This window comes from Xanthobacter aminoxidans, from assembly GCF_023571765.1.
Classification (GTDB): Bacteria; Pseudomonadota; Alphaproteobacteria; order Rhizobiales; family Xanthobacteraceae; genus Xanthobacter; species Xanthobacter aminoxidans.
This window is the reverse complement of record NZ_JAMJXC010000012.1, coordinates 112755-169223: the sequence shown is the minus strand read 5'-3', so window position 1 is coordinate 169223 and position 56469 is coordinate 112755. Positions and strand designations below refer to the sequence as shown.

Annotated in this window: 52 protein-coding genes and 1 tRNA gene (2 of these 53 running past the window's edge); 31 read left to right on the top strand and 22 right to left on the bottom strand. The window is 68.4% G+C overall.

All coding sequences use genetic code 11. The features are described from left to right. The 3 genes in view from EJ105_RS18275 to EJ105_RS18265 are tightly spaced (at most 21 nt apart) and all read left to right on the top strand, a layout consistent with a single transcriptional unit that may run on beyond the window. Positions 1–561, top strand: the 3' portion of a protein-coding gene (locus tag EJ105_RS18275; protein WP_250167468.1) for a sulfonate ABC transporter substrate-binding protein. It extends 399 nt beyond the left edge of the window; the window shows 561 of its 960 coding nt (coding positions 400–960); its start codon lies off the left edge, out of view; its stop codon occupies positions 559–561. 21 nt (positions 562–582) lie between these two features. Then, entirely contained in the window at positions 583–1464 is an 882-nt protein-coding gene (ssuC, locus tag EJ105_RS18270) for an aliphatic sulfonate ABC transporter permease SsuC (RefSeq protein ID WP_250167467.1), read from the top strand. After that, complete coding sequence (locus EJ105_RS18265) at positions 1464–2279, top strand: ATP-binding cassette domain-containing protein (protein WP_250167466.1); 816 nt, start codon at positions 1464–1466, stop codon at positions 2277–2279. Before ssuC ends, EJ105_RS18265 begins: the two co-directional genes overlap by 1 nt. A gap of 65 nt (positions 2280–2344) precedes the next feature. Here the strand turns inward: EJ105_RS18265 and EJ105_RS18260 are convergent, their stop codons facing one another. Beyond that, positions 2345–3214, bottom strand: a complete 870-nt coding sequence (locus EJ105_RS18260; RefSeq protein ID WP_250167465.1) for an ABC transporter permease — start codon at positions 3212–3214, stop codon at positions 2345–2347. A 223-nt stretch (positions 3215–3437) separates the two neighbouring features. Between EJ105_RS18260 and EJ105_RS18255 the strand changes: the two genes are divergently transcribed. Continuing rightward, positions 3438–3815: a hypothetical protein gene (locus EJ105_RS18255; RefSeq protein WP_250167464.1), complete on the top strand. Its 378-nt coding sequence runs from the start codon at positions 3438–3440 to the stop codon at positions 3813–3815. 103 nt (positions 3816–3918) lie between these two features. Here EJ105_RS18255 and EJ105_RS18250 read toward each other — a convergent pair whose 3' ends face one another. From EJ105_RS18250 to ssuD, 3 genes are read right to left on the bottom strand one after another with little or no spacing between them, the layout of a single operon-like run. Continuing rightward, the gene (locus tag EJ105_RS18250) at positions 3919–4740 is read right to left on the bottom strand and encodes an ABC transporter ATP-binding protein (RefSeq protein ID WP_250167463.1); all 822 of its coding nucleotides are present in this window, start codon (positions 4738–4740) and stop codon (positions 3919–3921) included. A gap of 10 nt (positions 4741–4750) precedes the next feature. Continuing rightward, positions 4751–5764, bottom strand: coding sequence for an ABC transporter substrate-binding protein (locus tag EJ105_RS18245; RefSeq protein WP_250167462.1), 1014 nt, complete (start codon positions 5762–5764; stop codon positions 4751–4753). Positions 5765–5784: 20 nt separating this feature from the next. After that, positions 5785–6957 (bottom strand): FMNH2-dependent alkanesulfonate monooxygenase, encoded by a 1173-nt coding sequence (gene ssuD, locus EJ105_RS18240; protein ID WP_250167461.1) that lies wholly within the window; start codon positions 6955–6957, stop codon positions 5785–5787. 390 nt (positions 6958–7347) lie between these two features. On the opposite strand from ssuD, the gene EJ105_RS18235 reads away from it, so the two are divergent. The 5 genes from EJ105_RS18235 (at position 7348) to folK (ending at position 11398) form a co-directional block, all read left to right on the top strand. Then, positions 7348–8712 carry a putative bifunctional diguanylate cyclase/phosphodiesterase gene (locus tag EJ105_RS18235; protein ID WP_250167460.1) on the top strand — a complete coding sequence of 455 codons (1365 nt, stop codon included), beginning with the start codon at positions 7348–7350 and terminating at the stop codon, positions 8710–8712. Positions 8713–8803: 91 nt separating this feature from the next. Next, the gene (locus EJ105_RS18230; protein ID WP_024280838.1) at positions 8804–9118 is read left to right on the top strand and encodes a hypothetical protein; all 315 of its coding nucleotides are present in this window, start codon (positions 8804–8806) and stop codon (positions 9116–9118) included. A gap of 139 nt (positions 9119–9257) precedes the next feature. Further along, positions 9258–9914 carry a peptide-methionine (S)-S-oxide reductase MsrA gene (gene msrA, locus EJ105_RS18225; RefSeq protein ID WP_250167459.1) on the top strand — a complete coding sequence of 219 codons (657 nt, stop codon included), beginning with the start codon at positions 9258–9260 and terminating at the stop codon, positions 9912–9914. Between the two features lie 153 nt (positions 9915–10067). Further along, positions 10068–10904 (top strand): dihydropteroate synthase, encoded by an 837-nt coding sequence (gene folP / locus EJ105_RS18220; protein ID WP_250167458.1) that lies wholly within the window; start codon positions 10068–10070, stop codon positions 10902–10904. Next, a complete protein-coding gene (gene folK, locus EJ105_RS18215; protein ID WP_250167457.1) occupies positions 10901–11398 on the top strand; it encodes a 2-amino-4-hydroxy-6-hydroxymethyldihydropteridine diphosphokinase in 498 nt (165 codons plus the stop codon). Before folP ends, folK begins: the two co-directional genes overlap by 4 nt. Positions 11399–11462: 64 nt before the next feature. Here the strand turns inward: folK and EJ105_RS18210 are convergent, their stop codons facing one another. Then, on the bottom strand, positions 11463–11669 hold the full coding sequence (locus EJ105_RS18210) for a CsbD family protein (protein ID WP_029555742.1): 207 nt from the start codon (positions 11667–11669) through the stop codon (positions 11463–11465). A 92-nt stretch (positions 11670–11761) separates the two neighbouring features. Here EJ105_RS18210 and meaB point away from each other — a divergent pair, with 92 nt between their 5' ends. The 5 genes from meaB to EJ105_RS18185 all read left to right on the top strand — a co-directional run bounded on the left by meaB (position 11762) and on the right by EJ105_RS18185 (position 16471). Further along, a complete protein-coding gene (gene meaB / locus EJ105_RS18205; RefSeq protein WP_250167456.1) occupies positions 11762–12748 on the top strand; it encodes a methylmalonyl Co-A mutase-associated GTPase MeaB in 987 nt (328 codons plus the stop codon). Between the two features lie 16 nt (positions 12749–12764). Continuing rightward, a complete protein-coding gene (locus EJ105_RS18200) occupies positions 12765–13412 on the top strand; it encodes a pyroglutamyl-peptidase I (protein ID WP_250167455.1) in 648 nt (215 codons plus the stop codon). Between the two features lie 68 nt (positions 13413–13480). Continuing rightward, positions 13481–14407, top strand: a complete 927-nt coding sequence (locus EJ105_RS18195; RefSeq protein WP_250167454.1) for a sulfite exporter TauE/SafE family protein — start codon at positions 13481–13483, stop codon at positions 14405–14407. Then, positions 14404–15219 carry a TIGR02186 family protein gene (locus tag EJ105_RS18190; RefSeq protein ID WP_250167453.1) on the top strand — a complete coding sequence of 272 codons (816 nt, stop codon included), beginning with the start codon at positions 14404–14406 and terminating at the stop codon, positions 15217–15219. Before EJ105_RS18195 ends, EJ105_RS18190 begins: the two co-directional genes overlap by 4 nt. A gap of 469 nt (positions 15220–15688) precedes the next feature. Then, on the top strand, positions 15689–16471 hold the full coding sequence (locus tag EJ105_RS18185; RefSeq protein WP_250167452.1) for an enoyl-CoA hydratase-related protein: 783 nt from the start codon (positions 15689–15691) through the stop codon (positions 16469–16471). Between the two features lie 105 nt (positions 16472–16576). Here the strand turns inward: EJ105_RS18185 and EJ105_RS18180 are convergent, their stop codons facing one another. After that, complete coding sequence (locus tag EJ105_RS18180) at positions 16577–16960, bottom strand: hypothetical protein (protein ID WP_250167451.1); 384 nt, start codon at positions 16958–16960, stop codon at positions 16577–16579. 265 nt (positions 16961–17225) lie between these two features. Here EJ105_RS18180 and EJ105_RS18175 point away from each other — a divergent pair. Continuing rightward, a tRNA-Gln gene (locus tag EJ105_RS18175) sits at positions 17226–17300 on the top strand. 14 nt (positions 17301–17314) lie between these two features. Here EJ105_RS18175 and EJ105_RS18170 read toward each other — a convergent pair. Further along, positions 17315–18331, bottom strand: coding sequence for a zinc-binding alcohol dehydrogenase family protein (locus EJ105_RS18170; protein ID WP_250167450.1), 1017 nt, complete (start codon positions 18329–18331; stop codon positions 17315–17317). Positions 18332–18509: 178 nt separating this feature from the next. On the opposite strand from EJ105_RS18170, the gene EJ105_RS18165 reads away from it, so the two are divergent. Together EJ105_RS18165 and EJ105_RS18160 are read left to right on the top strand one after the other, a co-directional pair. Beyond that, complete coding sequence (locus tag EJ105_RS18165; RefSeq protein ID WP_250167449.1) at positions 18510–18884, top strand: winged helix-turn-helix transcriptional regulator; 375 nt, start codon at positions 18510–18512, stop codon at positions 18882–18884. 36 nt (positions 18885–18920) lie between these two features. Further along, entirely contained in the window at positions 18921–19925 is a 1005-nt protein-coding gene (locus EJ105_RS18160; RefSeq protein WP_250167448.1) for an MBL fold metallo-hydrolase, read from the top strand. Here EJ105_RS18160 and pap read toward each other — a convergent pair. The 4 genes from pap to EJ105_RS18140 form a co-directional block, all read right to left on the bottom strand. Next, complete coding sequence (gene pap / locus EJ105_RS18155; protein WP_250167447.1) at positions 19922–21409, bottom strand: polyphosphate:AMP phosphotransferase; 1488 nt, start codon at positions 21407–21409, stop codon at positions 19922–19924. The genes EJ105_RS18160 and pap overlap by 4 nt on opposite strands. Before the next feature lie 42 nt (positions 21410–21451). Continuing rightward, a complete protein-coding gene (locus tag EJ105_RS18150; protein WP_029555753.1) occupies positions 21452–21904 on the bottom strand; it encodes a MaoC family dehydratase in 453 nt (150 codons plus the stop codon). Between the two features lie 122 nt (positions 21905–22026). Beyond that, the gene (locus EJ105_RS18145; RefSeq protein ID WP_029555754.1) at positions 22027–22977 is read right to left on the bottom strand and encodes a DnaJ C-terminal domain-containing protein; all 951 of its coding nucleotides are present in this window, start codon (positions 22975–22977) and stop codon (positions 22027–22029) included. A 146-nt stretch (positions 22978–23123) separates the two neighbouring features. After that, the gene (locus tag EJ105_RS18140) at positions 23124–23615 is read right to left on the bottom strand and encodes an RT0821/Lpp0805 family surface protein (RefSeq protein WP_156026249.1); all 492 of its coding nucleotides are present in this window, start codon (positions 23613–23615) and stop codon (positions 23124–23126) included. Positions 23616–23627: 12 nt separating this feature from the next. On the opposite strand from EJ105_RS18140, the gene pdxH reads away from it, so the two are divergent. Together pdxH and EJ105_RS18130 are read left to right on the top strand one after the other, a co-directional pair. After that, positions 23628–24269 (top strand): pyridoxamine 5'-phosphate oxidase, encoded by a 642-nt coding sequence (gene pdxH, locus EJ105_RS18135; protein ID WP_250167446.1) that lies wholly within the window; start codon positions 23628–23630, stop codon positions 24267–24269. A 124-nt stretch (positions 24270–24393) separates the two neighbouring features. Next, positions 24394–25110 carry an SDR family NAD(P)-dependent oxidoreductase gene (locus EJ105_RS18130; protein WP_155982467.1) on the top strand — a complete coding sequence of 239 codons (717 nt, stop codon included), beginning with the start codon at positions 24394–24396 and terminating at the stop codon, positions 25108–25110. 9 nt (positions 25111–25119) lie between these two features. On the opposite strand, the gene EJ105_RS18125 is transcribed toward EJ105_RS18130, so the two are convergent. Further along, complete coding sequence (locus EJ105_RS18125) at positions 25120–26094, bottom strand: magnesium transporter CorA family protein (protein WP_250167445.1); 975 nt, start codon at positions 26092–26094, stop codon at positions 25120–25122. Between the two features lie 254 nt (positions 26095–26348). After that, the gene (locus EJ105_RS18120; protein WP_024280859.1) at positions 26349–26552 is read right to left on the bottom strand and encodes a hypothetical protein; all 204 of its coding nucleotides are present in this window, start codon (positions 26550–26552) and stop codon (positions 26349–26351) included. Positions 26553–26956: 404 nt separating this feature from the next. Here EJ105_RS18120 and EJ105_RS18115 point away from each other — a divergent pair, with 404 nt between their 5' ends. Further along, complete coding sequence (locus tag EJ105_RS18115; protein WP_038193981.1) at positions 26957–27469, top strand: L,D-transpeptidase family protein; 513 nt, start codon at positions 26957–26959, stop codon at positions 27467–27469. 88 nt (positions 27470–27557) lie between these two features. Here the strand turns inward: EJ105_RS18115 and EJ105_RS18110 are convergent, their stop codons facing one another. Next, positions 27558–28925, bottom strand: coding sequence for an extensin family protein (locus EJ105_RS18110; protein WP_250167444.1), 1368 nt, complete (start codon positions 28923–28925; stop codon positions 27558–27560). Positions 28926–29044: 119 nt separating this feature from the next. On the opposite strand from EJ105_RS18110, the gene EJ105_RS18105 reads away from it, so the two are divergent. Beyond that, a complete protein-coding gene (locus tag EJ105_RS18105; protein ID WP_029555759.1) occupies positions 29045–29788 on the top strand; it encodes an HAD family hydrolase in 744 nt (247 codons plus the stop codon). A 41-nt stretch (positions 29789–29829) separates the two neighbouring features. Further along, positions 29830–30609, top strand: a complete 780-nt coding sequence (locus tag EJ105_RS18100; RefSeq protein ID WP_250167443.1) for a DUF1499 domain-containing protein — start codon at positions 29830–29832, stop codon at positions 30607–30609. Between the two features lie 3 nt (positions 30610–30612). Here the strand turns inward: EJ105_RS18100 and EJ105_RS18095 are convergent, their stop codons facing one another. The 3 genes from EJ105_RS18095 to EJ105_RS18085 all read right to left on the bottom strand — a co-directional run bounded on the left by EJ105_RS18095 (position 30613) and on the right by EJ105_RS18085 (position 33176). Then, on the bottom strand, positions 30613–31335 hold the full coding sequence (locus EJ105_RS18095; protein ID WP_250167442.1) for an SOS response-associated peptidase: 723 nt from the start codon (positions 31333–31335) through the stop codon (positions 30613–30615). Between the two features lie 22 nt (positions 31336–31357). Further along, positions 31358–32272 (bottom strand): MBL fold metallo-hydrolase, encoded by a 915-nt coding sequence (locus EJ105_RS18090; RefSeq protein WP_250167441.1) that lies wholly within the window; start codon positions 32270–32272, stop codon positions 31358–31360. Between the two features lie 196 nt (positions 32273–32468). Further along, complete coding sequence (locus EJ105_RS18085; RefSeq protein WP_029555762.1) at positions 32469–33176, bottom strand: outer membrane protein; 708 nt, start codon at positions 33174–33176, stop codon at positions 32469–32471. Positions 33177–33508: 332 nt separating this feature from the next. Between EJ105_RS18085 and EJ105_RS18080 the strand changes: the two genes are divergently transcribed. Continuing rightward, a complete protein-coding gene (locus EJ105_RS18080; RefSeq protein WP_024280866.1) occupies positions 33509–33826 on the top strand; it encodes a hypothetical protein in 318 nt (105 codons plus the stop codon). Positions 33827–33867: 41 nt separating this feature from the next. Then, on the top strand, positions 33868–34188 hold the full coding sequence (locus tag EJ105_RS18075) for a hypothetical protein (protein WP_250167440.1): 321 nt from the start codon (positions 33868–33870) through the stop codon (positions 34186–34188). Between the two features lie 86 nt (positions 34189–34274). Here the strand turns inward: EJ105_RS18075 and EJ105_RS18070 are convergent, their stop codons facing one another. Further along, complete coding sequence (locus EJ105_RS18070) at positions 34275–36191, bottom strand: propionyl-CoA synthetase (protein WP_250167439.1); 1917 nt, start codon at positions 36189–36191, stop codon at positions 34275–34277. A gap of 238 nt (positions 36192–36429) precedes the next feature. On the opposite strand from EJ105_RS18070, the gene EJ105_RS18065 reads away from it, so the two are divergent. From EJ105_RS18065 to EJ105_RS18035, 7 genes are all read left to right on the top strand, one after another. Beyond that, positions 36430–38055 carry an acyl-CoA synthetase gene (locus EJ105_RS18065; protein WP_029555766.1) on the top strand — a complete coding sequence of 542 codons (1626 nt, stop codon included), beginning with the start codon at positions 36430–36432 and terminating at the stop codon, positions 38053–38055. A gap of 14 nt (positions 38056–38069) precedes the next feature. Next, positions 38070–38282: an alkylphosphonate utilization protein gene (locus tag EJ105_RS18060; protein WP_024280870.1), complete on the top strand. Its 213-nt coding sequence runs from the start codon at positions 38070–38072 to the stop codon at positions 38280–38282. 237 nt (positions 38283–38519) lie between these two features. Next, a complete protein-coding gene (locus tag EJ105_RS18055) occupies positions 38520–40262 on the top strand; it encodes an ABC transporter ATP-binding protein/permease (RefSeq protein ID WP_250167438.1) in 1743 nt (580 codons plus the stop codon). Between the two features lie 117 nt (positions 40263–40379). Then, positions 40380–41744 (top strand): H(+)/Cl(-) exchange transporter ClcA, encoded by a 1365-nt coding sequence (gene clcA / locus EJ105_RS18050; protein WP_250167437.1) that lies wholly within the window; start codon positions 40380–40382, stop codon positions 41742–41744. Positions 41745–41958: 214 nt separating this feature from the next. Next, positions 41959–42465 carry a peptide deformylase gene (locus tag EJ105_RS18045; protein WP_250167436.1) on the top strand — a complete coding sequence of 169 codons (507 nt, stop codon included), beginning with the start codon at positions 41959–41961 and terminating at the stop codon, positions 42463–42465. A 204-nt stretch (positions 42466–42669) separates the two neighbouring features. Continuing rightward, positions 42670–43710, top strand: a complete 1041-nt coding sequence (locus tag EJ105_RS18040) for a TRAP transporter substrate-binding protein (RefSeq protein ID WP_250167435.1) — start codon at positions 42670–42672, stop codon at positions 43708–43710. An 84-nt stretch (positions 43711–43794) separates the two neighbouring features. Then, positions 43795–46497, top strand: a complete 2703-nt coding sequence (locus tag EJ105_RS18035; protein ID WP_250167434.1) for a bifunctional diguanylate cyclase/phosphodiesterase — start codon at positions 43795–43797, stop codon at positions 46495–46497. On the opposite strand, the gene EJ105_RS18030 is transcribed toward EJ105_RS18035, so the two are convergent. From EJ105_RS18030 to EJ105_RS18015, 4 genes are all read right to left on the bottom strand, one after another. Then, positions 46449–47579, bottom strand: a complete 1131-nt coding sequence (locus EJ105_RS18030; RefSeq protein ID WP_250167433.1) for a class I SAM-dependent methyltransferase — start codon at positions 47577–47579, stop codon at positions 46449–46451. The genes EJ105_RS18035 and EJ105_RS18030 overlap by 49 nt on opposite strands. A 46-nt stretch (positions 47580–47625) precedes the next feature. Further along, a complete protein-coding gene (locus EJ105_RS18025; protein WP_250167432.1) occupies positions 47626–49173 on the bottom strand; it encodes an adenosine deaminase family protein in 1548 nt (515 codons plus the stop codon). A 355-nt stretch (positions 49174–49528) separates the two neighbouring features. Next, the gene (locus EJ105_RS18020) at positions 49529–50194 is read right to left on the bottom strand and encodes an invasion associated locus B family protein (RefSeq protein ID WP_250167431.1); all 666 of its coding nucleotides are present in this window, start codon (positions 50192–50194) and stop codon (positions 49529–49531) included. Between the two features lie 258 nt (positions 50195–50452). Next, positions 50453–56469, bottom strand: partial view of a hypothetical protein gene (locus EJ105_RS18015; RefSeq protein WP_250167430.1) — the 3' portion only. Its footprint extends 1051 nt past the window's final position; the window shows 6017 of its 7068 coding nt (coding positions 1052–7068); the start codon falls outside the window, past its right edge — the gene reads right to left on this strand; its stop codon occupies positions 50453–50455.

The following is a 56469-nucleotide window of genomic DNA, read 5'->3' as shown; positions in this document are numbered from 1 at the left end:
CTCAAGGGCAAGACGGTGGCGCTGAACAAGGGGTCCAACGTCCACTATCTCCTGGTGAAGGCGCTGGAGAAGGCGGGCGTGCCCTATTCCGACATCAAGACCGCCTATCTCACCCCGGCCGACGCCCGCGCTGCCTTCGAGCGCGGCTCGGTGGATGCCTGGGCCATCTGGGATCCCTTCCAGGCGGCGGCGGAGAAGACCATCGACGCGCGCCAGCTCGCCGACGGCACCGGCATCGTCTCCAACTACCAGTTCTATCTCTCGACTCGCACCTTCGCGGACCAAGCGCCGCAGGTGGTGGACGTGCTGCTCAAGGGCGTCGCCGAGGTGGGCGCATGGGTGAAGGCGAACCCGAAGGCGGCCGCCGCCGAGTTCTCGCCGCTCATCGGCATCCCCGCCCCCATCCTCGAGGTCGCCCTCGCCCGCCAGCAGTATGACGTGAAGCCCATCACCCCCGAGGTGGCGGCCGCGCAGCAGCAGGTGGCGGACGCCTTCCTCGCCCTCGGCCTCATCCCCAAGCCCATCCGCATCGCCGACGCCCTGCGCGCGCCGAAGTCGTGACCGGGACGCGAGGAGCCAGCCATGAGCCCACCCGCCCACAGTGAGGCCGCCGTTCTTCCGGCGGCTTCCGCACCCCTCGCCGCGGAACCCGCGGAAATCCGTCGCCTCGCCGGCGCCCGTGCCGCCGCGCTGGGCCGTGCGCTCCTGCCATGGGCGTTGCCCCTCGGCGTGCTGGCCCTGTGGCAGGCGGGGGCGAGCCTTGGCCTTCTCTCCTCGCGCGTGCTGCCGGCGCCGAGCGACGTGGCGGTCGCCTTCTGGCGGACGCTGGGCGACGGCTCGCTTCTCACCAATGTGGCGGTCTCGACCCGGCGCGCCCTGATCGGCCTCGCCATCGGCGGCTCCATCGGTTTCGCGCTGGGGGTGCTGAACGGCATCGTGCGGCCGGCCGAGACGGCGTTCGATTCCACCATGCAGATGCTGCGCAACGTGCCGCACCTCGCCATCATCCCGCTGGTGATCCTGTGGTTCGGCATCGATGAGGAGGCGAAGATCTTCCTCGTCGCCATCGGCGTCGCCTTCCCCATCTATCTCAACACCTTCCACGGCATCCGCACGGTGGATCGCGGGCTGGTGGAGATGGCGCGGGTCTATGGCCTGTCCAGCACCGCATTGTTCTGGCGCATCGTGCTGCCGGGGGCGCTGCCCTCGGTGCTCGTGGGGCTGCGCTATGCGCTCGGCATCATGTGGCTGACGCTGATCGTGGCCGAGACCATCTCCTCCACCGAGGGCATCGGCTACATGACCATGAACGCCCGCGAATTCCTGCAGACCGACGTGGTGGTGCTCGGCGTGCTCGCCTACGCCCTCCTCGGCAAGCTCGCCGACAGCTTTACCCGCGCCATCGAGCGGCGGGCGCTGGCGTGGCATCCCGCCTATCAGAACGGCTCGGAAGGAGCGGCCTGATGGAAATCTTCTCCGCCGCAGACGCCGACGTCGCTGCGAAGGTGCGCGCGGACGAAATCCGCGCCACTTTCGCCCCGCCCGAACCGCGCGCGAACGCCCCGCGCTGGAAGGGCGAGTCGATCCACCTGTCCGCCGTCACCAAAAGCTTCGGCGCCCGCCCCGTCCTGCGCCGGCTGGATCTGGACGTTCCGGCCGGGCAGTTCCTCGCCGTGGTCGGCCGCTCCGGCGGCGGCAAGACCACGCTCATGCGCCTGATCTGCGGGCTCGACCTCGCCACCTCCGGCACCGTGCGGGTGGGGGAAAGCCACGTCACCGGCCTGATGCCGCAGGTGCGCCTCCTGTTTCAGGACGCGCGCCTCGCGCCATGGCAGCGCGTGCTCGCCAATGTGGGCATCGCGCGCGGCCCGCACTGGCGGGAGGAGGCCCATGCGGCGCTGCGCGACGTGGGCCTCGCCGATCGCGGCCGCGACTGGCCGTCCGTCCTGTCCGGCGGGCAGAAGCAGCGCGTGTCGCTGGCCCGCGCCCTGGTCTCGCGCCCTGGCGTGCTGCTGCTGGACGAACCCTTCGGCGCCCTCGACGCCTTGACCCGCACCGAGATGCACCGCCTCACCGAGCGCATCTGGACCGAGCACGGCTTCACCGTGGTGCTCATCACCCACGATGTGGCCGAGGCGGTGGCACTGGCGGATCGGGTGGTGGTGCTGCGGCAAGGCGAGATCGCCCTCGACGTGCCGGTGGACCTGCCCCGCCCACGCAGCGGCATCGCCTCCACCGAGGCGCTCGACCTCCAGCGGCGCATTCTCGCCGCCGTCTGAATGCCCCCGCAAACAGAAAGGGCGCCCGGTGATGAGCCGGGCGCCCTTTTGTTTGCGTTACGACCTCAGCGCTGGAGGCCCCAGGCCCGCACCGTGCGCTGCTCCACGAGGCGGAACAGCACCTCAACCAGAAGGCCAATCAGGATCACCGTGACGAGGCCCGCGAACACCCGGTCGGTGAGCAGTTCATTGCGGTTGCGATAGATGAACCAGCCGAGGCCGCCCGAGCGGGAGGAGACGCCGAACACCAGCTCCGCCGCGATCAAGGTGCGCCACGCAAACGCCCAAGCAATCTTCAGGCCCGACAGGAGCGAAGGGAGTGCCGCCGGAATGAGGATGAGCGCCACATAGGCCGGCCCCTTCAGCCCATAGTTTCGACCGACGAGGCGCTGCGTCTCCGGCACCTGCTCAAAGCCGGTCAGCGCCGCCAGCGCGAACGGCCAGAGCACCGCATGCACCATCACCAACAGGAGGCTCGCCTCGCCGAGCCCGAGCCACATCATGGCGAGGGGCAGGAGGGCGATGGCCGGCAGCGGATTGAACATGGCGGTCAGGGTCAGCAGCACCTCCTTCACGAAGGGCACCGCGATGGCCACCGAGACGAACACCAGCGCGAGGGCCAGCGCCAGCACATAGCCCTTCACCAGCACCGTGAGCGAGGCGACCGAGGCGGGGAACAGATCCTCATGGCGCAGCGCCTCCACCAAGGCCGAGATGGTGTCGGTGAAGGTGGGAAAGAGCAGCGGGCTGTTCTGCCACGTCGCCGCCACCTGCCACAGCACGGCGAGGCCGGCGAGCACCACTAGCCGGCGCACCAAGGTGAAACGCCAGAGGCCCGCGCCGGCCGTGGCAAGCCATTGTGCCGGCGCGGTACGGGTCGTGGCGTGGGCCACCCGGAAAAGGGCAGGTTGCCGGCTGAGATCAATGTCGGACATGGCGGACCTCATGGTCTTGTCAGGCAGCTCACAGGTGGAGAAATGCCAATTGGTGTTCGTCAACTCGTTCCGGGCGCAACCAACGCCCCGGATCAGATCGTCAAAGCCGCCGATCTCGAATGACGTCACGAGACGCCGGAAACACAACCTGATGTCGGCTTGATCTTCTTCAAGATACTTGCGACAGTCCTGTGCGTAAATTCACATGGGGGAGTGGGGCAAAATGGGGAAAAGAATAAATATCAGAGTATTCAGTTCCGTATTTCTTCTTTTTACATGCGCTTCTTATATTGACGCTGCGTCAGCTCAAACCGGAAAGAGCGGCGAATTCACCATCCATAACGAGACCGAGGCAAATACTGTCATCGGCTTCTATACAAATGACGGGACAGGCTGGAGCACCAACTGGCTGAGCGAACCGGTCGGCCCCGGTGACAACGCCGCACTCGTCTTCACCAAGTCGAGCGGCCGTTGCCAGCAAACGCTGCGGGTGGGCTGGCGCGGGAAGTCGGGCGGCGAAGTCAAGGACGATCCGATCCGCATCGACATCTGCAAGGCCAGCAACGTCTACCTGCACGACAACGACATCACCTACGATTGAGGCATGGGCCGGCGGCGAAACGGACACCGTCGCCGGCTCCTGCCGTGTTCTGCTCATCTCCACGGCCTTCGGCTCCTGCCCCGAACGTCAGTAATGGCGGACGTCAGTCATGGCGGGCTCCATCGGCGAAGAGCAGGTCGCTCACCTCCCGCACCACGCCCTCGAAGGCCGGCGAGCCGCGCTCGGCGAGGCCGAGGCCGGAGGTGTCGAAGCTGGCAATGGTCCGGCCGGGATGGGCGGCCAGCAGATGCAGCCGTGTGCCGATCAGCACCGCCTCGTCGATGGCGTGGGTGACGAACACGAGCGTGAAGCCCTGCTCCTCGGCAAGCCGCAACAGATCTTCCTGAAGCGTGCGCCGGGTGAGCGCATCGAGCGCCGCGAACGGCTCGTCCATCAGCAGCACGTCCGGCTCGGCGGCAAGCGCCCGGGCGATGGCGGCGCGCTGCTTCATGCCGCCGGAAAGGGTGTGCGGATAAGCATCGAACGCGCGCGCGAGGCCCACCTTGGCCAGCGCCGCACGCGCCCGCTCGCGGGCTTCCTTCAGTGGCACCTTGCGGGCGACGCGCAGCGGGAAGGCCACGTTGTCCCTGATGCTCTTCCACGGCAGCAGCTGGTCGAACTCCTGGAACACCACGAGGCGATCCGGCCCCGGCCCGGTCACAGCCTTGCCGCGCAAGCTCACCGTGCCGGCGGCGGGCTTCAGGAAGCCGGCCAGCGCCTTGAGGATGGAGGACTTGCCGCAGCCCGAGGGGCCGAGCAGCACGAGGCGCTCGCGCGCATGGACGGTGAAACTCACATCCTCCACCGCCCGGTGGCGGCCGGCCGGCCCGACATAGTCGAGCGTCAGGCCACGCGCCTCCAGCACGGGCGGCGCGGTGTGGACGACGGGAGGCACGGAGGCGGAAACGGGGGCGTGAATGGTCATCGCATCCCCCTCAGCTGCCCGACGCGGAGTGCAGGTCCTCGAAGGTGAAGTCCTTGAAGCTCGTGGGCTTCGCCTTGATGGCGCCGATGCGGTTCATGAAATCCGCGAACTTCAGCGTGCCCAGCGGCACGAGCGTGTATTGCGTGTCCGGGTCGCTCAGCACCTCGGCGACGAAGGCGGGATCGAGCTTGGACCTCTCGACCTTCACATAGATGTCCGCCGCTTCTTTCTTGTTCTGCTCCACCCATTTGGTCGCTTCCTCGAAGGCTTCGAGGAAGGCCTTGTAGGTCTTCGGATTGTCCTGCCGGAACTTGACGGTGGCATAGGCCACGGTGGGCGTCACCGGGCCGCCGAAGATGTCGTAGGAGGAGAACACCTTGTGGATCTTCGGGTCCTTCAGCGCGTGGTTCTGGAACGGCGCGTTGGAGAGATAGCCTGTGATCTCGGTGGAGCCGGAGAGGAGGGCCGCCGTCGCATCCGGATGCGGCAGCGTCACCATCAGCGCGTCGAGCTTCTTCGCATTCCCCGGCCCGAAGGTCTGCTCGGCGGCGAGCTGGAGGATGCGCGCCTGGACCGACACGCCGGCCACCGGCATGGCGATCTTGTCCTTCTCCGTAAAGTCCTTGATGGTCTTCACGTCGGGATTGTTGGTGAGCAGATAGTTGGGCTGCGCCCCGAAGGCGCCGACGATCTTCACCGCGTTGGAGGTGCCGCGCGTCTTGTCCCACAGAGTGAGGAAGGGGCCGATGCCGGCGGAGGCGATGTCGATGTTGCCTGCGAGCAGCGCATCGTTCACCGCCGAGCCGCCCGAAAGCTGGATCCACTCCACCTTGATGTCGATGCCCAGCGCCTTGCCGTGCTGCTCGACGAGGCCCTTCTCCTTCATCACGTGGAAGGGCGTGTAGAGGGTGCCGAACTGCTGGGCGATCCGTAGCACGCCCTCCGCCTGGGCGGGCGCGGCCGCGAGGAGGGGCGCAAGGGCGAGCGCGGCGGCAAGGCCGAGGATAGCGCGACGGGTTTTCATCTCGAAGACCTCTCGAATGCTCAGGAAACGGCGGCGAGGCGCCGCTCCGCGCTGTGGGAGCCCACGGCGAATTCGTTGACGATGTTGTCGGAGACCTTGCGGCGGCGGCCGTCGATGCCGAGCTCGGGGAACAGCAGCTCCGCCACCCGGTAAGCCTCTTCCAGATGCGGGTAGCCCGAGCCGATGAAGGTCTCGATGCCGATCTCCTGATACTCGCGGATGCGGGCGGCGACGCTTTTGGGATCGCCCACCAGCGCGGTGCCGGCGCCGCGCCGCACGAGGCCGATGCCGGCCCACAGGTTCGGCGCGATCTCCAGCTTGTTGCGGTCGCCCGGCTGGAGCGCGGCCATGCGCGCCTGGCCGACGGAATCCATCTCCACCTTGAAGCGCTTCTGCGCATTCTCGATCTGCGCGTCGGAGACGCGGGAGATGAGCCTGTCGGCGGCGGCCCAGGCTTCCGCCTCGGTCTCGCGCACGATGAAGTGGATGCGCAGGCCGAATTTCAGCTTGCGCCCGCGCTTGGCCGCACGAGCCTGCACGTCCGCGAGCTTGTCCTTCAGGATGTGGGGCGGCTCGCCCCAGGAGAGATAAGTGGTGACATGCTCGGCCGCGACTTCGTGGCTGGCCTCGGAAGAGCCGCCGAACCACAAAGGCGGGTGCGGCTTTTGCACCACCGGGAAATCGAGCCGTCCGTGGGCGACGCGATAATACTTGCCCTCGAAATCCACCGTCTTGCCGGCCACGAGATCCCGCCAGATCGTCAGGAACTCGTCCGCCTGGGCATAGCGTTCGTCATGCTCCAGGAAGATGCCGTCGGCGCCGAGTTCGGCGGGATGGCCTCCGACCACCACGTTCAACAGCAGCCGGCCGTCGCTAAGCCGATCGAGGGCCGCCGCCTGCCGCGCGGCGAAGGCCGGCGAGGTGACGCCCGGACGCAGCGCCACGAGGAATTTCAGGCGCTCGGTGGCGGTGGCGAGACCCGCGGCGGTGATCCAGCTGTCCTCGCAGCTCTGGCCAGTGGGCAACAGCACGCCCTTGAATCCGAGCCGGTCCACCGCCTGCGCCACCTCGCGGAAATAGGCGAATTCCGGCGGCCGCTGCTGCGTCTCCGAGCCGAGATAGGAGCCGTCTCCATGGGTCGGGATGAACCAGAACAGGTCCGGAGGGGCGGCAGGAGACTGGGACGCGCTCATGGGGAACTCCGTTATTCCCCATCAAGGAAGCGGGCTTTAAAATATAAAGTCAATAGAATTTGTTTTAATTCATTCATCGATCATTCGATGTGATTTGGACGGTCGAAACACCGCCGCGTGGAGGGCCACCATCAAGACGCGAAAAGCCAAGCGCGCAAAAGCCACGCGCGCGACAGCCATGCGCACACGCCGATCCTCAAGGTTCCGCTCCAGCTCCCTTGACCAACGCACGGTACAACTCTAGGGAATCACCTTGCACCAAGGCATCCTAAGGACCGTCTTGGCCACGGTGCGCACGGCCCCCGGCGAGGAGGGCGCGGCTCGCCGAACCCGGCCCCAGTGTCGCAACCAATGCGCGAGGTTGGACGAGCGGAACGGATCGGCAGTCTGATGGCACACCCTTCCTGGGATGAAAGTCACAGTCAGCGCGTGCGCGCGATGACGCTGCTCGAAGCCTTCCTGCTGATGGGCTTCGGCTGCCTCTGGTTCGTTGCCCTGATGGTGATCGACCGGCCGCTTCTGGCCGGGATCAATCTCGCCATGGCCGCCTTCGGGGCCTGCCTGCTGGTCCTGTTGCGACGGGGGCGGCTGCGGCTCGCGACGATCCTCGCCGCCCACTTGGCCCTTCTGGCGGTCGCCGCGTCATGCCTGTTCGATAACCCTCCAGCCGGCCTGCCGAAGGCCACGCTCCTGTATTTCCTGCCCATCGCGACCGGCAGCTATTTCGTGTTCCAGCGCGACAACCTCTATCTGCGGCTTGTCCTTCCGGCCTTCTACCTCCTGGCCTTCGTCGCCTTCAGCCTCCTGCCGTTGGCGATCAGCGACCCAGCTCTCATCGTCCCGCCCGAGGCGGCGCTCGTGGCGGCGTGGGTGAATACCGTGTCGGCCCTCGCGGCCCTGGTCTTCACCCTCGGACTGATGCACGCCGATCTCTCCGACCGTCGCGGCTGGGAACACGACCTGCGCCGGGCCATCGCCGGAGCCGAGTTCCGCCTCGCCTACCAGCCGCAGGTGGATCGCGGTGGCCGTTGGGTGGGCGCGGAGGCGCTCGTTCGCTGGCACAGTCCGCAGCGCGGCGACGTTCCGCCCAACCAGTTCATTCCGCTGGCGGAGGAAACCGGCCAGATCGTTCCCATCGGGGACTGGGTGCTGCGCGCCGCCTGCGCGCAACTCGCCACGTGGAACGCGCAGCCCGGCACCGCGCATCTGACGCTGTCGGTCAACATCAGCGTCGCCCAATTCCTCCAGCCCGACTTCGTCCGCAACGTCACCGACATCGTGACGCGGAGCGGCTGCGACGTGTCGCGGCTGAAGCTGGAGCTGACGGAGAGCATGCTGGCCGAGAACATGCCCGACATGGCCGCCCGGATGCAGGCCCTGTGCGACATCGGCCTCGTCTGGGCGCTGGATGATTTGGGCGCGGGCTACTCGTCGCTTCAGGCCCTCAGCCGGTTTCCCTTCGCCCAGATCAAGCTCGATCAGTCGTTCGTGCGCGGCCTGCCGGCCGACGAATCCAGCCTCCACATCGTGGAGGCCATGATTTCCCTCGCCGATACGCTCTCGCTCGTGTCCGTCGCCGAAGGCGTCGAGACCAAGGAGCAGTTCAGATGCCTGGTGGAGGCCGGGTGTCAGGTGTTCCAGGGCTATCTGTTCGGCCGCCCCATGGACATCGACCGCTTCGACGCGCTCATCGCATCCGTGCCGGACGCGCCGGCCGGGAGCGCGGATGGCGGCGACGCGCCCCCCGAGCGGTAGGCGCGGGCCGACGTGCCGGGGTGCATTTGCCCGCGATCCTGCCTAAATGGGTGCCGTTGAGCCTTCACTGCAAGGAGCCGCGCGCCGCCCCATGATCCGTTTCCTGCTCCGCTTCACCGGATTCTGGCTGCTTGCCGGCGGCTTCGTCGCGCTCATCGTCGATGGCACGCGCTCCATTGCGGCCTCCGGCCTCGTCTTCACCTCGGCCGGAGATGCCTGGTTCGCCTTGGCCCCGGGCAGCCTGGAACGGGCGGAGACCTCGGCCAAGGCCGGGATGCCGGCGGTGTGGAACACGGTTCTGCTCCCGCTCCTCTCCATGCCGGCCTTCGCGCTGCTCCTGCTGATCGGGCTGATCCTGATGGGCCTCGGCCGGGTGCGCGAGCGGTCGCGCTTCGAGATCGGCTGATCTGCCAAGCCTCCCCTCGCGCAAGCACGGCCGCATCCCCATATTGGGGATCCAGCGGGGTTTCTCCCCCTGCCCCATCCAACACCATGCCGTGACCGCAGGGTCCGATGCCCTCCGGTTGCGAGACGAGGAGCCCGCCATGTTCTGGCAGAAGAAGTCCCTCGACCTGCCCACCGCCGCCGAGGCCCTGCCCGGCCGCGCCGCCGCCATCCCCACCGCCGAAGTTCATTACGTCAACGGCCACGCCCTGAAGGGTCCGTATCCGAAGGGCTTCGAGACCGCCGTGTTCGCCCTCGGCTGCTTCTGGGGCGCCGAGCGCAAGTTCTGGCAGCAGGACGGCGTGTGGGCGACGGCGGTCGGCTATGTCGCCGGCCATACGCCGAACCCGACCTATGAGGAGGTCTGCTCCGGCCGCACCGGCCATACCGAGGCGGTGCTGGTGGCCTATGATCCCGCCGTGGTGTCCTACGCCGAGCTGGTCAAGCTCTTCTTCGAGAGCCACGACCCCACACAGGGGATGCGGCAGGGCAATGACGTCGGAACGCAGTACCGCTCCGGGATCTATGTCGCCGGGCCGGAGCAGCGCGCCGAGGCGGAGGCGGTGAAGGCGGCCTACGAGCCGGCGCTGAAGGCGCGAGGCTTCCCCGCCATCACCACGGAGATTGTCGATCTCGGACCGTTCTATTTCGCCGAGGGCTATCACCAGCAGTATCTGGCGAAGAACCCCAACGGCTATTGCGGGCTCGGTGGCACCGGCGTCTCCTGCCCCATCGGCACCGGCATCGCCGCGCAGTAGGGTAAACGCGAAGCCGCGCTGACGCGCCTGACCTTGACGGGGTCTGGCGGCGCTGATGCGCCGGGTATCGACGGTTTTGGCGGCGCTGATGCGCCGCCTTGCCAAATCGACACGCGGCGGGCTTGAGTGGACGCCTCTCATCTGGTCCCCATCATGCCCGCTGCTCCTTCCCGTACCCTCCTCGCGCGCGGCCACGCCCTACACCTCGGGCCGCGCACCCTCATCATGGGCATCCTCAATGTGACGCCCGATTCCTTCTCGGACGGCGGCCGCAGCGCTGCGCCCGACGACGCTCTGGCCAATGCCCGGCGCCTCGTCGCCGAAGGCGCCGAAATCCTCGATGTGGGCGGCGAATCGACGCGGCCGGGCCATACGCCGGTTGCGGCGGAGGACGAATGGGCGCGCATCGCCCCCGTCATTCCCGCCCTTGTGGCGGAGATGGGCGTGCCGGTCTCGGTGGACACCTACAAGGCCGAGGTGGCCCGCCGCGCGCTGGAAGCCGGAGCCAGCATCGTCAACGACGTGTGGGGCTTCACCCATGATCCCGACATGGCCAAGGTGGTGGCCGATTACGACGCCGCGGCGGTCGTGATGCACAATCGCGCCGAGGTGGATGAATCCCTCGATATCGTTTCGGAGATGCTGGGCTTCTTTGAGCGGGTACTGGAAATCGCCGACCGCGCAGGCGTGAAGCGGGAGAAGCTCGTGCTCGACCCCGGCATCGGCTTCGGCAAGAGCTTCCCGCAGAACCTCGCCGCCATCCGCCGCCTGCCGGAGCTGCGTGCGCTCGGCTTGCCGATCCTCCTCGGTACGTCGCGCAAGTCTTTGATCGGAAAGGTCATCCAGACGACGCCGCAGGAACGGGTGCCGGGGACCATCGCCTCCAACGTCATCGCCATCATGGATGGGGTGGAGATCATCCGGGTCCACGACGTGGCGGCCCATGTGCAGGCGGCCCGTGTCGCCGAGGCGATCCGGGACGCATCATGACCGTTGCCTATCTCTGCCTTGGCTCCAACGTCGGCGATCGCGCGCAGACCATGGCGCAGGCGCTGGCCACCCTGTGCCGCGCCGGCCTCACCCTGCGCCGCAGCTCCTCTTATTACGAGACACCGCCCTGGGGGCCGGTGCCACAGGGGCCCTATCTGAACCAGGTGGTGGAGGTCGACAGCCCCATCGGGCCGAAAAGCCTTCTGGCGCTAGGCCTTGAAGTCGAGCGGATGCTGGGGCGTGACCGTCCCAACGAGGTGCGCTTCGGCCCGCGTCGCATCGATATCGATATTCTGCTGTTCGGCGATGAGACCGTGCGGGAGGAGGATCTCGAAATTCCCCATCCCCGCCTCATGGAACGGGCCTTCGCGCTCGTGCCGCTCACCGAGATCGCACCCGACATCGTGGTCGGCGGCGTGCGCGCATCGGAGGCGCTGGCAAAGCTGGACCAGAGCGGCATCACGCGCCACGAAGACAGCGCGTCCCACGCATGAAAATGCCCCGCGCCGAGAGACGCGGGGCCGGGGCGCGAGGCCCGTCCTTGCAGGAGCGTTCGGCTCACATGGTCCGGATGTTGGTGGACCAGGTATCGACCTGGCGCTTCACCTCGTCCTTCGCATAGCCGTAGCGTTCCTGCAGCTTGCCTTCGAGAACCTCGCGGTTCCCGTTGATCTCGGTGAGGTCGTCGTCGGTGAGCTTGCCCCACTGGGCCTTCAGATTGCCCGTGAACTGCTTCCAGTTGCCTTCAACACGATCCCAATTCATCGGCTCGTCCTCCGTAGCAGTGGAAATATGCGACAACAACGTTCACGCTCGGCCGAGAGTTCCGCTAAGTTTTGCTTAATAGGGGAAGATCGATGAGCGCCGCGGTGTACGACGACGAGAAGCTGGCCGCAGGCGTCGCGAAGGGAGAGAGGGCCGCGCTGGCGCGGGCCATCACCCTTGTGGAATCCCGTCGCGCGGACCACCGCCGCCGCGCCCAGGCCCTCCTCCAGTCGCTGCTGCCGAAGACCGGCAACGCTTATCGCATCGGCATCACCGGCGTGCCGGGGGTCGGCAAATCCACCACCATCGACGCGCTGGGAACCTATCTGACCGGGCTGGGCCACAGGGTGGCCGTACTGGCGGTGGACCCCTCCTCCACTCGCACCGGCGGCTCCATCCTCGGCGACAAGACGCGCATGGCGCGCCTCTCGGTGGACCCCGCCGCCTTCATCCGCCCCTCCCCGTCCGGCGGCACGCTGGGCGGTATCGCGGCCAAGACGCGCGAGACCATGCTCTTGTGCGAGGCCGCCGGCTTCGACGTGGTGCTGGTGGAAACGGTGGGCGTCGGCCAGTCGGAGACGGCCGTGGCCGATCTCACCGACACGTTTCTCGTGCTCATGCTGCCCGGCGCGGGCGACGAGCTGCAGGGCATCAAGAAGGGCGTGCTGGAGCTGGCGGACATCGTGGCCGTGAACAAGGCCGATGGCGACAACATCCCCCGCGCACGGGCGGCGGCCGGCGAATATCGCGCCGCGCTGCACCTCCTCGGGGCGCGGGAGGCGCACTGGTCGCCGCCGGTCCTCACCTATTCCGCGCTGACCGGGGACGGAATTCCCGGCGTGTGGGAGCAGGTCGTCCTGCACCGGCAGAAATGCGAGGCGGCCGGCACCTTCGCCGCCACCCGCCGCGCCCAGCAAGTGCGCTGGATGTGGACCCTGCTGAACGAGCGCCTGGCCGAGAAGGTCGCCCACGATCCCGGCGTAAAGGCCCGGCTGCCGGCGCTGGAGCGGGAGGTCGCCGAGGGCGCCCTTTCCCCGGCACTCGCCGCGGCTGAAATCGCCGGGCTGATCGGGCTTTAAGGCCGTGAACAGGCCGATGCGCATCCTCATCTGCGCCTTCGGCCCGTTCCCGGGCGTGGCGGTGAACCCCTCGCAGCAGCTCGCGTCGGACCTCCTGCGCCTGCGCCGCCCTGCCCTCTGCGGTATCCAGATCGCGCTGGAAATCCTGCCCACCCGCTGGGACGCGCTGGCGCGGCTCGATGCGCGCCTCGAAGCTTTCGATCCGGACGCGGTGCTGCTCCTCGGCGTTGCAGCCCGACGGAGCCGCGTCTCCATCGAGATGCGGGCGATCAACGCCACGCGCCCCGCGCCCGACGCCGCCCGGCGGCATCCCCCGGCGCGCCATCTCGCGGCTGACGGACCGCCCCTCCTGCGCGCCTGCGTCCCGGCCGGGCCGTTGGCGAATGCCCTGCGCCGGACCGGCATCCCTGCCGCGCCCTCGCGGGATGCCGGGCGATATCTGTGCAACGCCAGCTATTTCCACGCCCTCGCCTGGGCTGGGCTGCAGAGCGGGCGCCCGCGGCCGGTGCTATTCGTTCACCTGCCACGGCACGAGGGCCGGCCAGCCGGCGTCTCGCGGGCACGGATGGGGCGCGGCCTGTCGCAGATTGTCCTCGCCCTCGCCGCCCAGGCCCGGCGCCCCTCCGCCGCCGTCCGCTCTGACGCCTTTAAGTCGATGGAATAGCTACAGCTTTCGCCTTCGGGCATGAACCGCTATAGGCTCGCCCATCCCCGCGTACCGAAGGCCGGCCCGTGACGATCTATCTGCCCATCGCCGAGCTGCCCGTCGCCATCTTCTCGATCCTCGCGATGGGCCTCGCGGTGGGCTTCATCTCCGGCATGTTCGGGGTGGGCGGCGGCTTCCTGATGACGCCCCTGCTCATCTTCACCGGCGTTCCCCCGGCGGTGGCCGTGGCCAGCGTCTCGCCCTACATGGCGGCCTCGTCCCTCTCCGGAGCCCTGTCCTACTGGCGCAAGGGCATGGTGGATACGACGCTGGCCGGGGTGCTGCTCTCCGGTGGCCTCGTGGGCACCCTGTCGGGCGTTCTGCTCTTCCTCTGGCTGCGCTCCATCGGGCAGGTGGACCTCGCCATCCGCCTTTCCTACATGCTGCTGCTGGGCGCCATCGGATCTCTGATGCTGGTGGAGAGCGTGCGCGCCATCCTGCGGGAACGATCCGGCGCGCAGCGGCCGGTGCGCCGCCCCGGCACACGCCCCCTGTTCATGCGCCTGCCCTTCAAGATGCGCTTCCGCCGCTCGCGCATCTACATCTCGGCCTTGCCGGTGATCGTGATCGGCTATGTCATCGGCCTGCTCGGCGCGGTGCTGGGCGTCGGCGGCGGCTTCATCCTGGTGCCGGCGCTGATCTATCTGCTGCGGGTCCCGACCCAGACCTCGGTGGGCACCTCGCTGGTGCTGACGCTCGTCACCATGGCGGCCGCAACCGTGCTGCACGCGGTCGCCAACGGCACGGTGGATGCCGTGCTGGCGCTGGTGATGATGATCGGCGGCACGGTCGGCGCCCAGTTCGGAGCCCGCACCGGGCAGACGCTGAAGGCGGAGAACCTGCGGCTGCTGCTCGGGCTTCTGGTGCTGTCGGTGGCGGTGCGGGTGGGCGCCGAACTGGTGACCGCGCCGGCCGATACCTTCGCCGTCACCGTGGTGGAGACGATCCGATGAGCCCCGTCCGCCACCGCGCCGGAGCGGGACCGGCATGGCTCGCCCGGTTCGCGTTCCTCGCCCTGGCGTTGATTGCTGGCGTGATCACCTCGCCGGCGCGTGCGGACCGGCTGGTGCTGTCGGTGTCGCAGCAGATGGTGAGCATCTCCTCCAGCTTCTCCGGTGCCGAGCTCGTCGTGTTCGGCGTTGCCGAGACCACCGATGGCGCTCCGCTTGAGGATGCGCCCGACGTGGTCGTCACGGTGCGCGGGCCGGCTGAGGATTTCACCACCTGGCGCAAAGCCCAGGTGCTCGGCCTGTGGGTGAACACCGACAGCCGCACCTTCATCGGCGTGCCGGCCTTTCTCACCGTGCTGTCGAACCGTCCAACGGATGAGATGGCCAGCCTCACGATCCTGCGCCGGGAACAGATTGGCCTCTCCCGCAACATCTTCGTCCAGCGGGTCGGCAGCGACTTCGCCGACGTGGTGCCCACCGATCCGTTCCGGGCCGCCTTCCTCCGCCTGCAATCGGCGCAGGGGCTTTATGAGGAAAACCCGAAGGGCGTCACCTTCCTCGCGCCCCGCGTGTTTCGCGCCGAGGTCCGCATACCCGGTGCAGCGCCCATCGGTCAGTACCAGATCGAGGTCAAACTGCTGCGAAACGGGCTGATTTCCGCGACGGAACAGGCCCATTTCGACGTGCGGAAGATCGGCTTCGAGCAACGCGTAGCAGAGTTCGCCCTCAACGATGCGCTGCTATATGGACTGGCCGTGGCCCTAGGCAGTCTGGTTGTCGGCTTCATCGCCAACATATTGTTCCGCAAGGAATGAGCTGTGAAGAGCGGCCATCGGATGTGATTTGGTATGCAACCGGAACGAAGATCAACAGACGGATGCGAGTACCAGCCCCGAAATTTAGAGCTGTTCGAACATTTTTTCCTTGAACCTGCTTTGATCCCCGTCCACACAGGGGCAGGGATAGTCATAATAATATAATACCTTCCGAAGGGCATTTGCAGCTGTCGCGCAGCCCTGAAGGACGTGCTTCGGGTGCCAAGCCCTGACCGGCGCCCGTAGGGGACGGGACGGCGCACTTGCGCCGTCCCGGACCCCCTTACCGCGCCAAACGCCGGGATGCGGCCCAGCTATTTCACCACTCTGCCGCGGGAAATCCCGTTTCGGCCCGATGGCGTTGCAATGGCCTCGGCCCGTGCTCTAGGAACGTCTCAGCCACCGGCGATCGCCGACTGGCGAGAAGCCGCGCCCCCAAGGAGCGTCGGCGGGGAGCAGGGAGACGACCTTGGCCGGTAGCATCGCCATCACCGTCGAGGGGGGCATCGCCCGCCTTGCGCTGACCAATCCGGAGCGCCGCAACGCCATCTCCAGCACCATGTGGCGTGCGCTCTCGGCCTTTGCACAGGAGGCGACCCGCCGCTCGGACATCCGCGTGGCGGTGCTGCGCGGCGCGGGCGACCTCGCATTCTCCGGCGGTGCGGACATCTCCGACTTCGACAGCGCCCGCTCGGATGCCTCCGGTGCGCAGAGCTATGACGATCTGGTGGAGCAGGCGTGCTCGGCCATCGAGGGTCTGGCCTTCCCGACGGTCGCCTTCATCCGCGGCGCCTGCGTCGGCGCGGGGGCTGCGCTGGCGGCGAGTTGCGACATGCGGATCGCCGCTGACGACGCCTTCTTTGCCATTCCCGCGGCGCGCCTTGGCCTTGGCTACGATCCGCGCGGCCTCGGTCGGGTGCTTCGGGCCTTCGGCAGCCAAGGCGCGCGGCAGCTGTTCTTCACCGCCGATCGCCTCCCGGCCGAGCGCGCTCACATGGTCGGCGCTGTCGACCTCATCGCGCCAGCCGCCGAGGTGGAGGCGCTGGCCGAGCGCACGCTCCACCGCATCGCCGAGAACGCACCCCTGACGCTCAAGGCTGCCAAGCTCGCCATCCGCGCGGCCGAAAGCGGCAGCCAACCGCTCACCGGCGAGGCGAAGCGCGCCACCGCCCTCGCCAATGCCAGCTCCGATTATCGCGAAGGCCGCCTCGCCTTCGCCGAGAAGCGGGCGCCCCGTTTCACGGGCAGCTGACCCGCACGGCACCCGCACCAGCCGACGCCTGAGAGCCGGCTGGACCTGTTCGCATCGCGCCGTCGGCCGTCAAAGCCCGGACGCGATGCGCCCAGGCCAGCGCCATTACTTTCCCTGCGCCTTGAGGCGCGTGTTGCAGGCGCTCCAGTATTTCGGCCAGGTCTGACCGGCGGGAATCTTCCCCGCGGCCTTCGCCGCGCGCCACTCTGCGCCGCAGGCTTCCTGACGCTGGTGCGCAGCCGTCTTCGCAGCCGAGGGCTGCGCACCAGGCTTGGCCGCAGTGCCGGCGCCCGTGGCGGCCGGAGCGGTTGCCGCCGGCTTGGCCGTCGAGGCAGCCGGAGCGGTCGGCGCAGGAGTCGTGGTCGCGGCCGCCGGCGGCGTAGTTGGGGCCGGCTTGGTCGTGGCGGGGGCTGTCGTGCTCTGCGCGAAGGCGGGCACGGCGAAGGCGGCAGCGAAGGTGAAGGCGAGGATGGCAGTACGTGCACGCATGGGTGCAGGCCTCCAAAGAGGGCCGCGCGAAGCGGCGCGGCGCACGGTCCGGTTTCGGACACCGCGTCAGCACGCCATGCGACAAAGGCGAAATCGCGGCACAAACATTTGATGACGCTGCGTAATTTATCCCAATGCACAACTGCCGCGCCGCCGTTGTGCCGGGCACATCAACCACCGCGCCCGACATCCTCCATTCGCATCGGCAATCACACGCCGATCCGTGGACATGAGCCCCCCACGCCTATATGTTCCGCCGCCGCGTTGGGGCGTAGCCAAGTGGTAAGGCAGGGGATTTTGATTCCCCCATTCCCTGGTTCGAATCCAGGCGCCCCAGCCACCGCGCCATGCAGCCTACTCCCAGCCCTCCAGCACGATCTTGCCGATGGACCGTCCGCTCTCCAGCGCGAGGTGGGCGCGGCGGAGGTTGTCCGGGGTGATGGCGCCGAAGTGGGCGCCGAGGGTGGTGCGCAGGAGGCCTTCGTCCACCAGTCCCGCGACTTCGGAAAGGATGCGGTGCTGGGCGTCCATGTCCGGGGTCTCGAACATGGAGCGGGTGAACATGGACTCCCAGGCGAGCGCCCCGCTCTTTGGCTTCAGGAGGGTGGCGTCGAGCACAGCGGGATCGTCGATGACGCAGATGGCGCCCTGGGGCACCAGCGCCTCGACCAGCTGCGGCCAGTGCTGCTGGGTGCCGGTGATGCTGAAGATGCGATGCGCGCCGCCAAGGCCGAGCGCCTTCAGCTCGCCCGCGAGCGGCTTGGTGTGGTCGATCACATGGTCGGCGCCGAGTTCCTTCACCCAGGCAATGCTCTCGGGGCGGGAGGCGGTGCCGACGATGGTGGCGGAGGCGAGCCGGCGCGCCAGTTGCACCGCCATGGAGCCGACGCCTCCGGCGGCCCCGACGATCAGCAGCACCGTCTTGTCGTCGGCGATACCGCGCGGCAGGCGCAGGCGGTCGAACAGGCTCTCATAGGCCGTGAGCGCTGTGAGCGGCAGGGCGGCGGCCTCGGCGAAGGAGAGGGTACGCGGCTTGCGCGCGGCGATGCGGGCGTCCACCAGATGAAGCTCGGCATTGGTCCCGGGCCGGGTGATGGCACCGGCATAATAGACCTCGTCGCCCACCGCGAACGCTCCGGCGTCGGCGCCCACCGCCTCCACCACGCCGGCCGCATCCCAGCCGAGGATCACCGGTGCCTCGGCCGTCCCCTGGCGGCGCATGCGCACCTTCGTATCCACCGGATTGACCGAGATGGCCTTCACCCGCACCAGCAGGTCGCGCGGGCCCGGAACGGGGTTCGGCGCCTCGAAGGCGAACAGGGCATCCGGACTGTCGGCGGGACGGGAGGCAACGTAACCGATGGCCTTCATGACGATCTCTCTCGAAGCTGGCGCAGCGCGCGCCGGTGCCCCCTAATCTTGATCGTCCGGCGCGCGGCGCAAGACGGCACAATCGGGTGGGCTGGTATCAGTCATGATACGCCGTGTGGCGTGAGCGATCGCCCTCCGCCATACTTCGCCGCCATAGCGGCGGCTGGAGGGACGAGCATTGGCAACGCGCCACGTGACCTATCCGGGAACGGGATGCCCCGTGGAAGCGACGCTGGCGCTGATCGGCGCCAAGTGGAAGGGCGCGACCCTCCATCACCTCCTGGGCGGCGAGCTGAGGTTCTCCGAGCTGCGCCGGAGGATGCCGAACGTGACGCAGCGCATCCTCTCCAAGGCGCTGCGCGAGCTTGAGGCGGACGGGCTGGTGCAGCGCCGGGTCTATCCCACCGTGCCGCCGCAAGTCGGCTACCGGCTCACGCAGAAGGGGGAGGCCCTGCGCGGCGTCGTGGAGGCGCTGGCCGATTTCGGCCGCGGCCATCTGCAGGGCGCGGCCTGCCCGTTTCCCCATGCCGAGCACGCGCTGGCGGCCGAATAGGGCGCCATCACCACCAAATTCGGCTAGTGTCGGGCCATGCCCCGTCCGTATCATAATGGCCCGCCCTCGGATCATTTCGACGGCACGCGCTTCTTCAATCCCGACCACCCCTCCACCGACAAGAGCCTGAAGGATCTTCTCGCCTGGCGCCGCGCCAAGCGGGGACAGGAGCCCGTGCCCGTCGGCTGGCCGGCCGAGCCGCGACTCCCCGTACGGCAGGAGACGCCGCCTCCGCGCGTGACGTCCGGCATCCGCATCACCATGGTCGGGCACGCCAGCGTGCTCATCCAGGTGGCGGGGCTGAACATCCTCACCGATCCGGTCTGGTCGGAGCGCGCAGGCCCGCTCCGCTTGCTGGGGCCGAAGCGGCACACCCCGCCCGGCATAGACTTCGGCGCGCTGCCGCCCATCGATTGGGTGCTGCTCAGCCACAACCACTACGACCACATGGATCTCGCGACGCTGCGTCGCCTCCAGCGCACCCACCGCCCGCGCGTGCTGACGCCGCTCGGCAACGACAAGATCCTGCGCCCGCAGATCAAGGCCCTCGACATCACCACCGGCGACTGGGGAGAACGCTTCGATCTCGGCGCGGGCGTGGAGGCGATCGTCCATCCCGCGAACCACTGGTCGGCGCGCGGCATAAGGGACCGGCGGTTCGCCCTGTGGGCCGGCTTCGTGTTGGCGACGCCGGAAGGGCTGATCTATTTCGCCGGCGATACGGGCTATGGCACCGGCGCCATCTTCCGGTCGGTCAAAAGCGCGTTCGGCGCGCCGCGCGTGGCGCTGATCCCCATCGGCGCCTACGAGCCGCGCTGGTTCATGGCACCGCAGCACACCAATCCCGAGGAGGCCGTGCGCATCCTGGAGGACACCGGCGCCACGCAGGGCCTGGGCATCCACTGGGGTACGTTCCGCCTCACGGACGAAGGGCAGGATGCGCCGAAGCGGGCGCTGGGCGAGGCGCTGGACGCCGCGGGCATCGCGCGGCACCTTTTCCTGCCGCTTCACCCGGGGCAGGTGTGGGAGGCGCGCGCTTAGCCGAGCGCCGCTTCCAGCCGGTCGGCGATGGTCTTCAGCACCTTGACCCGGCCGTAGCGCTTGTCTTCGGATTCCACCAGCGTCCACGGGGCGACGCGGGTGGAGGTCCGGTCCACCATCTCGGTCACGGCCGCCTCGTAGAGCGGCCATTTCTCCCGGTTGCGCCAGTCCTCGGGGGTCAGCTTGAAGCGCTTGTAGGCGACGGTCTCGCGCTCCTCGAAGCGGCGGGCCTGCTCCTCCTGGCTGATGGCGAGCCAGAACTTCACCACCACATAGTGCGCCGCCGAGAGCTGGGCCTCGAAATCGTTGATCTCGCCATAGGCGCGGCCCCAGTCGTCCGGCCCGCACAGGCCCTCCACCCGTTCCACCAGCACGCGGCCGTACCAGGACCGGTCGAAGATGACCGTGCGCCCATGGGCCGGAATGTGCCGCCAGAAGCGCCAGAGATAGGGCCGCGCCCGCTCCTCGTCGGTCGGGGCGGCAATGGGATGGACGCGGAAGCGGCGCGGATCGAGCGCCCGCCGCAGCCGCATGATGGTGGAACTCTTGCCCGCCGCATCCGAGCCCTCGAACGCCACCACCAGCCCCGCATCGGCAAAGCGCGGGGAATTGGTGAGGCGGGTGATGCGGCTCTGCTCCTGCGCCAGTTGGCGGTCGTAATCGTCCTCACTGAGAGATTTCGACAGGTCCAGCGTGGAAAGGATGGAGAAGGCCGGCAGCGCCGGGGGCAGCCGCGTGGGGTTGGGCGCGAGCGGCTGGGGCGCCGGCTCGGGCTCAGCGACCAGGGTGCGCAGCTTTTCCAGCAGCAGGCTGCCAGCCATGGCGTCGCGATACTCCTCGTCGGCCGCCGGCACCACATGCCAGGGCGACGTTTCGGTGGAGGTGGCCCGGGCGGCGTCCTCGGAGATGGCGAGCAGCCGTTTGCGCGGGCCGGCGCCTTTCAGCTCCTCCCATTCCCGCACCACGGGGCGCTGCCAGTCGCCCTTGGTGACGCCCTTGAGGCGGACGCGCGCCTCCTCCGCATCCAGATAGAGCCAGATCTTGAGCAGGCTCACGCCCTCGGCGTGGAGCATCGCCTCGAAGCGCTGGATTTCCTCCAGCGCCGCCATGAAGTCGCCGCGCTTCATCTCGTCCAGCGCCCTCTTGCACAGGGGCGCGTGGTACCAGGAGCCGAGCATGATGCCGATCTGGCCGAAGGGCGGCAGCTCGCGCCAGTATTTCCACATGGCCGGACGATCTTCCGGCGCGCAGGGCATGTCGAAGGTCAGCGTCTGGAGCTTGCGCACATCCAGCCAGCCATAGAGGCGGTTCAGCACCGCCCCCTTGCCGGCACCGTCGGGACCATGGATGAGAACGATGAGGCTGCGCCGCTTCTGCTCGATCAGCTGGAACTGCGCGGTGAGCAAATCCTCGCGCAGGCTGGGCTCCATCGCCTTGAAGGCGGCCTTGTCGAGATGATGCGCGAACGTCGCGGATTCGAACATGCCGCCTCTCCTCGTGCCGGGGGAGGCAGCGTGGACGACCGCTCAGGCCGATGCAACCTTCTGGGTGGCGGCGGACGGCACCTTCACCCACGCCTCGCCGTCCAGCACCACCTCGCCCTTCACCGTGCAGATGCAGGAGAGCCGCGCGCGGAAGCGCTCGGGGATCAGCTCCACCACGCGCACTTCCACCTCCACAGTGTCGTCGATGCGCACGGGGGCCCGGAAGTTCAGCGTCTGGGAGATGTAGACCGCGCCCGGACCCGGAAGGCGGGTGCCGAGAACGGCGGAGATCAGGCTCGCCGTATAAAGGCCATGGGCGATCCGGCCGCCGAAGGGCGTGCGCGCGGCGAAATGCTGGGACAGATGGATGGGATTGCGGTCGCCGGTCAGCTCGGCGAAGCCTACGATGTCGGACGACGAAACCGTCTTCGACATGCGCTCGATGCGCCCAACCGTCAGGTCTTCAAAAAAGAGGTTCTGCAATTCGAGGAACATGGGCGCGCTTCCGTTATGCTTGTCGGGGCGCGCACTCTAGAAGCCTGCCGCACGGGTGGAAAGCCGGCCGAAATGGTAAGCCGGAACGTCGCAGGCAAGCCGGATGGCAGAAGGAGGCGGCCTTAGGCCGCCTCTCCCTTGAGCTTGCGCATCAGCTCTTCCAGCTCCGCGCTCTTCTCCGCCGGCAGCACCACGTTCACCCGCGCCAGCAAGTCGCCGTGGCCCCCTGTCGCATTGGGCAGGCCCTTGCCGCGCAGGCGGAAGGTGCGCCCGCCGGAGGTCCAGGCCGGGATGGCGAGTTCCACCGCGCCGGTGAGCGTCGGCACCCGCACCTTGGCGCCGAGCACCGCATCGGCGAGCGGCACGTCCAGAGACTGCCTGAGGTCGTCGCCATCACGCTCGAACAGCGGATGGCTGGCATAGGAGATGGTCACGTAGGCATCGCCGGCCGGGCCGCCCATGGGGCTCGGCTCGCCCTGCCCCTTGAGGCGCATCCGGTGCCCCTCGCGGGTGCCGGGGGCGATCTTGATATCGATCTGCTTGCCGTTGGGCAGCCCGACACGCTTCGACGCCCCCTGCGTCGCCTCCTCGAAGGAGACGGGGAGCGTGATTTCCATGTCGGCGCCCGGCTGGGGCGCGAAGCCGCCACCGGCGGACCGGCGCTGCCGACCGAAGCCGAAGATGTCGCCGATATCCTCGAACCCGCCACCGCCGCCACGGGACGTGCGCCGGGCTCCTTCGGGACCGAAGGAGAAGCTCTCGAAAATCGTGTCGCCGTCGAAGCCGGAAAAGCCGCCGGGCCCGCGCCGGGGGCCGCCGCCACCGAAGCCGGTGAATTCCGGAGCGCGCGGCTTGCCCTCCGCGTCGATCTCGCCGCGGTCGAACTGGCCCCTTTTCTCCTTGTCGGAGAGAATCTCGTGCGCCGTGTTCAGCTCGGCGAAGCGGTCCTGGGCCTTGGGATCGGACGCATTGGCGTCCGGGTGGAGCTTCTTCGCGAGCTTGCGGTAGGCGCGCTTGATCTCTGCCTCGTCGGCGGTCTTGGAAACACCGAGGACGTCGTAGGGATCACGCATGAATAGTCACCTCGCCGGCCGGCACTCAGGCGGCCAGCCGCAGGGAACATGTGGTTCCGCGGCGCAGAAAATGCAACGGCACCGCTCAACCGGATTGCGCTTTTGTGCGCCATGCCCGTTTTCCGCGCCACTCCTCGGGAGAAGGCTCAGGCGCGACCGAGCAGGCGGACCTGGTTGAGCGTTGTGCCGGTGCGGCCCTTGCACGCCTCGCCCTGCACCCAGCGGTCGGCGGACTTGCCGTCCACCAGCGAGATCATGAAGCCGCGGCAACCGGCCTGGGTCGGGCCGACCGGGGTCGCCGTGCCACGGGCGCCGGTCTCCGGATTGTCCCACGGCACCGACACGTCGCCATCCCGGGCGGCGAGCGCCTGGTCGAGGGCGAGCTTGGCCTGCGTCCAGTCGCCGGCGGTGATGCCCTTGGGGGCCGGCCCTTCCGGCACCGGCAGCGAGACCTGCGTCGCCTTGATGGAGCCGGTGACGAGCGAATCGTCGTCGTGGAACGGCGCGCTGGCGCAACCGGACAGGAGCGCGGCGAGAAGACACGCGCCTGCCATGGCCGCGAGCCCTTCGCGCGGGCGCCCGACACTTCTATATAGAACGATGAAGCCGCCCGGAGAGGCGTGCGAACGGTCAGACACGAGGGGCTCCACATGACGGCGAGCGACACCATGGAACCCCGTGATCCCTTAACATCCGGTGATTTCACCGAATCTTCCGAGCCTTTCCGTCTTTTTGCCGAATGGCTCGAGGAGGCCGGCAAGTCCGAGCTCAACGATCCGAACGCCATGACCCTTGCCACCGTGGACGAGGACGGGCTGCCGGACGCGCGCATGGTGCTGCTGAAGGGGCTGGACGAACGCGGCTTCGTCTTCTTCACCAACACCGGTAGCGCCAAGGGACGTGAACTGGCGGCCCATCCGAAGGCGGCGCTGGTGTTCCACTGGAAGTCGCTGCGCCGGCAGGTGCGGGTGCGCGGTCCGGTGGAGCAGGTGAGCGACGCGGAGGCGGACGCCTATTTCGCCACCCGCCCCCGCCTCTCGCAGATCGGCGCCTGGGCCTCGACCCAGTCGCGCCCGCTGGAAGGCCGCTTTGCGCTCGAGGCCGCCGTGGCGACGACGACCGCGAAATATGCCCTCGGCACCGTGCCGCGCCCGCCCCACTGGACCGGCTTCCGCATCCTGCCCGTGGCCATCGAGTTCTGGCACGACCGGCCGTTCCGCCTGCACGACCGCGTGGTGTTCCGCCGCGCCGGCGAGGGCGAGGCCTGGACCAAGACGCGGCTCTATCCCTGACCGAAAGGGCTGGCGGCGGGGCTGACGGGACTTGACCCGGACGTGGGCGGATGCTGCATCACGTTCGCCCGCTGTGGCCGAGGCTGACATCATGACATCCGAAACCGAAGACCGGCCGCGCATCATGCTCCTCACCGGGGCCTCGCGCGGCATCGGCCACGCCACGGTGAAGCGCTTCTCCGCCGCCGGCTGGCGCGTCATCTCCTGCTCGCGCCATGCTTTTCCGGAGAAGTGCCCGTGGGGTGCCGGCCCCGAAGACCATCTGCAGGTGGACCTTTCGAGCCCTGCCAGCACCAAGGCGGCCATCGCCGAGGTCAAGAGCCGCCTGCCGGAGGGCAAGCTCGACGCGTTGGTCAACAATGCCGCCATCTCGCCCAAGGGCGAGGGAGGCACCCGCCTCGGTACGCTGGACACCGACCTAGAGACCTGGGTGGACGTGTTCCAGGTGAATTTCTTCGCCCCCATCATCCTCGCCCGCGGGCTTTCGGCGGAACTGGAGAAGGCGCAGGGCTCGGTGGTGAATGTCACCTCCATCGCCGGCTCGCGGGTGCACCCCTTCGCCGGCGCGGCCTATGCCACCTCGAAGGCGGCGCTGGCCTCCCTGACGCGGGAGATGGCTTCCGACTTTGGTCGCAGGGGCATCCGGGTGAACGCCATCGCGCCGGGCGAGATCGACACCGCCATCCTCTCGCCGGGCACCGACAAGATCGTGGCGCAGATTCCCATGCAGCGCCTGGGCACGCCGGACGAGGTGGCGAAGATCATCTACGTGCTGTGCACGGAGACCTCCTCCTACCTCAACGGCGCCGAGATCCACATCAATGGCGGCCAGCACGTCTGACGCGGCGGTCTACAGCCAGCCGCGCCACTTGAAGAAGACGTAGGGCAGGATGCCGGAGATCACCATCGCGACGAGCGCCGCCGGATAGGCATAGGTCCAGCTCAGCTCCGGCATATGCTGGAAGTTCATGCCGTAGATCGAGGCGATGAGCGTCGGCGGCATGAGCACCACCGAGAGCACGGCGAAGATCTTGATGATGTTGTTCTGTTCCAGGCCCACCATGCCGATGGTGGCGTCCAGCAGGAACTGCAGCTTGTCGCCGAGGAAATTGGCATAGTCGGACAGTCCGGCCACGTCCCGGCTCATGGACTTGATGTTGGCCTTGCCGTCTTTCGCGATGGTCGAGCCGTCGGTGTCCGCGCCGAGGAAGGAAATGAGCCGCTGCAGCGAAGCGAGGCTTTCCCGGGCGTAGGAGACGAGCCCCTCCTTGCGGCCGATGTGGGACAGGATGGCGCGGTAGCGCTGGTTGGCGTTCTCCCGACCACTCGAACGCTCGAAGATGCGCCGGGAGATGCGCTCCACGTCCGCGCCGATCTGCTCCAGCACGTCGGCGGAACGGTCCACCACGGCCTCCAGCAGTTCGATGAGGATATCCTCGCCTTTCACCGTTGCGGGGCACGACTTGCCCAGCCGGTTGGAGACCGAGGGGAATGCCCGGGGCTCGCCGTAGCGCACGGTGATGAGGCGGTTGCGGGTGAGGATGAAGGTGACGGCCAGCATCACCGGCGTCTCGGTATCGGCGCCGCAGAGTATGGTGGCGGTCATGTAGCGCGCGCCGTCCTCCACATAGAGGCGGCTCGACTGCTCGATCTCGCCCATCTCCTCGCGCGTGGGCACGGAGATGCCGGCGAACGATTCCGCCCGGTCGTCGTCCGCCTCGGAGGGGGAGATCAGGTCGACCCAGACCGCGGCCTCGGGGATGGGTCCGTCCGTGACCGGAACGGCCTCAAGGCTTCCTTGTCTGGCGATATAGGCGAAGAGCATGCGGCGGTCCTTGATCGGCCCGCCCTTCTAGCCCGCCGCGAGGCGTGTGGGAACCGAGCCGATCGGGAGGTGCGACCGCCGCCGCTTCCACTCCCCGCTACGGATACCACCCATCCGGACGTCCGGCGGCAAAACGGTGTCGCCGCCGATCGGGACGTGGGGGTGTCGATGCGTGACATCTTGCGGCCAGCGCACCGCTTTCACCACCCCGGTCCGGCCCCCGCGCCGGTTCCGGGTGGACCATCGCTCCCGCCTCAGGCGGCGAGGAAGTCGATGTCCTTGAGGGTGACGACCTTGTTGGCCTGCGCCGCCTTGGCCTCGACCGCCTTCTTGTCGCTCGCCTGCTGGGCGGCCGCGGCTACGGCGGAAATGCCGATGTCGCGCCACTGCTGGCTCTGCGCCGTACGCTTCAGATCCGATTCCTCCCGGGGGCTGAGCCCTTGGTGTCCGGTAGACATGTCCCAACTCCTGTGTGGTGCGCCGTTACGCAGCGGCACCTTCGCGTGACCCTTCCAGAGATGGCGATCAACTGCGTCAAAACTGTGCAGCCGATGCGACTTCTCCGCGGTCATACGAAGAGTAGGCGCCCCAAAGCTTGCGAAACTCCAAAGAGGGTGCCGAAAGGGCAATCTGTGAGGCATTTCTGCAACGCTTTCTCACAAGCATCCTCTCCTCAACTGAACACCCTTCTAGCGGAGCGGACATTGGGTTAATTCATTTTTGCGGGTCGAATCCTCCTTGTGCGTCAAGGGAAGAGTTAAAGAGGCGAGCTATGATGTGGCGGGTCGTCGGGGCACTGCTGACGGGATTGATGCTCAGCGGCTGCGTGTCCGAGACAATTGCGCCGGCGCCGGAAACGGCGATGACGGCGCGTGACAAGCAGCTTCTTGCAAACAAGCCGTACCCGAATGTGAAGCCTTCGGGTCAGTATGCGCGGCATATCGTTGAGTATCCGACCAACAAGAAGCCGGGAACGGTGGTCGTCGATACCCCGAACAAGTACCTTTACTACGTGGAAGGCAACGGTAAGGCGATCCGCTACGGCGTGACCGTCGGCGAGGAAAGCCTCGCCTTCCGCGGCCAGGCCAAGGTCGGTCGCAAGACCGAATGGCCGAGCTGGACTCCCACGCCGGAAATCCACCAGCGCATTGCCGGCCTGCCCTCCTATGTGGCGCCCGGCCCCCACAATCCCATGGGCGCCCGCGCCCTGTACCTCTACCAGGGCAATCAGGACACCCTGTTCCGTATCCACGGCACCAACCAGCCGGAATACATCGGCCAGGCGATCTCCTCGGGCTGCATCCGCATGCTCAACGAGGACGTGATCGATCTCTACAGCCGGGTTCCGGTTGGCGCCGAGGTCGTGGTGCTCTGAGCCTTACGGCTGTCTGACGCAAAAGGGCGCGGCTCGGCCGCGCCCTTTTTTTGTTTGCGTGCTCTCCTTACGGAAGACTGTGAAGCCTTCAGTCGGCCTGCCCCTGCTTTGGCTGGGAGCCCTTTGAGCCACTGTCCTTGGTCTGAGTATTCTTGGGTGGGGACGTCTTCGTCTGGCCGGGCTTTGCGGCGCGATCCGCGCCCGGCGCGTCACTTTTCGCCGTGCCCTTCCCCGTAGCGGGTTTGCCGGTGGTGGGCTTGCCGGTTGCAGCCCCGCCCTTGGGCGGGGGAAGTGGCGCACTCTGGGCCTGGGGCTCGGCCTCGGCATTCTCGGCGGCGGCTGCCGCGGCCTTCTCCGCCGCCTCGTCATCTCCGCCCCCGGTCGAAGCCGCCGGAGCGTTCGCCGCCGGCTTGTCCTTGCGTGATGCCACAGCTGAACCGGCGTCGAGATTCCAGTGGCACAGCTTGAAGTCATTCCGGCGCTGGGCGAGGTCCACATGGATGTGATCCTCATGATAACCGTCTGAGCCGGGGCCGAGCACCGTGGCGAAACGGGTGCAGGCACTGTCCTTCATGGACGCACGCAGGGCCATCGGCAGGCCCCCCTTCGCGACCGTCCACACCCGTCCGTCGCCCAGCTCGAAGCCGCCCACATCCACCGCATTGCCGCGGCCGTGCTCGCTCATCTTGGCGCCCGCCACCCGGTTGCGCGGGCGGCAATTGTAGGAATCGGCGATGCGGATCGCCGTCAGCTCCCCACCGGCGGCAGCAACGGCGGGGGCCAGCGCCTCACTCATCCACGCCGCGGCCGCCACGGTCATTTCACATCGCGAGATCGCGGCCGGCTTCAGCGGAAGCATCCGTCCATCAGCCAGCCGAACCGCGGTCAGTCTGACCGGGATGAACGTGCCGCAGACTGGACTGGGAGTGAGGGACGTCTCAAGGCTGGCCTCGATCGCCCCCTCCGCGATCAGATCGGCGCAGGCGGCGGGCATCATCATGGGACCGGCCGGTGGCGATGGCACCACGCTGGGAGATACGGCCGATGGAGTCGGGACTCTCGGGCCGCCGGAGGTCACCGCGGCGTCGGGCGCCGTCTCCCGCGAGGCCACCTGCGGCCGCTGCGCAGGCCGTACGGGATCCCGCACGAAGCGATCTGCCCTGCCCACGTCCACCGGTCCCTCCTGCCGCGCGGCGTCCTGCCCATCGGCCTCCGCCGCGCTGTCCTCCTCCGCCAGTTCCGGCGGGCGCCGCGGCGGAAGCGGCGCCGCGCGCAGGGAAGGCACCCGCGCAACCGCAGAAGAGGAGGACGCCTTGAGATCCTTGGGCTTGACGGGCGGCAGCGGGGTCGCCGCGCTTGATGGGCCGGGCATCGTGAATGCGACCAGGCCGATGCATACGGCGACCGGTATCCCCGCCGTCCACGGCACCGTCCTCCGCAGCGCTGCGTCGGGCATGGTTAGGGAACGGCTCGGAGCGGCGGGTCGTCTGGATGACATACACGTGATACTAAAGACGTCCTCCGCTGCGGTCGAGCCGGCCTGCGGGAGCCCCTCCCCGCCCAGCGGATGAACCCATGCAGGATCTGACCGCGCTGCTTTTCGACAAGGACGGCACCCTGGTTCACTTCGACCGCACCTGGGGTCGGGCGGCCGGTGCGGTCATGCGGCAGATGGCGCGCGATGACGCCCATGCCGTCGCCCGGCTAGAGGCGGTGAGCCACTATCTCCCCGACGAGGAACGCTTCCTGCCCACCTCGCCCCTCGTTTCCGGCTCGTCGGCCCATTATGGCCCGCTCTGGGCTCACGCTCTGGGCCGCCCCGCCGATGCCGGTTTCCTCGCGGAGATCGATCGCCTGTTCGCGGCCGAGGGTCTCGCCAACCTCACGCCCATCGGCCATCCCGCCCGGGCGCTGCAACGGCTGAAGGCGGCAGGCTTCGCCCTCGGCATCGTCACCAATGACGCGGAAGAGAACGCCCGTCAGCAGGCGGCAGCCCTCGGCTTTCTCGATCTTCTCGACGCGGTTCACGGCTATGATTCCGGCTTCGGCTCAAAGCCGGGTCCGGGAATGGTGGCGGCTTTCGCCGAGCGGTTCGGCCACCGCCCATACGCAATGGCAGTGATCGGCGACAGTGCCCACGACCTTGCGGCCGCACGTGGGGCGGGCGCGCGCTTCATCCTGGTGCGCAGCGGGCCGGCGCCGGTGGACGATCTCGTCACCGATGCGGATCTCGTGGTGGACAGCGTGGACGACCTGCCCGAGGTCCTCCTCGCCTCGGGGGGCAAAGCCTCTTCCCTCGCCGCCGAAAACGCGGTCTAACCAACCGGCAACGGCGCAGGACGCGCACCACAGGCCGCAGGATGATCAGACGCCGGCTTTACACCGAGGAGCGCTATTCACCGCTGGCCCGCTGGAGCTTTCGGCTGGCGCTGTTCTCGGTGCCCGTGGTGGCGCTTGCTGCCGGTCTCTATCGCGCGGGAATGCTGGATTTCCAACCGGCCATCGCCACGCTGTCGGCGGGGCTCGGCATGGCGCTCATCGCCGCCGCCATGGGTATCGTCGCCTTCTTCATCACCTGGGAAACGGGATGGCTCGGCATCGGCCGCGCCATTGCTGCGGTCGCCATAGGCGGCCTGGTTCTCGCCGGGCCTGCAGCCGTCCTCGCCCGTGGCATGATGCTGCCAAAGCTAACCGATATCGCGACGGACCCCACCGATCCGCCCCGCTTTCGCGCCCTCATGCTGGCCCACCCCCGGGATGCCAACAGCCTTGCCTTCGGCGGGGCGGCGGCGGCCGAGACCCAGCGCATGGCCTATCCCGGCATCAAGCCGGTCGACCTCACGGCGACGCCGGAAGAGGCGTTCAACACCGTCCTTGCCCTGGTACAGAAGCGGCGCTGGCACATCCTCGATGCGATTCCCCCGCGCGGAACCCGGCGCGACGGTCAGATCGAGGCCGTGGCGGTTTCGCCCGTCATGGGCTTCCGCAGCGACGTCTCGATCCGCATTCGGCCAACCGCGAAGGGGGCGCGGGTCGATGTGCGCTCCTCCGCCCGCTACGGCATCCATGACCTCGGCACCAACGCCCAGCGCATCGAGGCGCTGATGGCGGACCTCGCAGCCGAGCGGCGGCGGCGCTGAGTCTCAGACCGCAGACGTTCCCAGAAGCGCGACGGCAGCCGCCGCCTCGTCCGGCGGCAACGGTTCCACCAGGCCCGGGCCTTCATTGCGGACGGAATTGACGCTGGCCGAAACCGGGGTCAGGCGAAGCGCCTCGCTGGGATAGGAGCGCATCAGGGCGGCGCCCTCCTCCCCCTCCAGCCAGGCTGAAATTTCCTGGTCGGGCAGGATGACCGGCATGCGCTCGTGCAGCGGGCGCAGGCGTTCTGTGGCGGGGCAGGTGAGGATGGTGAAGGTGCGGAGCCATTGGCCCGTGCCGGGATCCTTCCAGCCCTCCCACAGGCCGGCGAAGGACATGGGAGAGCCATCGGCGCGGGAAATGACGAAGGGCTGGCGCCGCTTGTCCACGGCCTTCCACTCATAGAAGGCGTCGGCAGGGACGATGCAACGGCGCCGGGCGCGCCAAGCCCCGCGGAAGGTCGGCTTTTCGGCAACAGTCTCCGAACGCGCGTTGATGAGGCTGCCGCCGCCGGATGGGTCCTTGGCGAAAGACGGCACCAATCCCCAACGCAGCAGATCGAGATGACGTCGCCCCGTCTCGGGATTTCGGCGGACGACCATGAGAGTCTGAGTCGGCGCCGCGTTGTAGCGGGGCGGGACGTTGGGCAGAGGCGCCAGCGTCGGATCGACCCCGAACAGGGCGGCGAGGGCCGCCGGAGGCGTCAGCTGGACGAACCGTCCGCACATGGCCGCGCCGGTTTCTCTCGCGTCAGGCCGCCCGGCGGAATCGGCCGGTGATGGCTGCCGTTCCATCGGTGACGACCCGGCCGCTGGCCACCAGATGCTCGAGATGCGCCAGAACAGTGAGCGATGCCGCCCCCACCAGTCGGGGATCGAGGCCGATATAGATGCCCCGCACCAGATCGGGAATCGTCTCCACGTCCCGGTCCAGCGCCCGCAGGATCGCGGCCTCCCGCGCCACACGATGGGCGAGGTAATCGCGCACGAACGCCGGGGCGCCGCGCACGGGCCCGCCGTGGCCGGGGAGGTAGACCGACTCGGTGCGTGCCGCGAAGCGCTCGAGCGATCGGATGTAGTCGCCCATGGAGCCGTCCGGGGGCGCGACGATGGAGGTGGCCCAGGCCATCACATGATCGCCGGAGAAGATGAGATCTTCCTCGGCCAGCGCGAAGGCCATGTGGTTGGCGCAATGCCCCGGGCTGGCAATACCCGTCAGCGTCCAGCCCGGACCACCCACCGCCTCACCGCCAGGCAGGACGACGTCCGGCCGGAAGTCCATGTCGGCGCTGGCGTCCAATGGGTTCACCTCGCCGATGGCGAGCGGGCGGGCGGCGCGATGTTGCCCCTCCGCAACAGTCGGCGCACCGGTGGCGGCCTGGATGGCGCGCGCCGCGGGGGAATGGTCGCGATGGGTATGGGTGATGACGATGTGGCTGACGGTCTCGCCCCGCACGGCATCGAGCAGTGCCGCAATATGGGTGGGATCATCCGGCCCCGGATCGATGATCGCCACCGTACCTTTTCCCACGATGTAGGAGCAGGTTCCGGTGAAAGTGAAGGGTGAGGGATTGGGCGCCACGATGCGCCGGACCAGCGGCGTCACCTGATCGAGGCGGCCGGCTGGAACATCAAAGCTTCGGTCGAAGGCGATTTCGTCGCTCATGGGGCAACGCTAGCCCAGTTGAGGCTTCAGCGACAACCGCGGCGGTGGCGGGCTCCGGGCGCGCGCTGATGCGGTTTGATGGTTCGGAAACGGCGGCCTGGACCGGAACGGGATCGGGTCGCCAAGCCGGGGTCGCGCAGGCAAAAGAAAAGCCCGCTGCCGAGGCAGCGGGCTTCACGATGAAGCAGAGCTTCGATCAGAACTTGTAGTTCACACCCGCGCGGAACGAGTTGAACTTGGAGTCCGTACCAGCGCTCAGGCCGGGCGCGATCGCGACGGCGTCCACGTTGGCAGAGCCGAGGTCGACGTAGAGGTATTCGGCCTTGAACGTCCAGTTGTTGGTGATGGCGAACTCGCCGCCGGCACCGATGGTCCAGCCCCAGTTGGTGCTGGACTGGTCGAACACCTGCACGCCCAGGATCGAAGCCGTGGTCGCGGTCTTGCCGTAGGCCACACCACCGGTGATGTAGGGCAGGAACCGGTCGATCGCGTAGCCGAGGCGGGCGCGGATCGTGCCGAAGTAGTCGATGGTGGTGCCAGCGCTCACGACCGGCAGGCCGAGGACGGAAGCGCTGACGGTGCCAGCGATGTTGGCCCACTGCAGGTCGGTCTCGATACCGAGGACGACGTTGTTCGCGAACTGGTAGTTGTAGCCGATCTGGCCACCGGCATAGAAGCCGGAGGAGTTCAGGCTGGCCGAGGCGACCGGGGCGCCGAAGTAGTTGACGTCGTAGGTGAACGAGTCACCGCCGTAACCGACGTTGCCACCGATGTAGAAGCCGGTCCAGGAGAACACCGGAACGACGGCAACCGCCTTGACGGGATACTTCGTCGCCAGGTCAGCAGCCGCGGCCGGAGCCGAGAGCGCCGCCAGCGCGACAGTGGCGAGAAGGAACCGCTTCATGACCAAAACCCCCTTGCTTGGGTAACTTGTGCTTTGGGCGAAATCACCGACGACCGTCTCGGGCCACAAGTCCTTTCGTCCAGTGACATCTATCTAGCAGGGGTCTCGCCGGAATGCCGTAACATTCTTGCCACAGTCGCCCCAAATCAGCACGCCTCGGAGCCAAATTCCTAGTATGCTACCGCTACATAGCGGTGTTGGCCGCCCTTCGCCGGCTATCGGCGCGGTGACCGGATCCGAAAGGTAAATTGTTCGTAAAAACAATCGCCTTCAAGCTGCGTTCAGAGGCCCGGATTTAGTCTGGATTCGTAGGTCTCCCGAAGGAGGACGCCATGCAACCTTACCGATTCCCCGCCTTTGCGCGGTCGGTCGCGGCCGGGGCGGCGCTCGCCGCAATCACCTCCGGCGCCGCGCTGGCGCGGCCAGACAGCCTCACGATGACGTGCGCCGCGGCGGCCGGCCTCGTCTCGAGCCAAGGCGCCATCGTCATGGGCACGGGTCCCAACATCTTCGACCGCTACGTGATTTCGCTGCGCTACTGCTCCGGCTTCGAGCAGCTGAAGCCGGAATGGATCAAGACGAAGGACAATCCGCAATGCTTCGTGGGCTATACCTGCTACGTGCCGACTCGGGACAATTCCTTCCGGTGAGGAACGACCGGCTCGAAAGGTCCGTCACGAAGGAGGATGCCATGACGACGTGCACCACCTGCCGGGTCCGCCCGGTTCTCGGCCTTGTGATGGCGGCCGGCCTTGCCGCCCTCGCCGGGCCTGCGGCGGCGCAGACGCAGAGCCGATCCTTCACCTGCACCCAGGCCGCGGCCCTCATTCAATCGAAGGGCGCCGTGGTGCTCGCCACCTCCCCCACCCTCTATGATCGCTATGTGCGGGACCAGAGCTTCTGCGTCTACGACCAGGAGACCCGCCCGGAATGGGTGCCCACGCGCGACAATCCCCAGTGCTTCATCGGCTACAGCTGCTATGTGCCCTCCCGCGGCGGCGGCCGTCGTTGAAGTCGGGGGACCAAAATCCCGGCTGCCGGACGCAAAAAGGCCGGGCAATCGCCCGGCCTCGATAGGGTCAAAAAGCGGCACCCCGCTCAGGCGATGCCGCGCTCCTTGAGCACGCCCTCGATCTCCTCCAGCACACCCGCGTCGTCGATGGTTGCGGGCACGGTCCAGGGATCGTGGTCCGCGATCTTCTTCATGGTGCCGCGCAGGATCTTGCCCGAGCGAGTCTTGGGCAGGCGGTTCACGGTGACCGCGAGCTTGAAGGCCGCCACCGGCCCGATGCGGTCGCGCACCAGCCCCACCAGTTCCTTCTCGATCACGTCCGGCGCGCGTCGCTCGCCGGCCTTGAGTACGACGAAGCCGCAGGGCACCTCGCCCTTCAGCTCATCCTTCACGCCGATGACGGCGCACTCGGCCACGTCCGGATGGGAGGCCAGCACCTCCTCCATGCCGCCGGTGGAGAGACGATGGCCGGCGACGTTGATGATGTCGTCGGTGCGGCCCATGACGAAGACATAGCCGTCATCGTCGAGGAAGCCGGCGTCGGCGGTCTTGTAGTAGCCGGGGAACTCGGCGAGGTAGCTCTCGGCGAAACGGTCGTCCTGCTGCCACAAGGTGGGCAGGCAGCCGGGAGGCAAAGGCAGCTTCACCACGATGGAGCCCATGGTGCCGGCCGGAACGGGCTTGGAGGCCTCGTCCACGATCTGCACGTCGTAGCCGGGCATGGGCACCGTGGGCGAGCCGAGCTTGATGGGCAGAAGGCCGAGGCCCACGGGGTTGGCGGCGATGGCCCAGCCGGTCTCCGTCTGCCACCAGTGGTCAACCACCGGCACCTTCAACTGCTCCTGCGCCCACACGACGGTATCAGGATCAGCCCGCTCGCCGGCGAGGAACAGGGTGCGGAAGCGCGAAAGATCGCGCCCCTGCTTCAGGAGGCAGTCCGGGTCCTCCTTCTTGATGGCGCGGAGCGCGGTCGGCGCCGTGAACAGCGCGACGACGCCGTGCTCCTCGATCACCCGCCAGAAGGCGCCGGCGTCGGGCGTGCCCACCGGCTTGCCCTCATAGACCAGCGTGGTCGCGCCGAGGATCAGCGGGGCGTAGACGATGTAGGAATGGCCGACCACCCAGCCGATGTCGGAGGCGGTCCAGAATACCTCGCCGGGCTTGATGCCGTAGAGGTTCTTCATGCTCCAGTCGAGCGCCACCATGTAGCCGCCGGTGTCCCGCACGACGCCCTTGGGCTTCCCGGTCGTGCCTGACGTGTAGAGGATGTAGAGCGGATCGGTCGCCCGCATGTCGGCGCAGAGGGCGGCCTTGCCTGCCGCGGCTGCGGCATCGACCGCGGCCTGCCAGTCGAGATCGCGGCCCTCCACGAGCGCGCCCGGCCCCTGGGTCCGCTGCAGCACCAGGCAGTGCTCCGGCTTCACGGCCGACATGGAGATGGCGAGGTCGAGGAGCGGCTTGTAAGGCACCACGCGGTTCGGCTCGATGCCGCAGGAGGCCGCGAGGATCACCTTCGGCTCGGCATCCTCGATGCGGGTGGCGAGCTCCTTGGCGGCGAACCCGCCGAACACCACGGAATGAATGGCGCCGATGCGGGCGCACGCCAGCATGGCGCAGATCGCTTCCGGCACCATGGGCATGTAGATCAGAACGCGGTCGCCCTTGGTGACGCCCATGTCCTGGAGCACGGCGGCCAGCGTCGCCGTCTCCTTCAGCATCTCGCCATAGGTGAGCGTGCGCTTGGTGCCGGCAACCGGGCTGTCGTAGATCAGTGCCGCCTGGTCGCCACGGCCGGCCGCGACATGGCGGTCGAGGGCGTTGTGGCAGACATTGCCCACCGCATCGGGAAACCAGCGGCCATAGACGCCGGCATCGGCATCGAAGATGGTCTCCGGCGGCCGGGTCCAGTCGATGCCGCGGGCAGCCTCGGCCCAGAAGGCGGACGGATCGGTCTTCCAGCCGGCATAGGCCTGCGCGTAGCGGCTCGCGCGATCAATGGACATGGACGTCTCCCTCAAGGGTCTTCTTTGGCCCGGTAGTGCCGGGTGCTTTTTTACAGCGCAAGCTCGCACAAATGCGTAAGACGTTTGTCGCCTGGGCCTGCAACCACATGCGGCGAACTGGTACTTTGGTATCGGGCACCGCTGATTGCACCGCCCTGCCGCCCTCGGCTAGGTTCGCGCTCCAATTCGACCGGAATCCCGGCGCGAACACAAGCTTTCGGACGAGGGGGGAGACACGATGGCCGGCATCTACGACCAGGATCTCGATCGGAATGCGGCGAACTACCAGCCGCTGACGCCCCTCGGCTTCCTCGAGCGGGCGGCGAGCGTCTTTCCGGACCACACCGCCATCCTGCACGGCAATTTGAAGCGCAATTACCGCGATTTCTACGCCCGCAGCCGGCGCCTTGCCTCGGCGCTCGCAAAGGTGGGCGTCGGCGTCGGCGACACCGTTGCGGTGATGCTGCCCAACGCGCCGGCCATGCTGGAAGCCCATTACGGCGTGCCCATGGTGGGCGCGGTGCTCAATTCGCTGAATACCCGGCTCGACGCCGCCATCCTCGCCTTCACCCTCGACCACGGCGAGGCGAAGGTGCTCATCACCGACCGCGAATTCTCTCCGGTCATCAAGGCGGCCCTCGCCCTCGCCGTCTGCAAGCCGCTCGTCATCGACTATGACGATCCCGAGTTCACCGGTCCGGGCGACCGCATCGGGGTGATGGAATACGAGGATTTTCTCGCCACCGGCGACGAAGACTTCGCCTGGAAGACGCCGGCCGATGAATGGGACGCCATCGCCCTGAATTACACGTCCGGCACCACGGGCGATCCGAAGGGCGTCGTCTATCACCACCGCGGCGCGCATCTGCTGGCGGTCGGCAATGTGGTGACGTGCGCTCTGGGCAAGCATCCGGTGTATCTGTGGACGCTGCCCATGTTCCACTGCAACGGCTGGTGCTTCCCCTGGTCCATCACGCTGGTGGCCGGCACCCATGTGTGCCTGCGTCAGGTGCGGGCGAAAGCCATGTTCGACGCCATCGCCGACCACAAGGTGACGCACATGTGCGGCGCGCCCATCGTCATGTCCACGCTGCTCAACGCGGCCGAAGCCGACAAGCGCCCCCTGCCCGGCCGGGTGGAGTTCATCACCGCCGCCGCCCCGCCGCCGGAAGCCGTGCTCGCCGCCATGCAGGACGCTGGCTTCAACGTGGTCCATGTGTACGGCCTCACCGAGGTCTACGGCCCGGCGGTCGTCAACGACTGGCACGCGGAGTGGGATGCGCTCGACGCCAAGCAGCGGGCCTTCCTCAAGTCCCGGCAGGGCGTGCGCTACAGCGCGCTGGAAGCCCTCGACGTGATGGACCCCGAAACCATGGTTCCGGTCCCCGCCGATGGCGAGACGCTGGGCGAGGTCATGTTCCGCGGCAACGTGGTGATGAAGGGCTATCTGAAGAACCCCTCGGCCACCGAAAAGTCCTTCGCAGGCGGCTGGTTCCACTCGGGCGACCTCGGGGTGAAGCATCCCGACGGCTACATCCAGCTCAAGGACCGCTCCAAGGACATCATCATCTCCGGCGGCGAGAACATCTCCTCCATCGAGGTGGAGGATGCCCTCTACAAGCATCCCGCGATCGCCGCGGCCGCCGTGGTAGCCAAGCCCGACGAGAAGTGGGGCGAGACGCCCGTCGCCTTCGTCGAGCTGCGCGACGGCATGAGCGCGACGGCCGAGGACATCATCGCCCATTGCCGCGCTCATCTGGCGGCGTACAAGTGCCCCCGCCACGTGGTTTTCGAGGAAATTCCCAAGACCTCCACCGGCAAGATCCAGAAGTTCCGCCTGCGCGAGCTGGCCAAGGAGGTTTGAGGAAGATGTCCGACATTGAAGTCCGCGACGCCAACGGCGCCGTCCTGAAGGACGGCGACAACGTCACTCTCATCAAGGACCTCAAGGTGAAGGGCACGTCCGTGACCCTGAAGCGCGGCACGCTGGTCAAAGGCATCCGCCTCACCGGCGACCCTGAAGAAATCGACTGCAAGGTCGAGAAGGTGAAGGGCCTCGTGCTGCGCACGGAGTTCGTGAAGAAGGCCTGAGCGCGTCACCTGGACGATGCGAGCCATGTCCAGCGCGACCCATTTCGGGAGGACTGGTCAGGCTCCCCGTGCGTGACTGCCCGATGACCCGGGGTTACAGACTCGATTTGCAATCCTGTCTGTAACCCCGCTTCCCCTGCCGCACCGGCACCTTTCCAATCCTTCATCCTGCGGCCATGGTTCAGCCATGCGCGGGGGTTCAATGCTTGCCGCGAAGCCCTCCCGGAGAGCCCGGCCTTGCGTGCCCTTCTATCCCTTCTCGGCGACATCCGCCGCCTCGCCGTGCCCTATTTCAAAAGCGAGGAACGCTGGATCGCCATCGGCCTCCTCGCCGCGGTGATCGCTCTGGAGCTCGCGTGGGTGTTCGCCACGGTGATGCTGAACGAGTGGAACGTCGCGTTCTACAATGCCATACAGGAGAAGGACTTCGCCGCGTTCAAGACGCAGATCCTGATCTTCTGCGCCATCGCCGCAGGCGCCATCGTCGTGGCGGTCTACCAGATCTACCTGAAGCAGTGGCTGGAGGTGCGCTGGCGGCGCTGGCTCACCCGGCGCTATCTCAACGCGTGGCTGGGTGACGACGTGCATTATCGCCTGCGGCTCGGCGGCGATGAGGCGGACAATCCCGACCAGCGCATCGCCGAGGATGTGCAGTCCTTCATCAGCCGCACGATTTCGGTCGGCGTCGGTCTGCTCGGCACCGTGGTGTCCCTCATCTCCTTCTCGGTCATCCTGTGGAATCTGTCCGGCTCGCTGCCGCTGCACCTGTTCGGGCGCGAGCTGAACGTGCCGGGCTACCTGTTCTGGGCGGCGCTGATCTATGCCGCGGGCGGAACGCTCCTCGCCCATTTCATCGGCCGGCCGCTGGTGAAGCTCAATTTCGAGCAGCAGCGCTATGAGGCGAACTTCCGCGTCGATCTCGTGCGGGTGCGCGAAAACGGCGAGCAGATCGCCCTTCTGGACGGCGCGCAGGCCGAAGAGCGCAAGCTCGAGGGGCGCTTCTCCCACATCTTCGGCAATTTCGTCGAGCTGATGAAGGCGCAGAAGCGCCTCACCTGGTTCACCGCCGGCTACAACCAGATCTCGACCATCTTCCCCTACGTGGTGGTGGCCCCGGCCTATTTCTCCGGCCAGATCCAGCTCGGCCAGCTGATGCAGACGGCGAGCGCCTTCTCCTCGGTGCAGGGATCGTTCTCCTTCTTCATTTCCAGTTACGTGACCCTGGCGGAATGGACCTCGGTCGTGCAGCGGCTCACCGGCTTCGAGAAGGCCATCGCGGCGGCGCAGACCAACCGCCCCACCGAGAGCCTCGCCTCCCTTCCCGCCACCAAGGCCCTGGCGCTGCGCGGGCTTGATGTGCGCCTGCCGGGCGGCGCGCCCCTCATCGCCACCGACGAACTCCATATCGCGCACGGGGAATGCGTGCTCATCACCGGTCCTTCCGGTGCCGGAAAGACCACGCTGCTGCGCGCCATCGCCGGTATCTGGCCCTACTCGACGGGCGCCGTGCACCGGCACGCCGAGCATCGCCTCATGGTGCTGCCGCAGAAGCCCTATGTCCCGGCCGGACGGCTGGATGTGGCCCTCGCCTATCCCCGCCCCGTCGCCGACGTGCCGCGGGACCGTATCGCCGAGGCCTTGACCGCCGTCGGGCTCTCCGACCTCGCCGGCCGGCTGGATGCGGAAGCCCTGTGGCCGCACGAGCTTTCGCTGGGTGAGCAGCAGCGCATCTCCATCGCCCGCGCACTGCTGGAAGAGCCCGAGGTGCTGCTGTTGGACGAGGCCACGTCCGCCGTCGACGAGGCGACCGAAGCGGCGCTCTACCGCTTGCTGCGGGAGCGTCTGCCGGAGAGCACCTTCATCTCCATCGGCCACCGCAACACCCTGGTGGACCTGCATGACCGGGTGCTGCACCTCCACGGCGAGGAATCGCCGCGAATGCTGGGACCGGCCGCGCCCCCGGCGCTCAAGGCGGTTTGAAAGCAGGCGGGACGGGACGAGGACGGGTCGGTAGTCCTTGCCCCCCACCGCACGCCTCAGCTAAGTCTGTTGCTGCAGTGCATCAGGCTGCCCAGCTGCCCCGCCCCGAGGTCCCGCGTGACAACCGCCGAGCCCGCCCAGAAGCCCCGTGACATCGTCTATTACGCCCTCGCCGCTCTGGTGGGCTTCATCGGGGGCGGCGTCGGCGCCGGTTTCCACTGGGCGACGGTGAAGGCCGGCGAGTGGCCGCTGCTGCTGCGCGAGCATTTCCAGGGGCCGGAGCTTTATGCCGCCCTCTCGGCCGGCGCCGCTCTGATGGTGGCGCTCGCGGTCTTCCTGGTGCGCCGCTTCGCGCCCGAGGCGGCGGGCTCCGGCGTTCAGGAGATCGAGGGCGCGCTGGAAGGCCTGCGCGAGGTGCGCTGGAAGCGGGTGCTGCCGGTGAAGTTCATCGGCGGCGTGCTGGCCCTCGGGTCGGGGCTGGTAGCGGGGCGGGAAGGTCCGACGATCCATATGGGCGCCTCCATCGCCAAGGCCATCTCGGACGCCGCCGGCCTCAGCACCCGCGACAGCCGGGGCCTGTTGGCGGCCGGCGCCGCGGCGGGTTTGGCGGCGGCGTTCAACGCGCCGCTGGCGGCCATCCTGTTCGTCATCGAGGAGACGCGGCGGCAGTTTCCCTATGGGTTGCGGACCTATAGCGCGGTCATCATCTGCTCGGCGGCGAGCGCCATCGTGGCCCAGGTCATCGGCGGCACCGCGCCGGACATGCAGATGGATGTGGCCGCCGTGCCGCTTCATTTCCTGCCAGCATTCATCGGGCTTGGCGTGGTGCTCGGAGGGGTGGGAATCGCCTTCAACGCGGCGCTGGTCTTTTCGCTGGATGCCGCACGGGGACTGGCTTTGAAGGTCTCGCCCTATGTCCTGCCGGCGGTGGTCGGAGCGGCGGTGGGGCCGTTGCTGGTGCTGCGGCCGGAGGCGACGTTCGGGGGGGAGATGCTGGCGGTGTCCTTGCCGGGCATGGGGTTGCCGGCGCTGACCTTGGCGGGGATCGTCCTGATCCGGTTCGCCATGACCATGGCGAGCTATTCCACCGGCATTCCCGGCGGCATCTTCGCCCCCATCCTGGCGCTGGCGACGGCGGTCGGGGTGCTGTTCGCGACCTTACTCGGGAGCCTTTTTCCCCTTCCGCCTCAGATGTTTGCGGCCTGCGGGATCGCCGCCATGGGCGGCCTGTTCTCGGCCACGGTGCGGGCGCCGCTGGTGGGGATGGTGCTGGTGGCGGAGCTGACCGGGGCCTACGATCTCCTGCTGCCGACCATCCTCACCTGCGTCACCGCAAACCTTGTGGCAGAAGGACTTGGCGGCAAACCCATCTACGAAGTACTGCTCGACCGCACCCTGCGCCTCGCCGGAATGCCCCGTCCGCCGGAGCCGGAACAGGACGTCATCGGCGGCTGGGACGAGCGGGAGCGGCGCCCGCAATAGGAGCCGATATCGGCAGGTTCAGTGGGGGTAGCACCAGGGGTATCGGCGGGATTCGGGACAGGTTCAGGACCGGTTCAGCTCCTGCCGGGTCCAAGATCGAGGCCGTCGCGCCCAACCTCCCCTCAAACGGTATCAAATTACATCCCGCCCCCCCGTCCCGAGTCCCCGCTGCGCGTCCGGGCGGGAGGCATCGGGACGCGACACGGAGGCCCCCATGGCGGTACGCCAGATCGTGAAATTCCCCGACCCGCGGTTGCGACTGCCGGCCGCGCCGGTGACGGTGTTCGACGCGGCGCTCGCGGACCTCGCGGCGGACCTCCTCGACACGATGCGCGCCGCGCCGGGCATCGGCATCACCGCGCCCCATGTGGGCGTGCCCACGCGGGTGGTGGTGCTGGAGCTGTCCCATGAGGACGGCCCGCGCACCTATATCAATCCCGAGATCGTGTGGTCCTCGCCCGAGACCATCCGCCATGCCGAGGGCAGCGTCTCCATGCCCGGCGCGGTGGAGGAGGTGGAGCGGAAGGCCCGCGTGCGGGTGCGCTACCAGGATCTCGCCGGCGCCTTTCAGGAGGAAGAGGCCGAGGGGCTGCGTGCCGTCTGCCACCAGCACGAGCGCGACCAGCTCGACGGCATCTTCTGGCTGCAACGCCTGTCGCGCCTCAAGCGGGAGCGGGTCGTCCGCAAATACGAGAAGGCACAACGCTCCTCCGCCGATTGAGGGCTGAAAGCGGCATCCATGGGGCAAGCTTGTGCTTGCGCATTCCCCGCCCATGCGCTCACTCTCACAGAAATATCCCTTCCCGGCGTTGCGGTTCGGGGCGGGCGGCTGGCCTGAAGGCGGGGCCGGAAGATGCGGGCGCGACGCGGGCGGAAGGCGGTTCACGGGCGAATCGGGACGGCACGGGCGTGCCTGCGGCAGCTCATGGCCGCCCTCGCCCTCATCCTCATGGCCCTGCAACCGGCCTCGCCCGCACGCGCCAAGAATGAACCCATCCGGCTGCAGGTGGTGGGCGGGCTCGGCGGCGTCACCCAGTTCACCCGGCTGGAGCAGCCGTTCTGGGAGCGCGAGATCACCGAGCGCACCAGCGGGCGCGTGGTCGCCACCATCATCCCCAACGACAGCGGCGGCCTGCGCGGGCAGGAGATGCTGCAGCTCATGCAGCTCGGCGTGGTGCCGTTCGGCACCGGCCTCATGTCGGTGGTCTCGGCGGAGGAGCCGGAGCTCAACGCCGTGGACCTGCCCATCCTCAACCCTGACATGGCGACCCTGAAGAAGACGGTCGCCGCCTTCCGCGTGCATCTCATCAACATCCTGCGCGACCGGTGGGACATCGAGCTGCTCGCCATCTATGCCTATCCGGCGCAGGTGCTGTTCTGCCGCTCCGGCTTCCGCGGCCTCGACGACATCGCCGGCCGCCGGGTCCGCACTTCCTCGGTGGCCCAGTCCGATCTGATGAAGGCGCTCGGGGCCATTCCCGTGGTGGTGCCGTTCGCGGATGTGGTGGATGCGGTGCGGCAGGGGGTGGTGGATTGCGCCATCACCGGCACCCTCAGCGGCCACGAGATCGGCCTCGGCGACGTCACCACCCACGTCCACAGCATGGCGATCAGCTGGGGGCTTTCCTTCTTCGGCGCCAACGTCAACGCCTGGATGGCCCTGCCGGAGGACGTGCGGGCCCAGATCCGCGGAGGCCTCGCCGATCTCGAAGGCCGCATCTGGCAGCAGGCCCAGGCCGACACCGCCCGCGGGCTCGACTGCAACACCGGCGCCGTCGCATGCAGCCGGCCGATGACCCACCGGCTGGTGGTGGTGCCGCAATCCGAGGCCGACGCCGCCCGCCGCCTTACTCTGCTCTCCGGAACCATCCTGCCGCGCTGGATCGAGCGGTGTGGCGCGGCTTGCGCCGATGCATGGAATGCCTATCTTGCCGAACTGCACGCGACGACCGCCAAAGCCGAGTGATCGCAGCCGGCCGGATGATCCGGGCGGAAGGGCCTCCCCCGGCGGGGACGGCGGCGCCCTCAAGCGTGGGGACTGGCGCCGACGATGATCTGGCACCGCCTCAAGCTCTCCGTCATCGCCGGGACCATCGTCATCCTGGGCCTGCTGATGGTCGGGACGGCCCTGCTCGCCCATCGCGGCCTCATGGCGACGCGGCTCATCGCCGAGGCGGACATCGAGCGCTCCGCCCAGGGCGTGGAAAATGCGCTCAACCGTCAACTGCTCCAGATCCATGGCGCGCTCGCCGCCATCCGGCCGCTGTTCGCCGCCGCCGGGGTCACGGCCACCTCGCCCGCCGCCAACGAGCTGCTGCGCGGCTTCAACCTGCAGACCATCGCCTATCGCGACATGATGCTGGTCGCCCCCGACGGCACCATCATCGCCTCGGCCCGGCCACGCGGCGCGCTGCGCTCGCTGCCCATGGTGACTCAGCCCACCAGCATCCAGCCCGCCGCCATGATCGGGCCGGTGCAGAATCCGGTGAACGGCGACTGGTCGCTCTATGCCGTCCGGGCGGTTCCCGGATGGGACGGCGTGGTCGCCGTCGCCGACGTCTCGACCCAGTCCCTCATGAAGATCCTGGCGGAGACCGGCCTCGCCCCGGGCATGCGCATCCGCATCGAACGGCCGAACGGCCAGCTGGTGGCCTCGCTGCCCCATGACGAGCTGGCCGTCGGCGAGTGGCGGCACGGTGCGCTGGGCACGCGACCGCCCGATGGCAGGGCCTTCGTCGCCACCGGCGACAAGGGCCAGCCGGAACTGGCCGTGGTGCGGAGCTCCCTGCCCGGGGACCTGCGCGTGGTGCTGGTCACCGACCTCGACGAGGCCCTCGCGCCATGGCGGCGCTTCCGCGATCGCCTGATCGCAGCCGCCGCCATGGGGGGCACGCTCGTGACGGCCTTCGCCGGTGCCCTCTTCCTGGCACTGCGCCAGCGCGAAAGGGTGGATGCCGAGCGCGCCCGCGCCACGGCCGTGCTCGCCAATGCGGTGGAAGCCATGTCCGATGGCTTCGCCCTGTGGGACGGCGAGGACCGGCTCGTCGCCTGCAACCAGCGCTACCGCGAGCTGTTCGCCATCACCGCGCCGTTTCTGACGCCGGGCGCCCGCTTCCAGGAGATCATGCGGGCGAGCGTCGCGGCCCGTCATCTCCCCACGGCCGGTCCGCTGAGCGAGGAGCAGGTGGCCGAGCGGGCCCGCTGGCATCGTCCCGAGCACAGCCCGGTGGAGCGGCGGCTGTCCGACGGGCGCTGGCTGCTGATGACCGACCGGCGCACCGCGGACGGCGGCGTGGTGGCGATCCGCACCGACGTCACCGCGCTCAAGGCGGTGCAGGCGGAGCTTGCCGAGGCCAACCTGCGCGCCACCGAGGCCGCCGCCGAGGCGCAGCGGCAGAACATGGCGCTGATCGAGCGCGAGGGGCGCATCCGCTTCCTCGCCCATCACGACGACCTCACGGGCCTGCCCAACCGGGTGGTGTTCCGCGAGCGCATCGGCAAGGCGCTCTACGAGGCCGCCGAGCGGAGCGAGAAGATGGCCCTGCTCTATCTCGACCTCGACCGCTTCAAGGACGTCAACGACACCCTCGGCCATCCCGTGGGCGACGCTTTGCTGCGGAAGGTCGCCGCCCGCCTCACCAACTGCGTTCAGGCCACCGACGTGGTGGCGCGCCTCAGCGGCGACGAGTTCGCCATCATCAGCATCGGGCCGCAGCAGCCGCAGGCGGCGACCGAGCTGGCCGAGCGCGTCATCGCCCTGCTCGGGGAGCCCTATTCGGCCCTCGGCCATACCATCGCGGTCAGCGTCAGCGTCGGCATCGCGGTGGCCGAGGCGGCGTGGATCGACGCCGACACCCTGCTCAAGCAGGCCGACCTCGCCCTCTACCGCGCCAAGGCGTGGGGCCGCGGCACCATGTGCGTGTTCGAGCCGGAGATGGACACCCATCTGCGCGCCCGGCTGGAGATGGAGCAGGACCTCAGGGAGGCCCTCGCCGAAGGGCAGTTCGATCTCGCCTACCAGCCGATCTTCTCGGTGGTCACCGGCGCGCTCACCGGGTTCGAGGCGCTGCTGCGCTGGAACCACCCGCGCCGCGGCATCGTCGAGCCCTCCGATTTCGTGCCGCTGGCCGAGGATTCCCGCAGCATTGTGGAGATCGGCGCCTTCGTGCTGCGGCGGGCGGTGGCCGACATCGCCGCCCTGCCCGGCAATCTGAAGGTGGCGGTGAATCTCTCGCCGGTGCAGCTCGCCTTCGGCGACATCGTCGGCACGGTGGAGGCGGCGCTGCGCGACAGCGGCCTGCCGCCCGGCCGCCTCGAATGCGAGATCACCGAAACCGCTTTGTTCGAGAGCGAGCAGACCAGCCTCGCCGTGCTCCAGCGGCTGCGCGAGATCGGCGTGAAGATCGTGCTCGACGATTTCGGCACGGGCTATTCCAGCCTCAGCCGGCTGCGCCTCCTGCCCCTCGACAAGATCAAGATCGACCGCTCCTTCGTGCAGGACGCCACCGAGGGCTCGGCCAGCGCCGCCATCGTCGAGGCCATCACCGTGCTCACCGGCCGGCTCGGCATCGCCACCGTCGCCGAGGGCATCGAGACCGAGGCGCAGTGGTCGCTGCTCGTCCGCACCTCCTGCGCCGAGGCGCAGGGCTTCCTGCTCGGCCGCCCCCTCCCCATCGCCGAGGCCGCCGCCCTGGCCCGCGACGGCTACGGTGTGCCGGTGGCGCTGGCGGCGGGCTTTTCCGCGCCGACGTGAGAGCCCGCCCCCGCCTTCCGGTACAGCCCGGTCAGGATCACCATGGGGGACAGAAGCGGCTGCGGCGCCGCGCGCATGCGCCGGTCCAGCGCCTCCATCAGCCGCGTCGTGAACCCTTCGCGGAAGGCGCCATCGCGGCCGGCGTCGAGCGCCGCCAGCAGGGAGGGCAGGAACGGCGCACGGAAGAAGCCGAGATGCTTCTCCGCCAGCGCCGCCGCGTCCCCGTCCACCCCATAGGCCGGCCAGAACGGGTCCGGCATCTCCCGCGCCTCCTCGGCGACGAGGGTGAGCCCCGCGAAGGCGCCGTCCGCGAACGGACTGCGGGCGTCGGCGGCGGTGCGCTCGAAGACGAGGATGGTCATGCGCCCGCGCTCGTCTTTTGTGAGCATCCCGCCCAGCGCCATGGCGTCCAGCTCCGCCTCCACCCACGCCATCAGCACCGGGAAGGTGGTGGGCTCGTCCTCCGGCAGGCTCGGCTGCACCACCACCAGCGCCCCGCCCGGCTTCAGCTCCCGCGCACGGGCGGCGAGGAAGGCCTGCCAGTCCGCCGCCGCCTGCGCGGCGAAGGCGGCGCGCACCGCCGGCGCCGTCTGCCGCGGCCACACATGGCCCGCCGGCATCACCGGCGCACGGCTCATCCAGTGGGCGGCGAACGAGCACCAGCCGAAATCCACGCTGGCATCCGGCAGCACCTGCTCATGGAAGGTGCGCCCCACGGCCGAGGCGAAGGCGCGCGCATCTCGCCGGAGATAGCTGTCGGGATCGTCCCGCAGCAGCGCGAACAGGGCGGAGAAATCATTGCCCGGCTGGTCGGTGTGGACGACGCTCACCGGCACGTCCGGCCCCAGCCGCCGGCGCGCATGGCCGAGCGCGAGCCCCATGGGCACCAGCGAGTTGCGCCCCGTGGCGCTGCCATAATCGGCCAGCGTGACGGGCGCTTGCAGCTCCATGCCCTCGAACGCCCGGTCGATCAGCGGCAGCCCGTGGGCGCCGCCCTTCGCCTGATGCTGGGCGTGGTCATTGTAGAACCCGCCCCCCTGCATGGGCGCCGGGCCCGTGGCCCGCTCGTCATCCCCGGCCATCACCCCTCCCCCGTTGCGCGGAGGATGGCGGGGAACGGCCCCGCCTTCAATGCCCGCCCGCGCCCACCATCGCGCGGAGGAAGGCGCTGACGCGGGTGCCCAGCGGCAGGGCGTCCGTCACCTCGCGTTCGAAGGCGGTGAACGCGGCATCGAGGCGGGAGCGCTGGCGGGCCTTTTCCGGCGGCGACAGGAAGGCCTTGTCGATGGCGGTCTCGGCGAAGCCCTTGAGGCGGCGATAGCCGAGGCCGTGGTCCTGCGACGCCCGCAGATATTCGTTGGTGAGGTCGATGCGCGAGACGCCCGCATCGTCGGTGGCCAGCGTCACCGGCACGCCCGCGGAGAGATAGGTGCGGATGGGGTGGCGGCGGTCGCGCACGCCGAGGATCACGTCGGACGAGGTGAGCGCGATCTCGATGGCGACGCCGCGCGCCTTCAGCTCCGCCAGCAGCCCGTCCATGTCGCGCTCGAAGCCGATGGCGGTGCCGTGGCCGATGCGCCGCGCCCCCGCCGTCTCCACCGCATCGCGGATGTGGAAGTCGAGATCCGGCGGCGGCACCAGCCCGATCCACAATTCGCCCGCATGGAGCGCCACCGGCACGTCCTTGCCCGCGAGGAAGCCGATCCACTGCATGTGGGCGCGGTAGTCCTGCCGGGCCGTGCGGTAGTCCTCCGGCCCCACATAATTGAAGCCGGCGACGACATCCGGCAGGGCCCGCACCAGCGCCGCCGACACCGCCGTCTGGGCGAAGACCTCGGCCGGCGCGCCATTGCGGTTCACCTGCGCGATGTAGCGGAAATCCACCCCGCAGCCGGGGCGGGTCGCATCCGCCGCGCAGCCGCGCAGCGCCTCCACCCGGGCGACGAGGGCCTTGATGTCCTCCACCCGGCGGCGCACCACATCCGCCATGCCGGCCTTGTCCAGCGCCGCCAGCATGGCCTTGGGATCGCGCTCGGCACCGACGGCCTGGCCGAGGCGGCGGCGGTCCTCGCCCTCGATCAGCGTCACCATCAGCTCGGCATATTGCACGTTGTCGGCGCCGTACTGGCGCAGCTGGTCCACCGTCATCTCGGCGGTGCGCTCCAGGGTGCGCGTCCAGTCCGGCCCGCCGGCGGCGGGATTGAACTTGGAGAAGGAGGCGAAGAACTGGTCGTGGCCCGAGGGCACCTGAGGGGTTGGCAGGAACCAGCGCAGGGAGAGCGCATCCACCAGAAGATCGAAGGTGGTCTGGCCGCGCCAGCCGGCCACCGCGTCGGCGATGGGGACGATCTTCGGGTCGGTGCCGCAGGGCTTATCCGCGCTCGCGTCGGCGGGCGGGGAGAGGATGTTCATGGCGGCGGGATCGAGGCACAAGCCATCCTTGATGGCCCAGGCGATCAGCCGCTCGGCATAGACCGCGCCCGACAGGTGGGTGTGCAGGTCGCCGCCCTTGGGCATGCGATGGAGGAAGGCGCGCTGGCGGTTGGGCTCCGGCCGCAACGCCTCGAAATGGGCGGCGGTGAGCGCCTCGGGCAGGTTGCTGGCGACGACGGCGGCCCGGATGGCGACACAAGCCGCGATCAGGACGAACGCGGCGATCAGGATACGGCGACGCAACAGGGCCTCCGGGGCGCGGGTCTCAACTCGAGCGCGACCCTAGAGAGCTGCCGCCGCGCGCGCAACGCGGGTGGGGCCCGGCGTGAAGATCGGCGGGGTGCGAGCGGGCGGAGGGGCTGGGAGGGGTCTCGCCGCATGGGCCAGCGTGCCCCGGCCTGCCCAGAAGAGCGCCGTCATCGCCCGCCTTGTGCGGGCGATCCACCCTTCCGCCGGAGGGGTGCCGGGCCGGATGAAGCGGACAAGCGGCAAAGTGGATCCCCCGGACAAGCCGGGGGATGACGGTGGTGAGGATGCGTGACAGAAGCGACAGGGCGACGGGGGGCGGCCCGCTCAGCCCTTTGGCTCAGCCGGCCCTTCAGCTTTTGGCCAGCCCGGCCAGCACCTTGTCCACGCCGGTGACGCCCACCTTGACGTTCACCTGCCGGCCATCCTGCAGGCGGAAGGCGATGGTGGCTTCCTTGGCGGCGGACAGCTCCTTGGCGAGGGCCGCGTCGTAGGCAATGCTCGCCTCGCACTCGGTGCCGTTGCACCACTGGTAGGCGAGTTTGCGGGTGTTCTGGCCGAGCACCAGGTCCACGCCGTCGCGCACCAGCACGCCGGTGGGGGTGGTGATGGCGATGGTCGGCACATCCTTGCCGTCGCGGCCGATCTTCCACACCACGACCACGCGCTTCGACTGGTTGTCGGTGATGCGCAGCACGGCGAAGCAGGTCTTCTTGCCGGCCTTGGCGCCGGCGGCCGGGGGCACCTCCTGGCAGGTAAGCACCCAATTGTCGAACGACTGGGTCTCCGTCTTCACCGGGCCGGCGGGCGCGGCCGGGGCGGCCGGCTGGTTCTGGGCAGTGCGGTTCTGGGCGGTGCGGTTCTGGGCCGGCGCCGCCTGCTGGGTCTGCGCCACGGTGACGGCGCCCGTGTCCTCGGAGAACAGCACGGCGAAGGGCGTCGCCGCGAGGAGCGCGGCAAGGGCGAGAAAGGGGCTGGCGCGGAAGGAGGTGGTGCGGAACAGACGGGAAAGGATCACGAGACGCCTCCGTGGACGAGGACCCGGGGACAGAAGGAATCCGGAGAAGGGACGAAATGCGGGGACTGACGCGACGCGGGCCAGAAAACGCGGGCCCGGAACCGGGCGGCCTGCGCCCGCAGCTCTGACCCGAACGGGAAGGATGGGACGGCCTGGAGCGAAAGCCAAGCACCGTCACGATCTTGTCCCCGGAGAAGAAACGGGCGGCGCACCTTCAAGGCACGCCGCCCGCCGGACTGATCGAGGATCAGGTGCCGCTCACCACTGGTAGCGGACACCGCCCTTGGCGCTGCCGGCCGTGTAGTTGTCGCCGAACTTCACGTCGGCATTCACGAAGCTGTTCCAGCCCGAGTCCTTGGCGAAGACGTTGAACCCGACGCCGACTTCACCGAACAGGCCGTCGAAGTTGTCGACGGTGCCGAAGGGCACGCCCGGATTGAAGATCGTGACGGCGTTGTCGCCGAGGAACTCGTACCAGAGGCGGCCGGTCACGCTCGCCTGCACCTTGTAGGTGGCGGCGTCGTAGATCTGGCCACCGACGCGGGCGCCGAGGCTGCCGCGCAGGCTGTCGTTGTTGCCGAAGTCCACGAAGGTGTTTCCGGCAATGGCGAGGTTGGAGATGTTGGTGTTCACGTAGGTCAGGGTGGCGAGGCCGTCGACGAACCCGCCATTGGCCCAGGTGTAGAGCCGGTAGCCGGTATCGAGCGCGAAGCCGACGTTCCGGGCGTCCGTGGACTTTCCGAAGTAGCCGATGCCCGCGAGCGTCGGCGCGTTGTAGTCCATGGAGAGGAAGTCGGCCTTGATGAGGGCGTCGAAGTACCAGTTGCCGGTGATGTAGGTGGCATAGGCACCGACCGTCCCGCCCGAGTAATCCGCCGAGGTGGGCGAATTGCTGAAGTTCAGGTTGGACCCGACGTAGCCACCGAGGACACCGAACACCACCGCGTCATTGGTGGCGAACACGCCTTCCTTGCCGAAGTCGGCACCGGCCATGAACCCGTAGATGCTCTGGTTGTAGCCGGTGTCGAACCCGTAGAGACCGCCGCCAGCCGCGAAGGTGTTGGAGGCGTCGCGAGAGCCCCAGCTGCCGACCACCTTGCCCCAGATGCCGGGGGTGACGGAGGCCGGAGCCCCATCGATGGTCTTGATGCCTTCCTTGGTGACGAGCTGCGTGGGGGTGCCCTGCAGGTAGGTGCGCAGGTCGGCCTGGCGGTCGAGCCACACGCCGGTGGTCTCGTGCCAGATGGCCTGGGCGCCGGTGACGAGCTTGGGCAGCTCGAACACTTCCTGGTCCGGGAGGCCGATCAGATACTGGTCGTTGCCGATGACCGTGAGGTCATAGAAGAACAGGCCCTTGTCGATCACGCCGCCGAACTTCGGCGAGTAGTTGGTGGAGCCGGGCGAGATGTAGAAGCTCGTCGGGTCCGTGGTGCCGGCCGCGCTCTGCACGTCCACCACCTTGATGCCGGCGAGGTTGAAGGCGCCCGGTCCCGCGTTGACGTCGTGGATGACGAGGCCGGTGGAGCCGGTGGTGACGAGGCCGGCGATCTCAACACCGTTCACGTCGAGGCCGCCAACCGCGAGCTGGTCCGAGGTGGAGCCCGGCGCGCCGAGGTAGCTGTCGAGGCCCACCTTGCTGTTGCCGACGCCGTTCCAGGTGCCGCTCACGTAGGTCACGTCGCGGGTCCCGTTGCCGGCGATCTGGCCGGGGGTCTCGTCGATCATGGTCAGCAGGCCGCTCTGGAGGAAGAGCGGATCGCCGTTGTTGAAGGTCTCGAGGCTGTTGAAGGTGGTGGTCTCGGCCACCCCGCCCTGCAGCGCCGTGACGATGCGGCCGGTGTTGTTCAGGGTATCGTTGCCGCCCCCGAAGTAGTTGTTGCCGACCGTGATCCAGGTGTTCGACGACAGGTTGTTGAAGGTGTCGTCGTTGTTGGTGAGGCCGATGCGGCCGACGATGGTGCCGTAGTTGGTGATGGTGGTGGCGCCGCCATCGGTGTCGATGACGATGTCGCTCGCCGCCACGATCAGGCCGGGCAGGTTATTGCCGCCCAGGTAGCTCCAGGAGCTGACCAGCGTGCCGGCACCCACGTTGATGATGGTGCCGTCATCGCTGTTGACCGAGATCACCGCCTCGCCCCAGCTCTTGCCGGAGCCGATCACCGCATTGTTGGTGCCGATGTTCACCGTGGCGAAGTCGGCCGAGAAGATGCGGATGGCGTTGCCGACGCCGGTCATGTCCGCGTCGCCGCGGATGATGCTGCCGTCGGAGGTGTTGACGGTGACGTTGTCCCAGCCGCCGGCGCGGATGCCCTTGTCGTTGGCGAGGACCACCGAGTTGACGCCGGTGGCGACGAAGACGTCGTTGCCCGGGCCGAAGGCGAAGTTGGTGGCGGTGAGGCCATCGTCGCCCGCAGCCACCGCGCTGGACGTGCCGGTGGTGAGGAAGACGTCACCGGAGCCGGCGAACTTGTTCGCCACGATGCCGTCGCCGCCCGCGGTCACACCGCTGGTGGTGCCGGTGGTCACGGTGACGTTGCCGGTGGAGCCGATGGACTGGGCCTCGATGCCGTTGCCCACGGTGGTGATGTTGCTGAGGAGGCCGGTGGTGACCACCACGTCACCCGTGCCGGCGAACCGGCCGGCGAAGATGCCGCCCGCGGTGGCATTGATGGCCGAGGCCGTGCCCGTCGTCACCGACACGTTGCCGGTGCCGAAGGTCTTCGAGGCGATCACGCCGAAGTCCTGGGCCGCGATGGTGGTCGAGGCCCCCTGGTTCACCGTCACGTCGCCGGTGCCGAAGAGGACATTGGCCTCGACGCCGTTGGCGGTGGTGGAGGTGACGTTGGCGTTGGCATTCACCAGCACCGCGCCGTCGCCGCCCTTCAGGATGAAGATGCCGTTGTCGGTGGCGGTGATGGCCGCGTTGTTGGTCACGGTCACGTCGCCGGTGGTCAGCGCCGCCGAGAGCACCTGGATGCCCTCGTCGCCGGCGGTGATCGTCCCGTTGGTGGTGATGGTGATGTTGCCGCCGCCGATGTGGCCCACCGAGATGCCGTCGTCGCCGGCATTGATGGTGCCGTTGGCGGTGGTGTTGATGGTCACCGGGCTTTCGCCGAAGGCGAGGGCGAAGATGCCATCGCCGCCGGTGGCCGCGCCGCTGAGGCCGCCGACCGCCGCATCCACGTCGATGGTGGTCGGGCCGTCGCCGAGCTTGAAGGTCAGGATGCCGATGCCGTCGGACTTGATGGTGCCGCCCGCATTGACGTTCACGTCGATGGCGCCGTTGCCGATGTTGGCGCCGACGATGCCGATGGTGGTCGCCTGGACCTCGGCGTTCACGTTCACCGTGGCGGTGCCCGAGCCGATGGTCAGCGCGCCGCCGCCGATCGCGGGCGGGTCGATGACGCCGTTGATCGTCAGGGTGGCGTTGCCGGTGCCGCCGGCGATGGCCGCCGCGCCGATGAAGCCGCCGGCCGCGACCGACACCTTCTGGTTGACCGTGACGTCGGTGTTGCCGCCGGTGTTGAAGCCGACGACGCCGGCGATGGCGGCGTTGACCGTGCCGTCGGTGACCACGGTCACCTGCTGGCCGGCGCCGATGTTGCCGCCGAGGACGCCGATGCCGTTGGCCGAGGTGACGGCCGCCAGCGTGTGCACGTCCACCGTGCCACCGTCGCCGATGGAGAGGGCGCCGACGCCGAGCAGGTCACCGCTCACGGTGCCCTCGGTGAGCACCTTCACGGTGTTGTTGTTGCCGAAGGCGAGGCCGGCGACACCGAAGCCGTCCGTGGAGGTCACGGCCGCCTTGGTGTTGATGTCCAGCGAGCCGCCGGTGGCGCCGAGGATGCCGCCGACGCCGAGGAGGCGGCCATCGACCGTCTGGTCGGTGGTGACCTTCACGGTGTTGGCGCCGCCGCCGATGGCGCCACCGAACACACCGAAGCCGTCCGCCGACTTCACCGTGTCCTTGGTGTGGACCGTCACCGCGTTGGTGTCGCCCAGCGCCAGGGCGCCTACGCCGAGGTAGCGGCCGGTCACCGCCTTGTCGGTGGTCACGTCGATGGTGTTGGAGCCGAAGCCGAGGGCCGCCACGCCGAAGCCGTTGGCGCTGTCCACGGTGTCCTTGGTCTCGACGGTCAGGGTGCCGCCGGTGCCGCCGATGAGGCCGCCCACGCCGAGCAGGTCGCCCGTCACCGCCTTGTCGGTGGTGACCGAGACGGTGCTGGCACCGGTGCCGAGGCCGCCGCCGAAGACGCCGAAGCCGTCCGAGGAGGTCACGGTGTCAAGGGTGTGGACCGTGACGGTGTTGGTGTCGCCGATGCCGAGGGCGCCGACGCCGAGGTAGCGGCCTTCGACCGCCTTGTCGGTGGTGACGCTCACCGTGTTGGCGCCGGTGCCGATGGCGCCGCCGAACACGCCGAGGCCGTCAGCGGACTTCACCGTGTCCTTGGTGTGGACCGTGACGCTGTTGCTGTCGCCGAGCGCCAGCGCGCCGACGCCGAGGTAGCGGCCGGTCACCGCCTTGTCGGTGGTCACGTCGATGGTGTTGGAGCCGAGGCCGAGGGCCGCCACGCCGAAGCCGTTGGCGCTGTCGACCGTGTCCATGGTCTTGATGGTGAGGGTGCCGCCCGTGCCGCCGATGACGCCGCCCACGCCGAGCAGGTCGCCGGAGACCTGCTTCTGGGTGGTGACGTTCACCGTGTTGGCGCCGGTGCCGATGGAGCCGCCCAGCACGCCGAAGCCGGAAGCCGAGGTGACCTTGGCCTGGGTCTCGACGTTCACCGTGGTGCCGCCGCCGCCGAGGTTCAGCGCGCCGACACCGAGCAGGTCGCCGGAGACTTCCTGCTGGGTGGTCACGTTGATGGTCTGGCCGGTGCCGAGGCCGAGGGCCGCGACGCCGAAGCCGTCGGAGGAGGTCACCTTGTCCTCGGTGACGATGGTGAGCTGCGAGCCCGCGCCGCCGATGAGGCCGCCGACGCCGAGGAAGGTGCCATCCACCTGCTCGCCGGTGGTGACCTTCACCACCGAATTGTCGCCGATGCCGGCGCCGACCACGCCCGCGCCGCCGGAGGTGACGGCCGCGGTGGTCTTCACATCCACATTGCCGTTGGCGCCGATGGAGAAGCCGCCCACGCCGAGCAGGCCGGAGTCGATGGCGCCGGAGGTGGAGACCTTCACCACCTGATTGTCGCCGATGCCGCCGCCCAGCACGCCGATGCCGTCATTGGTGATGGCCGCGGAGTTCTTCACCTCCACGGTGGTGGCGATGCCAGTGGTGTTGTCGCCGATCACGACACCGCCCACGCCCAGCAGGCCGCCGGTGATGGCGCCGGTGTTGGTGACCTTCACCTGGCCCTCGTCACCCACCACGAGGCCGGCGACGGCCGCGCCCTGGGTGGAGATGGCGCCGGAGTTGGTGACGTTGAGCTTGCCGTTGTCGCCGCCCACCACGCCGACCACGCCGCCGAGGTCGGCGGTGATCGCGCCCTGGTTATTGAGGGTGACGGTGTGATTGTCGCCGAAGGCGCCGGCGAGCACGCCGATGCCCGCATTGTCAGAGATGGCGCCGGAGTTCACCACCTTCACCGTGGTGCCGGAGCCCTCGCCCACCGCGATGCCCGCGACGCCGAGGAAGCCGCCGGTAACGGTGCCGGAGTTGTTGACGTCGACATTGGTGCCGGCGCCGGTGCCGTTCAGATCGAGGGCCGCGCCCAGCACGCCGATGCCATCGGTCTCGATGGCGCCGGAGTTGCGGACCTTCACCGTCTCGACGCCGGTGCCTTCACCGACGACGATGCCGCCGACGCCGAGGAAGCCGGCATCGACCACGCCCTTGTTGTTCACCGAGACGTCGTTGCCGTTGCCGACCGCGAGGCCGAGCACGCCCACCGCATAGTCGGTGACGACGCCGTTGTTCTGGACGTCAACGTCGAGGCCGGCATTGTTGTTGCCGACCTTGATGCCGCCGACGCCGAGCAGCGGGTTGGCACCCACGCTGGACTGGACCGAGGCGTTGTTGTCCACCACCGCGCGGCCGTCGCCCACGTTCAGGGCAATCACGCCGATGAGGTCGGCGTCGATGGTGCCGGCCGTGTTGGTGGTGGCGGTGCCGTTGCCGATGGTCAGCGAGCCGGCGCCGATCAGCGGCGGGTCGATGACGCCGGAGAAGTTAACGGTCGCATTGCCGTTGTTGGAGATGGCGCCGACGCCGATCAGGCCGCCCGAGGCGACCTCCACCGTGCCGGTGGTGTGGACGTTCACATTGCCATCGGTGT

What these genes read in the sequence shown, in the direction of transcription:
- ssuC (WP_250167467.1), top strand. Translation starts at nt 583, where the DNA reads ATGAGCCCACCCGCCCACAGTGAGGCCGCCGTTCTTCCGGCGGCTTCC.
- EJ105_RS18265 (WP_250167466.1), top strand. Translation starts at nt 1,464, where the DNA reads ATGGAAATCTTCTCCGCCGCAGACGCCGACGTCGCTGCGAAGGTGCGC.
- EJ105_RS18260 (WP_250167465.1), bottom strand. Translation starts at nt 3,214, where the DNA reads ATGTCCGACATTGATCTCAGCCGGCAACCTGCCCTTTTCCGGGTGGCC.
- EJ105_RS18255 (WP_250167464.1), top strand. Translation starts at nt 3,438, where the DNA reads ATGGGGAAAAGAATAAATATCAGAGTATTCAGTTCCGTATTTCTTCTT.
- EJ105_RS18250 (WP_250167463.1), bottom strand. Translation starts at nt 4,740, where the DNA reads ATGACCATTCACGCCCCCGTTTCCGCCTCCGTGCCTCCCGTCGTCCAC.
- EJ105_RS18245 (WP_250167462.1), bottom strand. Translation starts at nt 5,764, where the DNA reads ATGAAAACCCGTCGCGCTATCCTCGGCCTTGCCGCCGCGCTCGCCCTT.
- ssuD (WP_250167461.1), bottom strand. Translation starts at nt 6,957, where the DNA reads ATGAGCGCGTCCCAGTCTCCTGCCGCCCCTCCGGACCTGTTCTGGTTC.
- EJ105_RS18235 (WP_250167460.1), top strand. Translation starts at nt 7,348, where the DNA reads ATGGCACACCCTTCCTGGGATGAAAGTCACAGTCAGCGCGTGCGCGCG.
- EJ105_RS18230 (WP_024280838.1), top strand. Translation starts at nt 8,804, where the DNA reads ATGATCCGTTTCCTGCTCCGCTTCACCGGATTCTGGCTGCTTGCCGGC.
- msrA (WP_250167459.1), top strand. Translation starts at nt 9,258, where the DNA reads ATGTTCTGGCAGAAGAAGTCCCTCGACCTGCCCACCGCCGCCGAGGCC.
- folP (WP_250167458.1), top strand. Translation starts at nt 10,068, where the DNA reads ATGCCCGCTGCTCCTTCCCGTACCCTCCTCGCGCGCGGCCACGCCCTA.
- folK (WP_250167457.1), top strand. Translation starts at nt 10,901, where the DNA reads ATGACCGTTGCCTATCTCTGCCTTGGCTCCAACGTCGGCGATCGCGCG.
- EJ105_RS18210 (WP_029555742.1), bottom strand. Translation starts at nt 11,669, where the DNA reads ATGAATTGGGATCGTGTTGAAGGCAACTGGAAGCAGTTCACGGGCAAT.
- meaB (WP_250167456.1), top strand. Translation starts at nt 11,762, where the DNA reads ATGAGCGCCGCGGTGTACGACGACGAGAAGCTGGCCGCAGGCGTCGCG.
- EJ105_RS18200 (WP_250167455.1), top strand. Translation starts at nt 12,765, where the DNA reads ATGCGCATCCTCATCTGCGCCTTCGGCCCGTTCCCGGGCGTGGCGGTG.
- EJ105_RS18190 (WP_250167453.1), top strand. Translation starts at nt 14,404, where the DNA reads ATGAGCCCCGTCCGCCACCGCGCCGGAGCGGGACCGGCATGGCTCGCC.
- EJ105_RS18180 (WP_250167451.1), bottom strand. Translation starts at nt 16,960, where the DNA reads ATGCGTGCACGTACTGCCATCCTCGCCTTCACCTTCGCTGCCGCCTTC.
- EJ105_RS18170 (WP_250167450.1), bottom strand. Translation starts at nt 18,331, where the DNA reads ATGAAGGCCATCGGTTACGTTGCCTCCCGTCCCGCCGACAGTCCGGAT.
- EJ105_RS18160 (WP_250167448.1), top strand. Translation starts at nt 18,921, where the DNA reads ATGCCCCGTCCGTATCATAATGGCCCGCCCTCGGATCATTTCGACGGC.
- pap (WP_250167447.1), bottom strand. Translation starts at nt 21,409, where the DNA reads ATGTTCGAATCCGCGACGTTCGCGCATCATCTCGACAAGGCCGCCTTC.
- EJ105_RS18150 (WP_029555753.1), bottom strand. Translation starts at nt 21,904, where the DNA reads ATGTTCCTCGAATTGCAGAACCTCTTTTTTGAAGACCTGACGGTTGGG.
- EJ105_RS18145 (WP_029555754.1), bottom strand. Translation starts at nt 22,977, where the DNA reads ATGCGTGATCCCTACGACGTCCTCGGTGTTTCCAAGACCGCCGACGAG.
- pdxH (WP_250167446.1), top strand. Translation starts at nt 23,628, where the DNA reads ATGACGGCGAGCGACACCATGGAACCCCGTGATCCCTTAACATCCGGT.
- EJ105_RS18130 (WP_155982467.1), top strand. Translation starts at nt 24,394, where the DNA reads ATGCTCCTCACCGGGGCCTCGCGCGGCATCGGCCACGCCACGGTGAAG.
- EJ105_RS18125 (WP_250167445.1), bottom strand. Translation starts at nt 26,094, where the DNA reads ATGCTCTTCGCCTATATCGCCAGACAAGGAAGCCTTGAGGCCGTTCCG.
- EJ105_RS18120 (WP_024280859.1), bottom strand. Translation starts at nt 26,552, where the DNA reads ATGTCTACCGGACACCAAGGGCTCAGCCCCCGGGAGGAATCGGATCTG.
- EJ105_RS18115 (WP_038193981.1), top strand. Translation starts at nt 26,957, where the DNA reads ATGACGGCGCGTGACAAGCAGCTTCTTGCAAACAAGCCGTACCCGAAT.
- EJ105_RS18110 (WP_250167444.1), bottom strand. Translation starts at nt 28,925, where the DNA reads ATGCCCGACGCAGCGCTGCGGAGGACGGTGCCGTGGACGGCGGGGATA.
- EJ105_RS18105 (WP_029555759.1), top strand. Translation starts at nt 29,045, where the DNA reads ATGCAGGATCTGACCGCGCTGCTTTTCGACAAGGACGGCACCCTGGTT.
- EJ105_RS18100 (WP_250167443.1), top strand. Translation starts at nt 29,830, where the DNA reads ATGATCAGACGCCGGCTTTACACCGAGGAGCGCTATTCACCGCTGGCC.
- EJ105_RS18095 (WP_250167442.1), bottom strand. Translation starts at nt 31,335, where the DNA reads ATGTGCGGACGGTTCGTCCAGCTGACGCCTCCGGCGGCCCTCGCCGCC.
- EJ105_RS18090 (WP_250167441.1), bottom strand. Translation starts at nt 32,272, where the DNA reads ATGAGCGACGAAATCGCCTTCGACCGAAGCTTTGATGTTCCAGCCGGC.
- EJ105_RS18085 (WP_029555762.1), bottom strand. Translation starts at nt 33,176, where the DNA reads ATGAAGCGGTTCCTTCTCGCCACTGTCGCGCTGGCGGCGCTCTCGGCT.
- EJ105_RS18080 (WP_024280866.1), top strand. Translation starts at nt 33,509, where the DNA reads ATGCAACCTTACCGATTCCCCGCCTTTGCGCGGTCGGTCGCGGCCGGG.
- EJ105_RS18075 (WP_250167440.1), top strand. Translation starts at nt 33,868, where the DNA reads ATGACGACGTGCACCACCTGCCGGGTCCGCCCGGTTCTCGGCCTTGTG.
- EJ105_RS18070 (WP_250167439.1), bottom strand. Translation starts at nt 36,191, where the DNA reads ATGTCCATTGATCGCGCGAGCCGCTACGCGCAGGCCTATGCCGGCTGG.
- EJ105_RS18065 (WP_029555766.1), top strand. Translation starts at nt 36,430, where the DNA reads ATGGCCGGCATCTACGACCAGGATCTCGATCGGAATGCGGCGAACTAC.
- EJ105_RS18045 (WP_250167436.1), top strand. Translation starts at nt 41,959, where the DNA reads ATGGCGGTACGCCAGATCGTGAAATTCCCCGACCCGCGGTTGCGACTG.
- EJ105_RS18040 (WP_250167435.1), top strand. Translation starts at nt 42,670, where the DNA reads ATGGCCGCCCTCGCCCTCATCCTCATGGCCCTGCAACCGGCCTCGCCC.
- EJ105_RS18035 (WP_250167434.1), top strand. Translation starts at nt 43,795, where the DNA reads ATGATCTGGCACCGCCTCAAGCTCTCCGTCATCGCCGGGACCATCGTC.
- EJ105_RS18030 (WP_250167433.1), bottom strand. Translation starts at nt 47,579, where the DNA reads ATGGCCGGGGATGACGAGCGGGCCACGGGCCCGGCGCCCATGCAGGGG.